Source organism: Burkholderia diffusa (assembly GCF_001718315.1).
GTDB classification, from domain to species: Bacteria; Pseudomonadota; Gammaproteobacteria; order Burkholderiales; family Burkholderiaceae; genus Burkholderia; species Burkholderia diffusa_B.
Genome location: NZ_CP013364.1, coordinates 57,672 through 115,342 on the forward strand (window position 1 = coordinate 57,672; position 57,671 = coordinate 115,342).

The 57,671-nt window shown below is 67.0% G+C and carries 49 protein-coding genes (2 of these 49 cut by a window edge); 29 read left to right on the forward strand and 20 right to left on the reverse strand.

All coding sequences use genetic code 11. The annotated features are described in order from the left end of the window. Together WI26_RS27030 and WI26_RS27035 are read right to left on the reverse strand one after the other, a co-directional pair. Positions 1–269, reverse strand: partial view of a 3-deoxy-D-arabino-heptulosonate 7-phosphate synthase gene (locus WI26_RS27030; RefSeq protein WP_069227911.1) — the 5' end (the start) only. 1,138 nt of this gene lie to the left of the window's left edge; 269 of the gene's 1,407 nt are visible here — the first part of the coding sequence; its start codon is at positions 267–269; its stop codon lies off the left edge, out of view. 131 nt (positions 270–400) lie between these two features. Then, the gene (locus WI26_RS27035; protein WP_059511567.1) at positions 401–1,162 is read right to left on the reverse strand and encodes a 2-keto-4-pentenoate hydratase; all 762 of its coding nucleotides are present in this window, start codon (positions 1,160–1,162) and stop codon (positions 401–403) included. Between the two features lie 262 nt (positions 1,163–1,424). On the opposite strand from WI26_RS27035, the gene WI26_RS27040 reads away from it, so the two are divergent. The 10 genes from WI26_RS27040 to WI26_RS27085 all read left to right on the forward strand — a co-directional run bounded on the left by WI26_RS27040 (position 1,425) and on the right by WI26_RS27085 (position 14,478). Beyond that, positions 1,425–1,904 (forward strand): universal stress protein, encoded by a 480-nt coding sequence (locus WI26_RS27040; RefSeq protein WP_059540905.1) that lies wholly within the window; start codon positions 1,425–1,427, stop codon positions 1,902–1,904. A gap of 15 nt (positions 1,905–1,919) precedes the next feature. Beyond that, entirely contained in the window at positions 1,920–2,111 is a 192-nt protein-coding gene (locus WI26_RS27045; RefSeq protein ID WP_059511565.1) for a DUF2964 family protein, read from the forward strand. Positions 2,112–2,835: 724 nt separating this feature from the next. After that, positions 2,836–6,609, forward strand: coding sequence for a nitrate reductase subunit alpha (locus tag WI26_RS27050; RefSeq protein ID WP_069227912.1), 3,774 nt, complete (start codon positions 2,836–2,838; stop codon positions 6,607–6,609). After that, the gene (narH, locus tag WI26_RS27055; RefSeq protein ID WP_069227913.1) at positions 6,606–8,141 is read left to right on the forward strand and encodes a nitrate reductase subunit beta; all 1,536 of its coding nucleotides are present in this window, start codon (positions 6,606–6,608) and stop codon (positions 8,139–8,141) included. The genes WI26_RS27050 and narH overlap by 4 nt, the downstream gene beginning before the upstream one ends. Continuing rightward, complete coding sequence (gene narJ / locus WI26_RS27060) at positions 8,138–8,833, forward strand: nitrate reductase molybdenum cofactor assembly chaperone (protein ID WP_059511562.1); 696 nt, start codon at positions 8,138–8,140, stop codon at positions 8,831–8,833. Before narH ends, narJ begins: the two co-directional genes overlap by 4 nt. A gap of 24 nt (positions 8,834–8,857) precedes the next feature. Continuing rightward, positions 8,858–9,541, forward strand: coding sequence for a respiratory nitrate reductase subunit gamma (gene narI / locus WI26_RS27065; protein ID WP_059511561.1), 684 nt, complete (start codon positions 8,858–8,860; stop codon positions 9,539–9,541). A gap of 9 nt (positions 9,542–9,550) precedes the next feature. Continuing rightward, positions 9,551–10,339: a peptidylprolyl isomerase gene (locus WI26_RS27070; RefSeq protein WP_069227914.1), complete on the forward strand. Its 789-nt coding sequence runs from the start codon at positions 9,551–9,553 to the stop codon at positions 10,337–10,339. 15 nt (positions 10,340–10,354) lie between these two features. Next, positions 10,355–11,620: an MFS transporter gene (locus WI26_RS27075; protein WP_069227915.1), complete on the forward strand. Its 1,266-nt coding sequence runs from the start codon at positions 10,355–10,357 to the stop codon at positions 11,618–11,620. A 98-nt stretch (positions 11,621–11,718) separates the two neighbouring features. Continuing rightward, the gene (locus tag WI26_RS27080) at positions 11,719–13,455 is read left to right on the forward strand and encodes a site-specific integrase (RefSeq protein ID WP_069227916.1); all 1,737 of its coding nucleotides are present in this window, start codon (positions 11,719–11,721) and stop codon (positions 13,453–13,455) included. Positions 13,456–13,566: 111 nt separating this feature from the next. Next, positions 13,567–14,478: a hypothetical protein gene (locus WI26_RS27085; RefSeq protein ID WP_069227917.1), complete on the forward strand. Its 912-nt coding sequence runs from the start codon at positions 13,567–13,569 to the stop codon at positions 14,476–14,478. Positions 14,479–14,574: 96 nt separating this feature from the next. Here the strand turns inward: WI26_RS27085 and WI26_RS33155 are convergent, their stop codons facing one another. After that, positions 14,575–14,784 (reverse strand): hypothetical protein, encoded by a 210-nt coding sequence (locus tag WI26_RS33155; RefSeq protein WP_236849375.1) that lies wholly within the window; start codon positions 14,782–14,784, stop codon positions 14,575–14,577. Between the two features lie 386 nt (positions 14,785–15,170). Between WI26_RS33155 and WI26_RS27095 the strand changes: the two genes are divergently transcribed. After that, positions 15,171–16,595 carry a PLP-dependent aminotransferase family protein gene (locus tag WI26_RS27095; protein ID WP_059511553.1) on the forward strand — a complete coding sequence of 475 codons (1,425 nt, stop codon included), beginning with the start codon at positions 15,171–15,173 and terminating at the stop codon, positions 16,593–16,595. Positions 16,596–16,701: 106 nt separating this feature from the next. Here WI26_RS27095 and acnB read toward each other — a convergent pair whose 3' ends face one another. Both acnB and WI26_RS27105 read right to left on the reverse strand, forming a co-directional pair. Next, entirely contained in the window at positions 16,702–19,287 is a 2,586-nt protein-coding gene (gene acnB, locus WI26_RS27100) for a bifunctional aconitate hydratase 2/2-methylisocitrate dehydratase (protein ID WP_059511552.1), read from the reverse strand. A 388-nt stretch (positions 19,288–19,675) separates the two neighbouring features. Beyond that, positions 19,676–20,686 (reverse strand): helix-turn-helix transcriptional regulator, encoded by a 1,011-nt coding sequence (locus WI26_RS27105; RefSeq protein WP_069227919.1) that lies wholly within the window; start codon positions 20,684–20,686, stop codon positions 19,676–19,678. Between the two features lie 168 nt (positions 20,687–20,854). Here WI26_RS27105 and WI26_RS27110 point away from each other — a divergent pair, with 168 nt between their 5' ends. Further along, a complete protein-coding gene (locus tag WI26_RS27110) occupies positions 20,855–21,517 on the forward strand; it encodes a glutathione S-transferase family protein (protein WP_069227920.1) in 663 nt (220 codons plus the stop codon). A gap of 58 nt (positions 21,518–21,575) precedes the next feature. Here WI26_RS27110 and moaD read toward each other — a convergent pair whose 3' ends face one another. The 5 genes from moaD to fdhD form a co-directional block, all read right to left on the reverse strand. Beyond that, entirely contained in the window at positions 21,576–21,833 is a 258-nt protein-coding gene (gene moaD, locus WI26_RS27115) for a molybdopterin converting factor subunit 1 (RefSeq protein WP_059452283.1), read from the reverse strand. 61 nt (positions 21,834–21,894) lie between these two features. Continuing rightward, positions 21,895–22,458 carry a molybdenum cofactor biosynthesis protein MoaE gene (locus WI26_RS27120; protein WP_069227921.1) on the reverse strand — a complete coding sequence of 188 codons (564 nt, stop codon included), beginning with the start codon at positions 22,456–22,458 and terminating at the stop codon, positions 21,895–21,897. Positions 22,459–22,502: 44 nt separating this feature from the next. Then, positions 22,503–23,594, reverse strand: coding sequence for a GTP 3',8-cyclase MoaA (gene moaA / locus WI26_RS27125; RefSeq protein WP_069228327.1), 1,092 nt, complete (start codon positions 23,592–23,594; stop codon positions 22,503–22,505). Positions 23,595–23,796: 202 nt separating this feature from the next. Next, entirely contained in the window at positions 23,797–25,011 is a 1,215-nt protein-coding gene (gene glp, locus WI26_RS27130; protein ID WP_069227922.1) for a gephyrin-like molybdotransferase Glp, read from the reverse strand. After that, positions 25,011–25,880 (reverse strand): formate dehydrogenase accessory sulfurtransferase FdhD, encoded by an 870-nt coding sequence (gene fdhD, locus WI26_RS27135; protein WP_069227923.1) that lies wholly within the window; start codon positions 25,878–25,880, stop codon positions 25,011–25,013. The genes glp and fdhD overlap by 1 nt, the downstream gene beginning before the upstream one ends. A gap of 397 nt (positions 25,881–26,277) precedes the next feature. Between fdhD and WI26_RS27140 the strand changes: the two genes are divergently transcribed. The 4 genes from WI26_RS27140 to WI26_RS27155 all read left to right on the forward strand — a co-directional run bounded on the left by WI26_RS27140 (position 26,278) and on the right by WI26_RS27155 (position 30,313). Next, positions 26,278–27,678 (forward strand): cytochrome ubiquinol oxidase subunit I, encoded by a 1,401-nt coding sequence (locus tag WI26_RS27140; protein ID WP_069227924.1) that lies wholly within the window; start codon positions 26,278–26,280, stop codon positions 27,676–27,678. 3 nt (positions 27,679–27,681) lie between these two features. After that, on the forward strand, positions 27,682–28,689 hold the full coding sequence (gene cydB / locus WI26_RS27145) for a cytochrome d ubiquinol oxidase subunit II (RefSeq protein WP_059511548.1): 1,008 nt from the start codon (positions 27,682–27,684) through the stop codon (positions 28,687–28,689). 176 nt (positions 28,690–28,865) lie between these two features. After that, complete coding sequence (locus tag WI26_RS27150) at positions 28,866–29,786, forward strand: bestrophin family protein (RefSeq protein ID WP_069227925.1); 921 nt, start codon at positions 28,866–28,868, stop codon at positions 29,784–29,786. A gap of 113 nt (positions 29,787–29,899) precedes the next feature. Further along, positions 29,900–30,313, forward strand: a complete 414-nt coding sequence (locus WI26_RS27155; protein ID WP_060326023.1) for a VOC family protein — start codon at positions 29,900–29,902, stop codon at positions 30,311–30,313. 119 nt (positions 30,314–30,432) lie between these two features. Here WI26_RS27155 and trpS read toward each other — a convergent pair whose 3' ends face one another. Then, positions 30,433–31,446: a tryptophan--tRNA ligase gene (trpS, locus tag WI26_RS27160; RefSeq protein WP_069227926.1), complete on the reverse strand. Its 1,014-nt coding sequence runs from the start codon at positions 31,444–31,446 to the stop codon at positions 30,433–30,435. Positions 31,447–31,652: 206 nt separating this feature from the next. Next, positions 31,653–31,808 (reverse strand): hypothetical protein, encoded by a 156-nt coding sequence (locus tag WI26_RS32805; RefSeq protein WP_167359271.1) that lies wholly within the window; start codon positions 31,806–31,808, stop codon positions 31,653–31,655. 695 nt (positions 31,809–32,503) lie between these two features. Between WI26_RS32805 and WI26_RS27165 the strand changes: the two genes are divergently transcribed. From WI26_RS27165 to argE, 4 genes are all read left to right on the forward strand, one after another. After that, positions 32,504–33,850, forward strand: coding sequence for a flavin-containing monooxygenase (locus WI26_RS27165; RefSeq protein ID WP_069227927.1), 1,347 nt, complete (start codon positions 32,504–32,506; stop codon positions 33,848–33,850). A gap of 138 nt (positions 33,851–33,988) precedes the next feature. Then, on the forward strand, positions 33,989–34,438 hold the full coding sequence (locus WI26_RS27170; protein WP_069227928.1) for a RidA family protein: 450 nt from the start codon (positions 33,989–33,991) through the stop codon (positions 34,436–34,438). After that, positions 34,435–35,112: a DUF1028 domain-containing protein gene (locus WI26_RS27175; protein WP_069227929.1), complete on the forward strand. Its 678-nt coding sequence runs from the start codon at positions 34,435–34,437 to the stop codon at positions 35,110–35,112. Before WI26_RS27170 ends, WI26_RS27175 begins: the two co-directional genes overlap by 4 nt. Next, positions 35,105–36,274 (forward strand): acetylornithine deacetylase, encoded by a 1,170-nt coding sequence (gene argE, locus WI26_RS27180; protein WP_069227930.1) that lies wholly within the window; start codon positions 35,105–35,107, stop codon positions 36,272–36,274. Before WI26_RS27175 ends, argE begins: the two co-directional genes overlap by 8 nt. Positions 36,275–36,297: 23 nt before the next feature. Here argE and WI26_RS27185 read toward each other — a convergent pair whose 3' ends face one another. Beyond that, positions 36,298–37,221 carry a LysR substrate-binding domain-containing protein gene (locus tag WI26_RS27185; protein ID WP_059505387.1) on the reverse strand — a complete coding sequence of 308 codons (924 nt, stop codon included), beginning with the start codon at positions 37,219–37,221 and terminating at the stop codon, positions 36,298–36,300. Between the two features lie 391 nt (positions 37,222–37,612). On the opposite strand from WI26_RS27185, the gene WI26_RS27190 reads away from it, so the two are divergent. After that, a complete protein-coding gene (locus WI26_RS27190) occupies positions 37,613–39,034 on the forward strand; it encodes a purine-cytosine permease family protein (RefSeq protein ID WP_069227931.1) in 1,422 nt (473 codons plus the stop codon). Between the two features lie 108 nt (positions 39,035–39,142). Here WI26_RS27190 and WI26_RS27195 read toward each other — a convergent pair whose 3' ends face one another. The 5 genes from WI26_RS27195 to WI26_RS27220 form a co-directional block, all read right to left on the reverse strand. Beyond that, positions 39,143–41,422: an FdhF/YdeP family oxidoreductase gene (locus tag WI26_RS27195; protein ID WP_069227932.1), complete on the reverse strand. Its 2,280-nt coding sequence runs from the start codon at positions 41,420–41,422 to the stop codon at positions 39,143–39,145. Positions 41,423–41,546: 124 nt separating this feature from the next. Next, positions 41,547–44,378: an ATP-dependent Clp protease ATP-binding subunit gene (locus tag WI26_RS27200; protein ID WP_069227933.1), complete on the reverse strand. Its 2,832-nt coding sequence runs from the start codon at positions 44,376–44,378 to the stop codon at positions 41,547–41,549. A gap of 598 nt (positions 44,379–44,976) precedes the next feature. Further along, entirely contained in the window at positions 44,977–45,246 is a 270-nt protein-coding gene (locus WI26_RS27210; RefSeq protein WP_059511543.1) for a hypothetical protein, read from the reverse strand. A 97-nt stretch (positions 45,247–45,343) separates the two neighbouring features. Further along, positions 45,344–46,159 carry a family 1 encapsulin nanocompartment shell protein gene (locus tag WI26_RS27215; RefSeq protein ID WP_069227935.1) on the reverse strand — a complete coding sequence of 272 codons (816 nt, stop codon included), beginning with the start codon at positions 46,157–46,159 and terminating at the stop codon, positions 45,344–45,346. Beyond that, positions 46,152–47,231 carry a Dyp-type peroxidase gene (locus WI26_RS27220; protein WP_069227936.1) on the reverse strand — a complete coding sequence of 360 codons (1,080 nt, stop codon included), beginning with the start codon at positions 47,229–47,231 and terminating at the stop codon, positions 46,152–46,154. The genes WI26_RS27215 and WI26_RS27220 overlap by 8 nt, the downstream gene beginning before the upstream one ends. A gap of 416 nt (positions 47,232–47,647) precedes the next feature. Between WI26_RS27220 and WI26_RS27225 the strand changes: the two genes are divergently transcribed. The 3 genes from WI26_RS27225 to WI26_RS27235 all read left to right on the forward strand — a co-directional run bounded on the left by WI26_RS27225 (position 47,648) and on the right by WI26_RS27235 (position 50,312). Further along, positions 47,648–48,019 carry a LysR family transcriptional regulator gene (locus tag WI26_RS27225; RefSeq protein ID WP_069228328.1) on the forward strand — a complete coding sequence of 124 codons (372 nt, stop codon included), beginning with the start codon at positions 47,648–47,650 and terminating at the stop codon, positions 48,017–48,019. After that, a complete protein-coding gene (locus WI26_RS27230; RefSeq protein WP_059540865.1) occupies positions 48,016–48,468 on the forward strand; it encodes a phosphate-starvation-inducible protein PsiE in 453 nt (150 codons plus the stop codon). Before WI26_RS27225 ends, WI26_RS27230 begins: the two co-directional genes overlap by 4 nt. Positions 48,469–48,776: 308 nt before the next feature. Beyond that, positions 48,777–50,312, forward strand: coding sequence for an FAD-dependent oxidoreductase (locus tag WI26_RS27235; RefSeq protein WP_069227937.1), 1,536 nt, complete (start codon positions 48,777–48,779; stop codon positions 50,310–50,312). Positions 50,313–50,455: 143 nt separating this feature from the next. Here WI26_RS27235 and WI26_RS32460 read toward each other — a convergent pair whose 3' ends face one another. Continuing rightward, positions 50,456–50,608, reverse strand: a complete 153-nt coding sequence (locus WI26_RS32460; protein WP_155768834.1) for a hypothetical protein — start codon at positions 50,606–50,608, stop codon at positions 50,456–50,458. Between the two features lie 31 nt (positions 50,609–50,639). On the opposite strand from WI26_RS32460, the gene WI26_RS27240 reads away from it, so the two are divergent. Continuing rightward, positions 50,640–51,845 carry a zinc-dependent alcohol dehydrogenase gene (locus WI26_RS27240; RefSeq protein ID WP_059540862.1) on the forward strand — a complete coding sequence of 402 codons (1,206 nt, stop codon included), beginning with the start codon at positions 50,640–50,642 and terminating at the stop codon, positions 51,843–51,845. 29 nt (positions 51,846–51,874) lie between these two features. Next, the gene (locus WI26_RS27245) at positions 51,875–52,207 is read left to right on the forward strand and encodes a four-helix bundle copper-binding protein (RefSeq protein WP_059540860.1); all 333 of its coding nucleotides are present in this window, start codon (positions 51,875–51,877) and stop codon (positions 52,205–52,207) included. A 4-nt stretch (positions 52,208–52,211) separates the two neighbouring features. On the opposite strand, the gene WI26_RS27250 is transcribed toward WI26_RS27245, so the two are convergent. Further along, positions 52,212–53,801, reverse strand: coding sequence for an ATP-binding protein (locus WI26_RS27250; protein WP_069227938.1), 1,590 nt, complete (start codon positions 53,799–53,801; stop codon positions 52,212–52,214). Positions 53,802–54,104: 303 nt separating this feature from the next. Here WI26_RS27250 and WI26_RS27255 point away from each other — a divergent pair, with 303 nt between their 5' ends. The 3 genes from WI26_RS27255 to WI26_RS27265 form a co-directional block, all read left to right on the forward strand. Next, positions 54,105–54,470 (forward strand): chemotaxis protein, encoded by a 366-nt coding sequence (locus WI26_RS27255; protein WP_069228329.1) that lies wholly within the window; start codon positions 54,105–54,107, stop codon positions 54,468–54,470. Positions 54,471–54,771: 301 nt separating this feature from the next. Further along, positions 54,772–55,608 carry a BON domain-containing protein gene (locus WI26_RS27260; RefSeq protein ID WP_069228331.1) on the forward strand — a complete coding sequence of 279 codons (837 nt, stop codon included), beginning with the start codon at positions 54,772–54,774 and terminating at the stop codon, positions 55,606–55,608. Positions 55,609–55,656: 48 nt separating this feature from the next. After that, positions 55,657–57,671, forward strand: the 5' portion of a protein-coding gene (locus WI26_RS27265) for an ABC transporter transmembrane domain-containing protein (RefSeq protein WP_208604156.1). The gene runs 829 nt beyond the window's last position; only the first 2,015 of its 2,844 coding nucleotides appear in the window; the start codon lies at positions 55,657–55,659; its stop codon lies beyond the right edge, outside the window.

Consider the following 57,671-nt stretch of genomic DNA (forward strand, 5'->3'; position numbering starts at 1 on the left):
GCCTGGAATGCGGGGTCGCCGGATTGCGCGTCCATCGCGTCGCCGATCATCCGCGCGAGCGCGTCGATGAAACGCCGTTGCAATGCCGGGGCGGGCGTGAGGCCGTCGGCCTGCATCCGGCGCGCTTCCTCGATCACGATGGCGATGAGGGCGGCTGGGTTCGTGGCGTCGGTCAGCGACGATCCGCGCACGAACGGCGGCAGCCGATAGCGGCGATCGACGGTTCTCAGGACTTCGTCCAGCAGGGCAGGCAACGGGGTCGGCGGCATGGCGAATGGCGAGAGAGGCACGCGGTTCGTGCGTGACGGGCGATGTGCAACGGTATCACGCAGCGCCGGAAGCCGGGCCCGGCGGCGGCCTGCGCCGTGATTTACGCACAGGCCGCCGCCGCCGTTGAACGTCAGGCCGTCAGCGTCACCGACAGGCTGCCGAGTTCGCCGAAGCGCACCGTCAGCACATCGCCGAGCGGTACGTCGATCGCGCCCGCATACGAGCCGGTCGTCACGATTTGGCCGGCACGGGCGCCGTCGCCGCGCGATGCGAGGAAATTGACGAGCCATACGAGCGGCTTGAGCGGATCGCCGTCCGGATGACGGCCGTCGATCGTGCGATTCAGCGCGCCCTCGAACGACAGCGCGAGTGTCTCGAGCGGCACGTTCAATCCGTCGGGCACGACGGGGCCCACGCACAATCCCTGGTTGAACTGCCCATCGGCGAGCAGTTCGAACTTCGACGCGCGTGCGGGCTCCGCATAGCGGCAACCCAGCACCTCGAGCACGATGCGCACTTCGCGAATCGCGCCGCGCACGTCGTTCTCGTCGTATGGCTGCGCGCGGGCAGGCAGGTCGCGATCGAGCACAAACGCGATCTCCGGCTCGATCCGCACGATCGGCCCGCCTACGACGCGGTATGGCGCATCGGCTTCGCGGATCGTCGACGCGAAGATCGGCGCGACGATCACGCGATCCGGCGGCGGCAGCGCGCATTTCCATCCACCGATGGCTTCGCCGAGCAGGTCGGCGACGCGATGCTGGATCGCCAGCGCGGTATCGACGCTCTCGGGGCGCAAGGCGTCGGGCAGCAGGGGGCCGGGCACGCCGGCATGGCGGGCGGCGACGAGATGCTGGGCGGCGCCGTCCACGCGTTCGGTAGTCGTTGTCATGTCGGTTGAGCGAATTGAAAGTGAGCCGGCAAAAAAGGGCCGGACGAGGGTTGCAACGTCGATGATAGCGCCTTCGGCGGCATGGCCGCCCGGTCGCACGGCGCGGCCTGCGGGCGGCGCGCCGTCTTGCGCGTGGCGCTTTGCCGCACGCCGCATTTTTGGCGAGCCTTGATCGCCGTCAAGCTTTGAGCCGGCCGTCCGCCGATGATGGGGACATGGCCGCACGCGACCGCGCGCGGCAACTCACCCCAGCGAGGTTCGCATGTACAAGAAGATCATGGTGGCCGTCGACGGCAGCGCTTCGTCGAAACAGGCGCTTGCCGAGGCAGTGAAGGTGGCGCTGGCGGGCGACGCGCACGTCAGCGTCGTGTACGTCGTCGACAAGTCGGTGCTGTTCACGTACGCGGGGCGTTTCGATCCGCATGCGCTGCTCGAGGAAATCCGCGACGACGGGCGCAAGGTGCTGCGTGAAGCCGAACAGGTCATCGCGCGGGCCGGTGCGAAGGGCGAGGCCGAACTCGTCGAAACCGAGAGCATCGGCGAGGACGTCGCGGAACGCCTGCAGCGTTACGTGAAGGAGCGCGGGATCGATCTCGCGGTGGTCGGCACGCACGGGCGGCGCGGCATCCGGCGCGTACTGCTCGGCAGCGTCGCCGAGCGCTTCGTGCGTGGCTCGAAGTGCCCGGTGCTGCTGATTCGCGGCGACGATGCGGGCGAGCCGGCTTCCGCCGCGGCAGCCTGACGCGGCGGGCGCGCGATGATACGTCGTCAATACCGGATCGTCGTCGCGGCGATCGCCGTGTTCGTGTCGCTCGCGGGGATGATGGCCGTGGTGACCGGCCTGCTGTTCGACGAAACGATCGCGCTGCGCGGCGGCGCGGTCGCGCTGATCGTCGGCGTGGCCTGCTTTGTCGTGATGCTCAACCCGGGGCCGAAGGGCGAGGGATGACGTGCGGCGCGCGTCGGTTCCGCCGCTCGGCGGTGCCCGGCGCGCGTGGTTCTTGCTCGCCATGCCGCCGCTTCTGCGGGCCCACGCCCATTTGCCGCACCCGGCGCATTCGCGTCGTTTCTCTCCAGCCGCCGTTGTGCGCTGCTTCGACACCTCGGTCGCACAGCGTTTCTCTGCCGTATCTCCCTTGAATACCTGACGGCGTCGCACATTTCGTCGCGACGCAGGCGCGGCCGTTGCCGCCGAGTGCGAAATGCGTCGTTCGCGCCGAAGGGCGCGACAAAGCGCGTCACGTCACGTCATGAAAATGCGCTTTCCATATGCAATGGCGTGACCGACCGGCGGTCGGAATGACGTCGACGTGTTGCGCATTCCTCAATAAACGAACCGGCGCAGGCAGGCGATTTCCGCCGGCAGTCGCCGGTCATTCGATGCTGCGCGGCGCATGGGGGGCACGCGCGAAACCGCGATTGCCCGCACTTCGCACCTCGCATGGCTGACGTCACCCGGCATCGTTCCCCATTTAGTGGCGTTGCGCACCGATGAAAGATATCGTGATTTGTATCAAGTCGTGATACGTCGATCCGAAAGACAATCGATTTGACCCGGGCGGAAAGCCTGAGAAAAGACGGAATACCGAAAATCCGATCGTCCTTTACAACCGGTATTCCACCTCCTTAAATAATCAGGGTCTGCCAAAAGACCGGAAAAAAACGAGATCCCCATGAGCCATTTCCTGGATAGATTGCGTTATTTCTCCAACACAAGGCCAACATTTTCCGACGGACACGGCGCCGTCACGGACGAGGACCGAAAATGGGAGGACGGCTATCGGCTGCGCTGGCAGCACGACAAGATCGTCCGCTCGACCCACGGGGTGAACTGCACGGGCTCATGCTCGTGGAAGGTCTACGTGAAAGGCGGGATCGTCACCTGGGAAACCCAGCAGACCGACTATCCGCGCACGCGCCCCGACATGCCGAACCACGAACCGCGCGGCTGCTCGCGCGGCGCTTCGTACTCCTGGTATCTGTACAGCGCGAACCGTCTCAAGCATCCGATGGTGCGCAGCGCGCTCGTGAAGCTGTGGCGCGAACGCCGCCGCACGCTGGCCCCCGTCGACGCATGGCGCTCGATCGTCGAGGATGACGACGCGCGGCGCTCGTACCAGAGCCGGCGCGGGCTCGGCGGCTTCGTGCGCGCGAGCTGGGACGAGGTCAACGAGATCGTTGCGGCCGCAAACGTTTACACGGTCGAGCGGCACGGCCCCGATCGCGTCGTCGGCTTCTCGCCGATCCCGGCGATGTCGATGGTGTCGTATGCGGCGGGTTCGCGTTACCTGTCGCTGATCGGCGGCGTGTGCCTGAGCTTCTACGACTGGTATTGCGACCTGCCGCCCGCGTCGCCGCAGACCTGGGGCGAGCAGACCGACGTGCCGGAATCGGCCGACTGGTACAACTCGACGTTCATCATGATGTGGGGCTCCAACGTCCCGCAGACCCGCACGCCCGACGCGCACTTCCTCGTCGAGGCGCGCTATCGCGGCACGAAGGTCGTGTCGGTGTTTCCCGACTATGCGGAAGGTGCGAAGTTCGGTGATCTGTGGCTGCATCCGAAGCAGGGCACCGACGCGGCGCTCGCGCTCGCGATGGGGCACGTGATCCTGAAGGAGTTCCACCTCGCGGGCAAGAGCGACTATTTCATCGATTACTGCAAGCGCTATACCGACATGCCGGCGCTCGTGCGCCTCGTGCCGCACGGCGACGGCTACGTGCCCGAGCGCCTCGTGCGCGCGTCCGATTTCGACAACGCGCTCGACGAGGCCGCGCATCCGGACTGGAAGACTGTGATGATCGACGACGCGACCGGCGAATTCGTCGTGCCGGTCGGCTCGATCGGCTTCCGCTGGGGGCAACAGGCCAAGGACGGATCGAGCGACAAGGGCAAGTGGAACCTGCGTGGCGAGACGTCGAAGGGCGCGGCACTGTCGCCGCGGCTGTCGTGCACGGCCGCGCATGACGACGTGGTCGACGTGCTGTTCCCGTACTTCGGCAACCAGCCGCACGCGCATTTCAACTCGACCCAGCACGGCTCCGAGCTGTCGCGCCGGATCGGCGTGCGGCGCGTCGCGACGCGCGACGGCGAGATGCTGGTGGCGACCGTCTACGACCTGTTCGTCGCGAACTACGGGCTCGACCAGGGGCTGGGCGGGCGCGACGTGGCCGCGAGCTACGACGACGATCTGCCGTACACGCCGGCCTGGCAGGAAACGATCACGGGCGTGAAGCGCGCGGACGTGATCTCGGTCGCGCGGCAGTTCGCGGAGAACGCGCACAAGACGCAAGGCAAGTCGATGGTGATCATCGGCGCGGGGATCAACCACTGGTTCCACATGGACATGTCGTACCGCGCGATCATCAACACGCTGATCATGTGCGGATGCGTCGGCAAGCCGGGCGGCGGCTGGTCGCATTACGTGGGCCAGGAGAAGCTGCGTCCGCAGACGGGCTGGACCGCGCTCGCGTTCGCGCTCGACTGGAATCGTCCGCCGCGCCACATGAATGCGACGTCGTTCTTCTACGCGCACACCGATCAGTGGCGCTACGACACGATGGACCCGGGCGCGCTGCTGTCGCCGCTCGCGGACAAGACGCAGTTCCACGGTTCGCCGATCGACTACAACGTGCGCGCCGAACGGATGGGCTGGCTGCCGTCCGCGCCGCAGCTCGCGGTGAATCCGCTGAAAGTCGGCGCAAGTCTCGGCGATCCCGCGCAGGCCGGCGCCGACGTCGCGCGACAGCTGAAGGCCGGCACGCTTCGAATGGCGTGCGAGGACCCGGACGCTCCCGACAACTTCCCGCGCAACCTGTTCGTGTGGCGCTCGAACCTGCTCGGCTCGTCGGGCAAGGGCCACGAGTATTTCCTGAAGCACCTGCTCGGCACGACTAACGGCGTGCAGGGCGAGGACCTCGGTGCGACGGGCGGCGTGCGCCCGGAGGAAGTGAAGTGGCGCGACGAAGCGCCGCGCGGCAAGCTCGACCTGCTCGTCACGCTCGACTTCCGGATGTCGACCACCTGCATGTATTCGGACGTCGTGCTGCCGACCGCGACGTGGTACGAGAAGGACGACATGAATACGTCCGACATGCACCCGTTCATCCATCCGCTGTCGGCGGCGGTCGATCCAGCGTGGGAATCGAAGAGCGACTGGGAGATCTTCAAGGGGATCGCGAAGCGCTTCTCCGAACTGTGCGACGGGCACCTCGGCGTCGAACGCGACGTCGTGCTCGCGCCGATCGCGCACGACACGCCGGGCGAACTCGCGCAGCCGTTCGACGTGCAGGACTGGAAACGCGGCGAATGCGAGCCGGTGCCGGGCCGCACGATGCCGGCGGTGATCGCCGTCGAGCGCGATTACCCGAACACCTATGCACGCTTCACGTCGCTCGGCCCGCTGATGGACAAGCTCGGCAACGCTGGCAAGGGCATCGGCTGGGATACGAAGGACGAAGTGAAGCTGCTCGGCGAGCTCAACTACAAGGTCGCCGACGGCGCAACGCACGGGCGTCCGCGCATCGATACCGCGCTCGACGCGGCCGAGGTGATCCTCGCGCTCGCGCCGGAGACCAACGGTGAAGTCGCGGTGAAGGCGTGGCGTGCGCTGTCCGGCATCACCGGCATCGACCACACGCATCTGGCCGCGGCGCGCGAGGACGAGAAGATCCGCTTCCGCGACATCCAGGCGCAACCGCGCAAGATCATCTCGTCGCCGACGTGGAGCGGGATCGAGTCCGAGCACGTGTCGTATAACGCCGGTTACGTGAACGTGCACGAGCTGGTGCCGTGGCGCACGCTGACCGGCCGTCAGCAGCTGTACCAGGATCACGCGTGGATGCGCGCGTTCGGCGAGTCGCTGTGCGTGTACAAGCCGCCGATCGACACGGGCAGCTACGCGCACATGGTCGGCAAGCGCTCGAACGGCAACCCCGAACGCGTGCTGAACTTCCTGACGCCGCACCAGAAGTGGGGCATTCACAGCACGTACACGGACAACCTGCTGATGCTGACTCTGTCGCGCGGCGGCCCGATCGTGTGGATGTCGGAGGACGACGCGAAGGCGATCGGCGCGGTCGATAACGACTGGATCGAGTGCTACAACTCGAACGGCGCATTGTGCGCGCGGGCCGTGGTGAGCCAGCGCATTCCGTCCGGGATGGTGATGATGTACCACGCGCAGGAAAAGATCGTGAACACGCCCGGCTCCGAGATCACCGGCACGCGTGGCGGCATTCACAACTCGGTCACGCGCATCGCGCTGAAACCGACGCACATGATCGGCGGCTACGCGCAGTTGTCGTACGGCTTCAACTATTACGGCACGGTCGGCTCGAATCGCGACGAGTTCCTGATCGTGCGCAGGATGAACAAGGTCGACTGGCTCGACGGGGAAGAGGCCGTCACCGATACGTCGAACGTCCGCACCGGAGAAACGTCATGAAAGTACGCGCACAGATCGCGATGGTGCTGAACCTCGACAAATGCATCGGGTGCCATACCTGCTCGGTGACCTGCAAGAACGTATGGACCAGCCGCGAAGGAATGGAATACGCGTGGTTCAACAACGTCGAGACGAAACCGGGTATCGGCTATCCGAAGGACTGGGAGAACCAGGATCGCTGGCGCGGCGGCTGGCAGCGCCGTGCGGACGGCAGGATCGAGCCGCGTCTGGGCGGCAAGTGGCGGCTGCTCGCGCAGATCTTCGCGAACCCGCACCTGCCCGAGATCGACGACTACTACGAGCCGTTCACGTTCGACTACGCGCATCTCCAGGAAGCGGGCAACACGCGCGCGATGCCGGTCGCGCGGCCGCGCTCGCTGATCAGCGGCCAGCGCCTCGAGAAGATCGAGTGGGGGCCGAACTGGGAGGAGATCCTCGGCGGCGAGTTCGAGAAGCGCGCGAAGGACTACAACTTCGAGAACGTGCAGAAGGAGATCTACGGCCAGTTCGAGAACACTTTCATGATGTACCTGCCGCGCCTCTGCGAGCACTGCCTGAATCCGGCGTGCGTCGCGTCGTGTCCGTCGGGCTCGATCTACAAGCGCGAGGAAGACGGCATCGTACTGATCGACCAGGACAAGTGCCGCGGCTGGCGCATGTGCGTGTCGGGCTGCCCGTACAAGAAGATCTACTACAACTGGCAGAGCGGCAAGGCCGAGAAATGCATCTTCTGCTATCCGCGCATCGAGGCCGGCCAACCGACCGTGTGCTCGGAAACCTGCGTGGGCCGCATCCGCTACCTCGGCGTGCTGTTGTACGACGCCGACCGGATCAGTGAAGCCGCGAGCGCGGAAAGCGAGAAGGACCTGTACGAAGCGCAGCTGTCGCTGTTTCTCGATCCAGAGGATCCGGCCGTGATCGCGCAAGCCGAGCGAGACGGCGTGCCGGCCGCATGGCTCGACGCCGCGCGGCGCTCGCCGGCCTACAAGATGGCGATCGACTGGAAGATTGCGTTTCCGCTGCATCCGGAATACCGGACGCTGCCGATGGTCTGGTACGTGCCGCCGCTGTCGCCGATCAACTCTGCCGCGAACAGCGGCGCGCTCGGGATGAACGGCTATCTGCCGGACGTCGAATCGCTGCGCATTCCGCTGCGTTATCTGGCGAACCTGCTGACGGCCGGCGACGAGGCGCCGGTAAAGCTCGCACTCGAGCGGCTGCTCGCGATGCGTGCGTTCATGCGCGCGCGCCACGTCGATGGCATCGATGCGCGCGGCGTGCTCGACCAGGTTGGGCTGTCGCTCGCGCAGGTGGAGGAGATGTACCGCTATCTCGCGATCGCGAACTACGAGGATCGTTTCGTGATCCCGACGACGCACCGTGAGTATGCGGAGAACGCGTACGACCTGCGTTCGTCGTGCGGTTTCTCGTTCGGCAACGGTTGCTCGGATGGCCGTTCGTCGGCCAGCCTGTTCGGCACGAAGAAGGGGAAGGGCACACGAACGATTCCGATCCAGGAGGTATCGCGATGAGCAGCGCAACCGATCCGACCTACGCAGCGTTCGCGGCGCTGCTCGACTACCCGGACGATACGCTCGTCGATGTGCTCGATTCGATCGAAACGCATCTGCGCGAAGCGGCGCGTTTGCCGAAGCCGGTTCGCGCGGGTCTCGACCGCTTCTTCGCTTACGTGCGCGAGCGCGACCTGCTGACGCTGCAGGAGAACTACGTCGCGCTGTTCGATCGCGGCCGTGCGACGTCGCTGCACCTGTTCGAGCATGTGCATGGCGAATCGCGCGACCGCGGGCAGGCGATGGTCGACCTGCTGCAGATGTACGAGCGGCACGGGCTGGCGTTGAACCCGGGCGAACTGCCCGACTACCTGCCCGTGTTCCTCGAATACCTGTCGCGGCTGCCGGCGGCCGATGCGCGCAACCTGCTCGGCGAGACCGGTGAGATCCTGCGCGCGCTGGCCGACCAGCTCGCGCAGCGCGGCAGCCATTACAGCTTCGTCGTCGGCGCACTGCTGCCGATGGCCGGCCTCGCGCCGGTCGACGCACCGGTGGCGGCGGACGACGACGTCGCTGCCGAGCGGCCGAGTGCCGACGACTACCGCGCGCTCGACGCGTCGTATGCGGACGAGGCGGTGCGCTTCGTCGGCGCGGCAACGCCGGCCGAGCAGACGGTGCGGTTCCACGACAAGCGGCCGGCTCGCGGCGCATAAGCGCGGGCCCAACTGGGGAAAGACATGAACGCTTACTTGCATCAGTTCCTGTTCGGGATCTACCCGTACATCTGTCTGGCGGTGCTGCTGGTCGGCAGCCTGATCCGCTTCGACCGCGAGCAGTACACGTGGAAGAGCGATTCGTCGCAACTGCTGCGCCACGGCATGCTGCGGCTTGGCAGCAACCTGTTCCACTGGGGCGTGCTGGTCGTCGTGCTGGGGCACTTCGGCGGCTTCCTCGCACCGCACTGGCTCGTGTCGCCGTTCCTGTCGGCGTCCGGGCACCAGCTCGTCGCGATGGTGGCGGGCGGTGCGGCCGGCGTCGCGGCGATCATCGGGCTGACGATCCTGATCTGGCGACGTCTCGGCGACGCGCGCATCCGCAAGAACAGCCGCAAGTCCGACATCCTGATCGTGCTGATGCTGTGGGTGCAGCTCGCGCTCGGGCTCGGCACCGTCGTGCTGTCGACGCGCCACATGGACGGCGTGATGTTCGAACAGCTCACCGACTACGTGAAGGGCGTCGTCACGTTCCGGCCGGACATCGCGAGCCTGCTGGTCGGCGTGCCGCTGACGTACCGGCTGCATATCCTGCTCGGCTTCACGATTTTCCTCGTGTCGCCGTTCACGCGGATGGTGCACATCTGGAGCGGCATCGCGTCGGTCGCGTATCTGATCCGCCCGTACCAGCTCGTGCGCAAGCGCTGAGGAGCCCACATGAACGACGTTCTCTCCGAAGTCGCGACCGCGCCGCTGACGGTCAACGGCGTGGCGATCGACGACGCGGCCATCGCGGCCGAGGCCGAGCATCACGGCGACGTGCCCGATCCGCTCGATGCGGCACGGCATGCGCTCGCGGTGCGCGAATTGCTGCGGCAGCGCGCGGTGTCCCTCGCGCTGATCGACGAAGAAGCACCGCTCGACGACGCGGCGGTCGACGCGTTGCTCGAACGCGAGCTGACGCACGTGCCCGAACCGGATCGCGCCGATTGCGAGCGCTACTACGCGCGGCATCCGGCGCGTTTTCGCCGGGGCGACATCGTGTGTGCGAGTCATGTGCTGTTCGCGATGACCGACCGCGTGCCGCTCGCACCGCTGCGGCAGCCTGCGGAACGTGCGCTCGCCGACGTGGTGGCTGCGCCCGACACGTTCGAAGCGGTCGCACGCGCGTCGTCGAACTGTCCGTCGGCGCAGGTCGGCGGCAGCCTCGGGCAATTGCTGCGCGGCGACACCGTGCCGGAATTCGAGGCCGCGCTGTTCGACACGGACGGGCTCGGTGTGCTGCCGAAACTCGTCAACACACGCTTCGGCTTCCACATCGTGCGCATCGAGCGCCGCGTGCCGGGCGACGTGGTGCCGTTCGACGAGGCCGCCGGCCAGATCGCTGCGTACCTGTCGGAACGCGTGCGGCAGCGGGCGATGCGGCAGTACGTGGCGATACTCGCGGCCGGTGCGCGCGTCGAAGGCGTGACCTTCGATGGCGCGAACGGACCGCTCGTCCAATGAAACGAGGTTTTGCGTATGGCAACCCAACAAAGTAACGTCGGCCTGGCTGCCGACACCCAGGCCATCCCGCTGCGCGCGTGGTCGGTGCTGGCCGCGAGCACGCTCGCGTTCATGGTGTGTTTCGTCGTGTGGATGATGTTCGGCGTGCTCGGCGTGCAGCTGCGCGCCGATCTCGGGTTGAACAGCACGGAATTCGGGCTGCTCACGTCCACGCCCGTGCTGACCGGCGCGCTGATGCGCTTGCCGCTCGGCACGTGGACCGACCGCTTCGGCGGCCGCATCGTGATGACGGTGCTGCTCGTCGTGTGCGCGATTCCGGTCTACGTCGTCAGCTACGCGACGCAACTCTGGCAGTTCCTCGTGATCGGGCTGTTTCTCGGCTGCGTCGGTGCGTCGTTCGCGGTCGGCACGCCGTACGTCGCGCGCTTCTTTCCGCCGAAACGTCGCGGGCTCGCGATGGGCGTGTTCGGCGCGGGCACGTGCGGCGCGGCGGTCAACCTGTTCGTCACGCCGCTGCTGCTGTCCGCCTATGGATGGCGCTTCGTGCCGCGCGTCTACGCGGTTGCATTGCTCGTCACGGCCGTGATCTTCTGGCTCGCGTCGGCGCCCGATCCAGGTGCGGGCAAACGGGGCGGGTCGATGCTCGACGCGTTCAAGGTGTTGCGCGATCCGCGCGTGTGGCGACTCTGCCAGTACTACTCGATCACGTTCGGGGGCTTCACCGCGCTGTCGCTGTGGATTCCGCAGTACCTGAAGAGCGAATACGGGATGTCGCTCGTGATGGCCTCCGCGTTCGCCGCGGGTTTCTCGTTGCCGGGCTCGGTGCTGCGCGCACTCGGCGGCGCGCTGTCCGACCGCTTCGGCGCGCATGCGGTGACCTGGTGGGGGCTGTGGGTCGCGTGGATCTGCCTGTTCCTGCTGTCGTACCCGGCGACCGACTTCGTGATTCACACGATCGACGGCACCGCGTCGCTGAATCTGTCGATGCCGGCGGCAGGCTTCGTTGCGCTGACCTTCGTGCTGGGTGCGGTGTTCGCGTTCGGAATGGCGTCAACCTTCAAGTACGTCGCCGACGACTTCCCGGACAACATGGGCGTCGTCACCGGCATCGTGGGCCTCGCGGGCGGGCTCGGCGGCTTCCTGCTGCCGATCCTGTTCGGCATGCTGCTCGATCTGCTGCGCGTGCGCACGACCTGCTTCATGTTCCTGTACGGAATCGTATGGGTGTCGCTGATCCTCATCTACGTGTCCGAGGTGCGGCGCACGCCGGTGACGGGCTGACCGTTCGTGCGCGATGCCGGCCGCCACCGGCATCGCGCACGCAACCTGCAGCACGCCGGGCGTTTTCGAGCGCCCGTGGTTCTGTCAAACTGGCGCCCATGACATCGCGCCTTGCCTTACCGCCTTCCCCCGATTCCCCGCCCGCGCCCGCGGGCTTTCCCGACGCCGACGAGCTGGCCGCGCTGCGCGCTTGGTACGCGGGCATGACCGTGCGCCAGGCGGTCGAACGCTATCTGCCCGATCGTCTCGGTGAAGGGCGGTCGGCGCGCGGCGTGATCGGCGGGATTCGTCGCCGTCTCGTGCGTGTCGCGCGGCAGGCCGGGCGGCCCGAGCTCGCGGAGCAATTGGGTCATGCCGACAGCGAGCGCATCCAGATGGCGAAGGCCGCGACCGATGCGATCGGCCTGCTGCGCCATGCGCGCGCGCCGGTGCCGCAGATCAGCGACGACGTCGGCTTGTGGCTGCCCGCCCGCGCGGTCGTCGCGCTGCGTGCGCACGGGATCGCGACGCTGGCCGACCTGACCGTTCGGATTCCCAGGCGGCGGCAATGGTGGCGCGCGATCGCGGGGCTCGGCGTGGCGAGCGCGCGGCACATCGAGGCGTTCTTTTCCGCGCATCCCGAGCTGACCGAGCGCGCGCGCGCGCTGATCGCGGCGACGCCGCGCAGCGCCATCGTGCCCTGGGAGCACCTGAAGCTGCCGCACGAAGTCGACGGTTCGAACGGCATGTTTCGCGCGCCGCGCGCGACCAGCACGCTCGACGCGGACAACGATTACGCGGCCGTGCACGCGTGGCTGTCGCTGCACGAATCGGCCGCCACGCGCCGCGCGTACCGGAAGGAGGCCGAGCGGCTGATCCTGTGGGCGATCGTCGAGCGCGGGCGCGCGCTGTCGTCGCTGACCACCGAGGATGCGGTCGCGTATCGCGCGTTCCTGCGCAACCCGACGCCGCACGAACGCTGGATCGGCCCGGTGCGGCCGCGCGGCGCGCCGGACTGGCGGCCGTTTTCGGGCGGATTGTCCGCGCGGTCGGCCGCCTACACGCTGTCGGTCCTCGGCGCGCTGTTCCGCTGGCTGATCGAGCAGCGCTATCTGCTCGCGAATCCGTTCGCGGGCGTCAAGGTGCGCGATACGCGCGGCGCGAATGCGCTGGATACGTCGCATGCGTTCACCGAAGGCGAGTGGCTGCTTGTGCGCACGATCGCGGACGGGCTCGAGTTTCGCAAGGACACATCGTCCGGCGCGCGACAGTCCGGCTGGACGCCGGCCGCCGCGCAACGCCTGCGCTTCATCCTCGATTTCGGTTATGCGACCGGGCTGCGTGCGAGCGAGCTGGTCGGCGCGACGCTCGGCGACATCGAAACGGACGCGCACGGCGATGCGTGGCTGAAGGTGATCGGCAAGGGCAGCAAGGCCGCGCGTGTCGCGCTGCCGCCGCTCGCGCGCACGGCGCTCGATCGGTATCTGGTCGCGCGGCGGCTGCCGGTGACGCCGGTGCGCTGGCGGCCGGATACCCCACTGATTCCGAGCCTCGCGGAAGACGGCGCGGCCGGCATCACGAGCGTGCGGCTGTGGAAGGTGATGCAGCGTTTCTTCGCGCAGACGGCCGCGCTCGTCGATGACGACAACCCGTCGCTCGCGCAGAAGCTGCGCCAGGCCAGCCCGCACTGGATGCGTCACACGCATGCGACGCATGCGCTCGCGCGCGGCGCGGAGCTGACGACGGTGCGTGACAACTTGCGGCATGCGTCGATCTCGACAACGTCGATTTATCTGCACGGCGACGATGTGAAGCGGGCGAGGCAGATGTCGAGCGCGTTTTCGGCTGACAAATGAATCCGGCGCGCGCTCGATTGAACGGAACGACAGCGTATCGCTGACGGTCAGAGGGTGTATTCCGTATGGCAACAGGCGCGCGACCATCGTGCGCACCGCTGGAGCACAAGAATGGAGACATCCGAACATCCACAAGCACGGCGATACGCGCGCCGCGCATGGCACGCGCTCGTCGCGGCCCTGTGCGTCGGCTGGAGTGCGTTGTCGTTTGGCGCGGACGGTGCGGCGGCGCTGCTCGACCGCTATCACAGCCTCGGCGAGCAACTGAAGAACAATCCGTTCCACCGCCCGCTGTACCTCGAATCGGCCGAGGCGTCTTCATCGTTGAAGGGCGACATCTACGCGGTGGTCGACTATCCGTTTTCCGTCGTGAACGGCAAGCTCAACGATCCCGCGCAGGGTCCCGCGAACTGGTGCGCGGTGCTGATCCTGCACCTGAACACGAAGTATTGTCACGCGTCGACCGGCAGCGACGGCCCGGTGCTCGACGTGAACCTCGGCCGCAAGATCGAGCAGAAGCTGTCGGATACCTATCGCGTGCAGTTCCGCTACCGGGTCGCCGCCGCGACGCCCGACTATTTTCAGGTCGACCTGACCGCCGACAGTGGTCCGATGGGCACGAAGGACTACCGGATCGCGCTGGAGGCCGTGCCGATCGGCGCGTCGCGCACGTTCCTGCACCTGACGTATGCATACGGCTTCGGCGCCGTCGGGCGCATGGCGATGAAGACCTACCTCGCGACGGTCGGCAGCGACAAGGTCGGATTCACGGCAGCCAGCGGCGCATCGGCGACGCAGCCGCAGTACATCGGTGGCGTGCGCGGATTGCTGGAGCGCAACACGATGCGCTACTACCTCGCGATCGACGCGTATCTCGCGACGCTCGACAAGCCGCTCGACCAGCGCCTTGCGCGCTGGTTCGACGCGACCGAGCAGTATCCGAAGCAACTGCACGAAGTCGAGCGCGGCGCGTATCTGCAGATGAAAGCGCAGGAGGTGCAGCGGCAACAGGCGGCGCGATGACGCCAGCCCGCTGCCGGGCTGCTGGCAGCCAACTGATTCGGCGCGGCGTGATCAGATCGCCGCGTTCGTCGAATGAACGAAATCTTCCCCGGTCCGTCATGTCCGTGGCCGACACACCCGGCAGGTTCGCAACGAGCCTGCCGAGGTTGAAACCGCATCGGCCTTGCGGCGTCCTGCACTCACCGCAAGCGCCGCGTCGTACGCGAACGGCGCATACAGCCCGACGTCCTGGTTGAAGCGTGCGTTGTAGCGCTGTGCGAACAGGATCTCGTCTTCGCCCGCGTTGCCGGCGATTTTCAGGAACACGTTGCCTTTCAATGCGCGGGCGCCGAACAGCGCTGCGCGTCGCGTCGTATTGCCCCCTGTTGCCGCGCCCACACCAAATTCGTAAGACGTACAGTTCGCCCGAAATTGCGAGTTTGCGCTGAACTGTACTCTTATCGGCGTATCCGATGTGTGTACTCCGCGTCAACTGTTCTGCTCTTAAGCTTCCATCATCAAGTGCACAGTGCCGCAAGCCCAGACATCACGGGCCGCCCGGCACATCTTCAAAAGCGAGCCATGGCGATGGAAAAGGCAAAACTGGAGGGCGCAATCAGGCATCACGACAGCCCGGTTGGCGGGCAGCACACGCGCGTAGCGGGCGCGCATGAGACGGCGGCGCGCATGCGCCAGCCGGCGGGGAGCATGCGATGAAGCTCTACGAAAAACTCGCGGACGACATCGAACGCCTGATCCGCCAGGGTGTGTACCGGCACGGCGACCGGATCCCGTCGGTGCGGCAGGCGAGCCAGCAGCACCGGATCAGCATCACGACCGTGCTGCACGCGTACCTGCTGCTCGAAAGCCGCGGGCTGCTGGAAAGCCGCCCGCAGTCGGGCTACTTCGTGAACTTGCGGCGCGACGACAACCATGCGCCGGTGCGCGAGCTGCGGCCGTCGAAGCCGATCGCGATTTCGTCATCGGTCGACATGAGCCGGCTCGTGCTGTCGACGTTGCGCTCCATTGGCACCGACGACGCCGTGCCGCTCGGTTCGCCGTATCCGGATCCGAGCCTGTTTCCGTTCGAGAAGCTGAACCGCTATGCGTATGCGGCCGGCCGGGACAAGTCGCTGTGGGGCGTGACCGACGGGCTGCCGCCCGGCCATCCGCGCCTGATCCGGCAGATCGCTCGGCGCTACCTGGAAAACGGGATGTCGGTCGACCCGAACGAGATCATCGTGACGGTCGGCGCGACGGAGGCGATCAACCTGTGCCTGCAGGCGGTCGCGAAACCGGGTGACACGATCGCGGTGGAGTCGCCGACGTTCTATGCGATGCTGCACGCGATCGAGCGGATGGGGATGAAGGCGATCGAAGTTGCGACGCATCCGGAATACGGGATCGATATCGCCGCGCTGGCGGCGATCGCAAAGTCGCAGCCGATCGCCGCGTGCATGGTGATGCCGAACTTTCAGAATCCGCTGGGCTTCCAGATGCCCGACGAGCGCAAGCGCGAACTGGTGGAATTCGCGACCCGCGTCGACATGCCGATCATCGAGAACGGTGTGTATAACGAACTGTATTTCGGTGAGTCGCATCCGAGCACGTTGAAGTCATGCGACCGTAACGGGATCGTGCTGCATTGCGCATCGTTTTCGAAGAGCCTGACGGCGGCTTACCGGATCGGCTGGGCTTTGCCGGGCCGGTATCGCGATCAGGTCGAGAAACTGAAGTTCCTGAACACGCTGGCCACGCCGTCGCTGCCGCAGCTCGCGATCGCCGAGTTTCTCGAACGCGACGGCTACGAGCATCACCTGCGGCGCTTGCGCAAGGCGTATGCGCAGCAGGCGAACCTGATGCGCGCGATGGTGTCGCGGTTCTTCCCTGAAGGCACGCGCATCTCGAGCCCGGCCGGCGGCTACGTGCTGTGGGTCGAGTTGCCGGTGCAGGTCGATGCGATGCGGCTGTACCAGCTCGCGCTGGAGCAGGGAATCACGATCGGCCCCGGCTACATGTTCTCGATCACCGACAACTACCGGAACTTCATCCGGCTGAACTACAGCAGCCCGTGGTCACCGGAGATCGAGCAGGCGGTGATCGCGGTCGGGAAGCTCGCGGCCTCGTGCATGCGATGAAGCGCGCTGCCGGCAGCTTGAAAAAAAAAGCGCCGCGGGCATTCAGCCCGCGGCGCCATCGCGTGTCGCCACGGCGGGCATAGCCCACCGTAGTTCGACCGCATGCTTAGATCTGCACGGTGTCGGCGACTTCCTTGAAGTCTTCGATCTGATCGAAGTTCATGTACTTGTAGATCTTGTCGCCGTTGGCATTGAGCACGCCCATGTCGGCCATGTACTCTTCCTTGGTCGGAATCTTGCCCAGACGCGAGCAGATTGCCGCCAGTTCCGCCGAGCCGAGGTACACGTTCGTGTTCTTGCCCAGACGGTTCGGGAAGTTGCGGGTCGACGTCGACATCACCGTCGCGCCTTCGCGCACCTGTGCCTGGTTGCCCATGCACAGCGAGCAGCCCGGCATTTCGGTGCGAGCGCCGGCCGTGCCGAACACGCCGTAGTGACCTTCTTCCGTCAGCTGCTTCTGGTCCATCTTGGTCGGCGGCGCGACCCACAGCTTGACCGGGATGTCGCGCTTGCCTTCAAGCAGCTTCGACGCGGCACGGAAGTGACCGATGTTGGTCATGCACGAGCCGATGAACACTTCGTCGATCTTCGCACCGGCGACGTCGGACAGCGTCTTCACGTCGTCCGGATCGTTCGGGCATGCAACGATCGGTTCATGAATGTCGGCCAGGTCGATCTCGATGACGGCCGCGTATTCGGCGTCGGCGTCCGGCGACAGCAGTTGCGGGTCGGCCAGCCACTGCTCCATCGCCGCGATACGGCGCTGCAGGCTGCGCGGATCCTGATAGCCCTGCGCGATCATCCACTTCAGCAGTGTGATGTTGCTGTTGAGGTACTCGATGATCGGTTCCTTGTTCAGGCGCACCGTGCAACCGGCTGCCGAACGCTCGGCCGACGCATCCGACAGTTCGAACGCTTGCTCGACCTTCAGGTCCGGCAGGCCTTCGATTTCGAGAATGCGGCCCGAGAAGATGTTCTTCTTGCCTTGCTTGGCGACCGTCAGCATGCCCTGCTTGATCGCGTACAGCGGAATCGCGTTGACGAGGTCGCGCAGCGTGACGCCCGGCTGCATCTTGCCCTTGAAGCGGACCAGCACCGATTCCGGCATGTCGAGCGGCATCGTGCCGGTGGCGGCCGCGAACGCGACGAGGCCCGAGCCCGCCGGGAAGCTGATGCCGATCGGGAAACGCGTGTGCGAGTCGCCGCCGGTGCCGACGGTGTCGGGCAGCAGCATGCGGTTCAGCCACGAGTGGATCACGCCGTCGCCCGGACGCAGCGCGATACCGCCACGGGTGCTGATGAAGTTCGGCAGCGTCTGGTGCGTCTTCACGTCGACCGGCTTCGGATAAGCGGCGGTGTGGCAGAACGACTGCATCACGAGGTCGGCCGAGAAGCCGAGGCAGGCCAGATCCTTCAGTTCGTCGCGGGTCATCGGGCCGGTGGTGTCCTGCGAGCCGACCGAGGTCATCTTCGGTTCGCAGTACGTGCCCGGACGCACGCCCTGGCCTTCCGGCAGACCGCATGCGCGGCCGACCATCTTCTGCGCGAGCGAGAAGCCCTTGCCGCTGTCGGCCGGCTGGTGCGGCAGGCGGAACAGCGTTGACGGTGCGAGGCCGAGCGCTTCACGCGCCTTCGCGGTCAGGCCGCGGCCGATGATCAGCGGAATGCGGCCGCCGGCGCGCACTTCGTCGAACAGCACGTCGGACTTGACCTGGAATTCGGCGATCACGTTGCCGTCCTTCAGCGCCTTGCCTTCGTACGGGCGCAGTTCGACGACGTCGCCCATGTTCATCTGCGATACGTCGAGTTCGATCGGCAGCGCGCCGGCATCTTCCATCGTGTTGTAGAAGATCGGGGCGATCTTGCCGCCGAGGCACACGCCGCCGAAGCGCTTGTTCGGAACGAACGGGATGTCTTCGCCGGTGAACCACAGCACCGAGTTGGTGGCCGACTTGCGCGACGAGCCGGTGCCGACCACGTCACCCACGTAGGCGACGAGGTGACCCTTGTCCTTCAGCGATTCGATGAACTTGACCGGGCCGCGCTTGCCGTCTTCTTCCGGCGTGATGCCGGGGCGCGCGTTCTTCAGCATCGCCAGCGCGTGCAGCGGGATGTCCGGGCGGGTGGTGGCGTCGGGCGCCGGCGACAGGTCGTCGGTGTTGGTTTCGCCCGGGACCTTGAACACGGTGATGGTCAGGCTTTCCGGCACTTCCGGACGGCTCGTGAACCATTCGGCGTCGGCCCAGCTCTGCAGCACGGCCTTCGCATGCGCGTTGCCCTTGTCGGCGAGTTCCTTCACGTCATGGAACTGGTCGAACATCAGCAGCGTTTTCTTCAGTGCGTCGGCGGCGACAGCCGCGACTGCGTCGTCGGACAGCAGCTCGATCAGCGGCTGGATGTTGTAACCGCCCAGCATCGTGCCGAGCAGTTCGGTCGCGCGTTCGCGCGAGATCAGCGGGCAGGCCGTCTCGCCCTTCGCGACGGCGGCCAGGAAGCCGGCCTTCACGCGCGCGGCTTCGTCGACGCCGGCGGGGACGCGGTGAGTGATCAGATCGAGCAGCGTCTGCTCTTCGCCTGCGGGCGGGTTCGTCAGCAGTTCCACCAGTTCGGCGGTTTGCTGAGCCGTCAGCGGCAGGGGAGGAATACCGAGCGCGGCGCGGGCGGCCACGTGAGCACGAAAGTTTTCAAGCATGGGGGGACCTGCTGAGATTGCGTTTCAGGGGAAGGGCTTTCCAGGCACGCCGAGGCTGCTGTTCCGGACACTGCTTCACTGCTTGGACGGGATTCTAATCCCAATATGGTCAGGCGTCAAATGTCTTATGTCTTATATAAGAGTTGTGTGCCGGACCCCGGCAGGCGAGTGTTGTAGCGGCGCACCTCGAGGAAGAATGCGGCGGATTCGGGCAGGCTGCCGGTGCGGAGCGTGACAGCCGACCTGCTGCGGAGCCGGGCGCTGCGGAGCGAACGGCAGGTCGCAGATGCGGCATTCGCTCGACGGATTTGATTTCACTATGTGGTAAAGGCGCCCGTGACGATGGCGTGCGCGGCGAACACGGCGGGCGCGAGCAGCGTCGCGTCGATCACGCCGCGAATGTTGGCGCGTCGTCGATCGCCGGCGACGCGGGCGAATACAGCGCCTGCGTCGCTGCAACCTCGTCAGTGAATCGAGCCACGAGTTCCCGCGGCCCGAGCACTTTCAGCTCCGCGCCATATCCCAGCAGCTTCCGCGCACCGTGTTCGATCGATTCGATCGGCATCAGGAATTCCTTCCATCCCGGCGGAATCGCGGGACTGCCGGCGCTCTCCAGGACCGGCGCGACCTTGACGCGTGCATTGACCAGCCAGCTCTGTCCGCGCGCGGACACCGCGACGTGCGCGCTCAACCGGTAAAGCTCCGCGTCGTACCGGCTCATCGCCTCGCGCCAGTGCTGCGCCAGGTCGAACCGCGCGGGCCGCTTGAATCGACGGCGCGATGCCGCGAGTTCCCGAATGTTCGCGAGCCGAAAAGTCAGCGCATCGCGCTTACCGGCAACCGTCGCCACCACGTACCACGCACCGCCCTTGAGCACCAGCCCGAGCGGATCGAGTGCGCGGCGCGACACACCACGCCAGCTCTCGTACGTGACCTCGATGCGCTGAGACTGCCACACGGCATCGGCGACTTCTCGCAGAAACGCCGGCGTTTCCTGCGCCCGATACCAATCCACGGTGTCGACATGCAGCCGGCTCGCGACACGATCGGCATGCGCGCGCGAGTCCGGCGGCAGGCTGGCGATCATCTTCAGCCGCGCGGACGCGGCCATCCCGTCGAGCCCGAGTTCTCCCGCCGGCCCTGGCAGACCCGCCAGAATCAACGCATGCGCCTCCTGCTCGGTCAGCCCCGTGAGATCGGTGCGCCAGCCATCCTGCAACTGGAAGCCGCCATTGCGTCCACGATCGCCCCAGATCGGCACGCCGGCCGTCGACAGTTGATCGATATCGCGCAGGATCGTCCGCTCGGACACCTCCAGCGCGGCAGCCAGCGCAGGCGCGGTCATGCGGCCGCGCGCCTGCAGCATCATCATGATCGACAACAACCGGCTGGCCTTCATGTGCGGCACCTCATCGGAAATACATGACACCGGATGTCATGTTATCGGATCTATGATCCCACACGTTCGCCATCGGCTTGCGCGCGGCGGAGCCGGGCGCGGGCTTGCCGACATGCGGGCGGTGTTCACGTGAAGGCCGCGGCGCGAAACCCATTGAGGAGGTGACACATGAAAATCATGACCGGTCCGCTGAGCATGTTCGGCGCGAAAGTCGAGATCGCGGCGCACGAGAAGGGCATCGCCTTCGAGCGCGTGCTGGTGCCGTTCAGCCAGCAGCGCGGCTACGACCCGAAGCATCCGGATGTCGTGCGCATCAATCCGAAGCGGCAGGTGCCGGTGCTGATCGACGGCGACCTGGAGATTTTCGATTCCACGCAGATCTTCGAGTACCTGGAAGACTTGAAGCCCGATCCCGCGCTATGGCCGGCGCAGCCGAAAGCGCGCGCGGCGGCACGTCAGCTCGAGCACTGCAGCGATGAAATCTATTTTCCGCACGTGATCCGGCTGATGGGCCTCGAAGAGACGCCGGATCATCCGGCGGCACAGGCCGCACGCGACGAAGCGCGGCAATACTATCGACGCATGGAGCGCGTGCTGGCGGGACGGGAATTCCTCGCCGGAACCTATTCCTACGCAGACATCGCGTTCTACATGGCGCAGTTGTTCGGCGCGCGCAAGGGCGCGCCGATGACGGCGGAGACGCCGAACCTGCTCGCGTGGCGCGAACGGATGACCGCGCGACCGGCCGTGCGGAAAGTGGCCGGTGCGATGGCGGGTTATCTCGCTTCGATCGACCATCCGGTTCCGGATTTTCTGCGCGGGCTTTATTAGTCGACCCGGTGCGCATCGAGCGTCTACGATCTGCCGGTTGCCGGTCGATGTGACCGATTCAGCCGCCCGTCACCGGCGGAAAGAACGCCACCTCGCTATCCTCGCGCACGACGAAGTCGCCGGTCACCATCTCGAGATTCACGGCCGCGCGCACGGGCCGGTCCATCCGCAGTGCTTCGCCACTGCGCGCGTCGCGCGCGGCGAGCGTGCCGCGCAGCGCGTCGACGGTGAGCTCATGCGCATCGATCTCGACGATTTCCTCGTCGGCATGGAGTTGTTCGCGAATGCTCGCGAAATATTTGATCGTCAGTTTCATTACGAAATCCAGAGCGAAATCGATCAGATCGGCGGAATCGGAATGGCGCAGGATGGCGCGTTCATCCCCATCGACGCATCGCCTGATCGTCATGCGCCTTCGGTTCGACCCAGCCGGCCACGCCATCGTGCCGGATTTCCTTCTTCCAGAATGGCGCATGCGTCTTCAGGAAATCCATGATGAATTCGCATGCATCGAACGCGGCCGCGCGGTGCGCGGCGGCTACCACGACGATCACGACCGGCTGGCCGAGCGGAATGCGCCCGACGCGATGCACGATCCTGGCCGCCTCGAGCCGCCAGCGTGCGCTGGCTTCCTCGACGATGCTCCAGAGTGCCTGCTCGGTCATCGTCGGATAGTGCTCGACCTCAAGCGCGATCACGTCGTCGACGTCGCCTTCGTTGCGAACGACGCCGAGGAAATTCACGACCGCGCCGACATTCGGATTGCGAACGATCGGCGCGATCTCGGCGCCGGCGTCGATCGCCGCGTACTGCACACGCACCTCGAACCCGGCTGCGATCGCCGGCGGCGGCTCGGCATGCGCGTCGGCGGGTTCGGAATGTCCGCCGTTACGCGACGGATCGTCGGATGACGCAGCACGGGATTCGGTGAAACGGGTCATGACGGTTCTCCAGTAGGCGGTGCGCTCCGCTTCGCGGCAGCCCGTCAGCCGCCGACGAGCGACATGCGCACGGTCGGATAGGTCTTGCCTGATGGCCGGGCCGCAAGCGTGGCCCGGCGTTCGGAATAGCGATCGTCGCGCCGCATCCATCGTGTGCGCACGGTATCGGCGAGGCAGTCGATCGGTGCGGCGTCGTCGAGCCACGGCCGCAGGTCGGTGCCCTGCATCGCGAACAGGCACGTATAGAGCTGGCCGTCGGCGGACACGCGGGCGCGCGAGCACGTGCCGCAGAACGGATGCGACACGCTCGCGATGAAGCCGACCTCGCCCGCGCCGTCGATGTGCCGGCAGCGGATCGCGGTGGCGTCGTGTCCCGGTTCGCCGACGAGCACGAGCGGATAGCGCGCATCGATGAGCTCGCGCATCCGCGCGGCCGGCACGACCTTGTCGCAGGACCACGCGTTCGCGCCGCCGACGTCCATGTACTCGATGAAGCGAACGGTCACGCCGCTATGCCGGAAGTGGCGCACGAGCGGCAGGATCTGATCGTCGTTCGCGCCGCGCTCGATCACGGCGTTGACCTTCACGGGCGCGAGCCCGGCCGCCTGCGCAGCCTCGATGCCGGCCAGCACACGCGCCACCGGCACGTCGGTGTCGGTCATCCGGCGGAACACGATGTCGTCGAGTGCGTCGAGACTCACGGTCACGCGCGACAGGCCCGCATCGCGCAGCGCGCGTGCCTTGGCGGCGAGCAGGGAGCCGTTGGTCGTCAGCGCGATTTTGACGGGCTTGCCGTCGACGGTCGTCAGCGTCGCGAGCCGTTCGATCAGCGCTTCGAGGTTGCGGCGCAGCAGCGGCTCGCCGCCGGTCAGGCGGATCTTTTCGACGCCGAGCGAGACGAACGCGCGCGCGATCTTCTCGAGTTGCGCGAACGACAGCCGCTCGGAGGACGGCATGAACGCATAGTCGGGACCGAAAGTGTCGCGCGGCATGCAGTAGCCGCACCGGAAATTGCACTGGTCGATGACGGACAGCCGCAGATCGCGCAACGGCCGCGCGAGCGTGTCGAGCGGGCGGGAGACGGCGGCGGCCGGCGCGGAAGCGATGGCATTCACGATGGGTTCGTCTGCCTGCAGGTAGTGAGCGGAACGGCGTCGCCGGTCGGCCGTGCGTGTGCGGACGTAGCGGCGCACGGATCGTGACGAGCCTCATCGTGAGGATAGTCCGACGGATTGCGTCGGCAGAGACACAATCGCGGCCGAAATGCAGGAATACAGTTCGTCGTCCTGCATGCGCGAAAGACGGGCATCGCGAGCAGGCGCACGCTCGCATTCATGCTCACGCGAGCCACTGCACGAAATCGTAATACGGCACGGTGTCGCCGCGCGCGATGCGCCGGCCCGCTGGCAGACGCGCGAGGCCGCTCGCCTGCACGAGCGATTGCAGCGTGCCGGCGCCTTGCTGCCGCAGCGTGTCGAGGACGGGCGCGCCATTGGCGTCGATGGTGCGGCGCACGCGCACGAAGCGTTCGCGCTGCGCATCCGGTTCGACGGCGATGTCGATCGGCAGCGACGGTACGGCCGGGAGGCAATCGTCTCGTCCCTGCAGGCGGCGGATCATCGGCGCGACGAACAGCGTGAACGTGATCATCGCCGCCCCCGGGTTGCCGGGCAGCAGCACCACGGGCCGTTCGTCGAGCCGCGCGAGCGCAACGGGCTTGCCGGGTTTCATCCGCACGCCCGATACCACGAACGATGCGCCGAGCGCGGTCAGCGCCGGGCGCAGCAGGTCTTTGTCGCCGACCGATGCGCCGCCGACGCAGACGACCAGATCGCAGCGCGTGGCCATATCGCGCAGTGCCGCCTCGACGGCGGCCGGCGTGTCGGCGGCGTGTTCGCTCGCGGTGACGACGGCGCCGGTTCCCGATGCGAGGGCTGCGAGCATCGGCGCGTTGCTGTTGTAGATCTGCTGGGGCGCACGCGGTTCGCCGCACGGGACGAGTTCGTCGCCGGTCGTCAGGATGCCGATCCGCAGCGGCGGCCGCACGTCGATGCGCGCGCAACCTTGCGCGGCGGCGACGCCGACGTGCATCGCGCCGAGCCGCACGCCGGCGGGCATCAGCAGGTCGCCCGCGCGAACTTCCTCGCCGCGGCGGCGGATATGCGACCCGCTGCGCTGCGGTGCGTCGAACGTGACGTGACCGTCCCGCTCGCGCGCGTGCTCCTGCATCACGACGGTGTCGGCACCGGGCGGAATCAGGCTGCCGGTAAAGATCCGCGCTGCCGTGCGAGGTGCCAGCGGCGAGGGCGAGTCGCCCGCGTAGCAGCGCTGCGCGACGCGCAGCGGCTCGCCGTGTTCGAGGTCGGCGTGACGGACCGCATAGCCGTCCATCGCGCTCTGGTCGGCGGGCGGCTGGTCGAGCACGGCGGCGAGCGGTGCGGCCAGCACGTGGCCGGCCGCCTGCGCGACCGGAATGGAGACGGCCGCATGCGGCGGCGCGAACGCGCCGGCGAACTGCCGTTGGGCGGTATCGAAATCGGTCAGGGGTTTCATCATGCGGTGAGCGCATGCGGTTGCGCACGCGTCGGTTCGGGTAGCGGTAGCGCGTCGGGTGACACGTATTCGACGAAGCCGTCGTTGCGGCAGAAGCCGAGCAACCGCACGCCGGCTTCGCGCGCGACGCCGATCGCGAGCGACGTGGGCGCCGAGATCGTCGCGATCATCGGAATGCCGACGCGTGCCGCCTTGCGCACGAGCTCATAGCTCGCGCGGCTCGACAGGAACACGAAACCCGCGCTCAGGTCGGCGCGGCATCGCGCGAGCCGGCCGATCAGCTTGTCGAGCGCGTTGTGGCGGCCGACGTCCTCGAAGACTTCCAGCACGGCGCCGTCGCGATCGCACCAGGCGGCCGCATGGATGCCGCCGGTCGCGCGCATCAGCGGCTGCCGCGCCGGCAACGCGCGGGCGGCGCGCGCGACGGCGTCGGTTCCGATGCCGGCCGCCGCACCGGCTGCCGCGATGCGCGGCGGATGCAGGTCGAGCTGCGCAATGCTTTCGATTCCGCAGACCCCGCAGCCGGTGCGGCCGGCCAGCGCGCGCCGGTGCGCCTTCATCGTCATGAACGCCTGCTGCGACACCGTGAGCCGCACTTCCGCGCTGCCGGTCCGGCATTCGCTTTCAATATCGAAGACGTCCGATGCGCGCTCGACGATCCCTTCGCTCAGCGCGAAGCCGAGGCCGAACGCGTCCAGGTCGATCGGCGTCGCCATCATCACCGTGTGCGCGATGCCGTTGAATACGAGCGCAACCGGTGTTTCGTCGACGACACGATCGATCGTGTCTCGCGCATCGCCGGCACGATGACGCGTGACGTGACACGCGCGGCTGCCGGCCGAATCGTCGGGGCGGTCGCTGGGCTCCATGCGTTTTTCTCCTGGGGATCGTCCGACGCGTGTCACGCGAACGGAACGGATTCTGCGGGGGCGGTGTTGAGCTGGCTCGCCACGGGCAGGCCACGAACCGATGGTACGGGCGTTCGGTCGCGCCGCGAATGTACAGCGTCGCCATGCGGAAAGCAGTACAGCTGCGGGCTTCGTGCCCCTTGAACGGGTTTTCCGTATACACATCTTCGGCCCCGGGGAAAGCACAGTTTCAGCGCACGTTCGCGCGATTGCGAGTATCGTCGGAAACGCGATATCGTCATTCACGCTTCGTTGCCGTTCACCGCGATCCGTCGATGTGTGCACGTGCCGTCGCGAAGCCGTCGCGCGATTTCCTGCTTCGAGCCGACGTCCTCACAACCACGAGCAAATTACGGTCATGGAAATCTTCGATGCGTTCCATCTCGCCCGATTGCAATTCGCGTTCACGGTGTCGTTCCACATCGTGTTTCCGGCGATCAGCATCGGCATGGCGAGCTTCCTGGCGGTGCTGGAATGGCGCTATCTCGTCACCGGCGATGCCGCCTACAAATCCATGTTCCAGTTCTGGTCGAAGATCTTCGCGATCGGCTTCGGGATGGGCGTCGTCTCCGGCGTCGTGATGGCGTACGAGTTCGGCACGAACTGGTCTGGCTTCTCGCGCATCGCGGGCAACATCACCGGCCCACTGCTCACTTACGAAGTCCTGACGGCCTTTTTCCTCGAAGCCGGTTTTCTCGGCGTGATGCTGTTCGGCTGGCAGCGCGTCAGCCCGCGTGCGCATTTCTTCGCGACGCTGATGGTCGCGGTCGGCACGCTGATCTCGACATTCTGGATCCTCGCGTCGAACAGCTTCATGCAGACGCCGCAGGGCTACAGGATCGAGAACGGCCTCGTCGTGCCGGTCGACTGGTTCAAGGTCATCTTCAACCCGTCGTTCCCGTATCGCCTCGTGCACATGACGATCGCCGCGTTCATCGTCGCGGGCTTCATCGTGGCCGCGTGCGGCGCGTGGCACCTGCTGAAGGGGCGCCGCGACGAGCCGGTGAAGCGCAGCTTCTCGATGGCGCTGTGGATGCTGCTGCTGCTCGCACCAATCCAGATCGTCGTCGGCGATGCGCACGGGCTGAACACGCGCGAATACCAGCCGGCGAAGATCGCGGCGATCGAGGGGCTGTGGGAAACCGAGAAGGGCGGCACCGCGCTGAATCTCGTCGGTCTGCCCGACATGCAGGCCGAGACGACCCGCTATGCGATCCAGGTGCCGCACCTCGGCAGCCTGATCCTCACGCACAGCTGGGACGGCGAGATTCGCGGGTTGAAGGAATTCCCGGCGCAGGACCGCCCGTATTCGCCGATCGTGTTCTGGACCTTCCGGATCATGGCCGGCTTCGGGATGCTGATGCTGCTCACCGCGCTGCTCGGCCTGCTGCTGAGAAAGGGCGGACGCCTGTATGAAACGCGCTGGTTCCAGTGGTTCGTCGTGTGCATGGGGCCGTCGGGCATCGTCGCGCTGCTGGCCGGATGGATCACGACCGAGGTCGGGCGGCAACCGTGGACTGTATATGGCGTGCTGCGCACCGTCGATTCGGTCGCGCCGCTCAGCGCGCAGCAGGTCGGCGTGTCGCTGCTGATCTTCGTGGTCGTGTATTTCCTGGTGTTCGGAACGGGTATCTACTACATGATGAAACTGATGAAGCGCGGGCCGGCCGCGCACGCCGGATACATCGAGCTGCACCGGCATCCGGGGCTGCGCAAGAGTGCGCTGTCCACGCCGCTGAACGTCACCGAAGCGGAGTAAGCCATGCACATCGATCTTCCTGTCGTGTGGGCCGCGATCATCGGTCTCGGCGTGTTCATCTACGTGATGCTCGACGGCTTCGACCTCGGCATCGGCCTGCTGTTTCCGTTCTTCGACGCGAAGGCCGAACGCGAAGTCATGCTCAATACCGTCGCGCCGGTATGGGACGGCAACGAGACCTTTCTCGTGCTCGGCGGAGCGGGCCTGTACGGCGCGTTTCCGGTCGTCTACTCGACGCTGCTGCCGGCGAACTACCTGCCGCTGATCCTGATGGTGGTCGGGCTGATCTTCCGCGGCGCGGCGTTCGAATTGCGTGCGAAGGCGAACCGCACCCAGCACCTGTGGGATCTCGCGTTCATCGGCGGGTCCGCGCTGGCCGCGTTCTGCCAGGGGATCACGCTCGGTTCGCTGCTGCAGGGCATCCGGATCGAGAACAATGCGTTCGCGGGCGGGCCGTTCGACTGGCTGTCGCCGTTCAGCCTGTTCTGCGGGATCGGCGTGCTCGTCACCTATGCGACGCTGGGCTGCGGCTGGTTGATCCTGAAAGTCGACGGCGAGCTGCAGCGCAAGATGCGCATGCTGATGAAGCCGCTCGCGGGCGTGCTGCTCGCGGTAATGGGCGTGGTCAGCCTGTGGACCGTGATCGGGCTGCCGGCCGTCGCGCATCGCTGGTTCGGCAGCGGCAACCTCGGCTGGTTCCTGCCGGTTCCGATCCTCGTCGTCGCATGTGTGTGGGGCATCTTCCACACGGTAAAGCGCGAGCACGAGGCCACCCCGTTCCTGCTGACGCTCGCGCTCGTGTTCCTCGGCTACACCGGACTCGTGATCAGCATCTGGCCGAACATCGTGCCGCCGTCGCTGACGATCTGGGATGCGTCGTCGAGCCATTCGAGCCAGCTGTTCGCGCTGGTCGGCACCGTGATCGTGCTGCCGATCATCCTCGTGTACAACGCGATGCAGTACCGCGTGTTCCGCGGCAAGGTGCGCGAGGGCGACGCCGGTTATCACTGACCGGCGCGCCGAGATGACGGGGCAGCGCGTGCGCGGGCGTATCATCACGCGCGCACGCCGCTAATCGCGTCACCCGGCCCGGTATCGAGCCGACAGCGGCCCGCCACGCGCGGGCCGTTGCACTTCGGGCGGCAGCGATCCACATTGCGTATTTCATCGGCAGTCGAGACAACACCATGATCGTCAGACCACGACAAAACTGGCTCAGGATGCTGTTCGTATGGAACGGCTCCGTGCTGCAGTCGATCATTCCGCAACTCGTGTTCATGGCGATCGTCAGCACGCTGGCGGTCTTCACGAACGGGCGCATCTTCGGCGAGAAGATTCCGCTGAACACCGCGCCATTCACGCTGTTCGGGCTGGCACTCGCGATCTTCCTCGCGTTTCGCAACAATGCGAGCTTCGAGCGCTTCAAGGAGGCGCGGCTGCTGTGGGGCAACCTGCTGATCGCGGCGCGCACCGTCACGTCGCAGCTGCGGCGCTACCTGCCCGACAGCGTCGGCGACGCGGAGCGCAACCGGCTCGCCGATCTGCTGATCGCGTTTACGTATGCACTGAAGCATCAGCTGCGTCACACCGATCCGGCGCAGGACCTGCAGCGCATTCTAGGCGCTGAACGCGCGGCCGCATTCGCGCACAAGTGCTACCAGCCCGTCGCGATTCTCGATGACCTGCGCGGCGGGATCGTCCGCGCGCTGGGCCGCGCGCCCGGCAGCGAAACGACGTGCTGGATGTTCGATGCGCAACTGGCCGAGCTGGGCAAGGCGGTGGGCGGCTGCGAGCGCATCCTGACGACACCGATCCCGTTCTCGTACAGCGTGCTGCTGCATCGCACGGTCTATGCATACTGCGTGCTGCTGCCGTTCGGGCTCGTCGATTCGACGGAATTCTTCACGCCGCTGATTTGCGTGTTCATCTCGTACACGCTGATTGCGCTCGAAGCGATCGCGAACGAGGTTGCGGAGCCGTTCGGCCTCGCCCCGAACGCACTGGCGCTCGATGCGATGGCGCGCACGATCGAACGGTCGGTGCTCGAGCTGGGCGATCGCGCGATGCCGGAGGAGTTCGTGCCGGCGTCGACGTATCAGATCACGTGAACGGTACGGCGACGCGACCGCGTGTGCTTCGTCGGAGCGGGGTGCAAGCGACATTGGCGGAACGGACCAGGGAAGTTTGTGTAGACTCGTGCTCGTTCAATGGAGCCAACAACATGCAACTTCTTGACCATGTGTCCATCGGCGTTCCGGATATCGACCAGGCACGCCCTTTCTACGACGGTGTCATGGCCGCGCTGGGCGCGACCCGGGTTTATGACCGCGGCACCGCGCTCGGTTACGGTGAACGTTGCAATGCCAGCGACACCACATCAACCTTCCTGGCGATTTATCTGGATCCCGCCGAGGTCGGAGTGAGCAAGCGGCACTGGTGCTTCAAGGCGGCTTCCCGCGAGCAGGTGCATGCATTCTTCGAGGCAGGGCTGTCCGCGGGCGGCCGGCCCGATGGCGACCCCGGCTTGAGGCCGCACTATCACGCCGACTACTACGCAGCCTTTGTCGTCGATCCGGCCGGAAACCGGATCGAGGCCGTATGCCATGCTGCGCCATCGGCGCACGAGCGGCCGTGACGGCACTCGCCGACGATTGACTGCCAGCGGCACGGCGTCGTGCCGTCGGGTAGCGGACAAGCGCGGCGACGCCATGCCGCCGCGCGTCTTCGCCCGGTCGCGTTTGCCGTGCGCGCGACTCAATCGAAGTACGTCAACCCCATCGCGCCTTTTACCTCCGCCAGCGTCGCCCCCGCCACCTCGCGCGCATGCATCGTGCCGCGCTTGAGGATTGCCATCACCTCCGCCTTGTCCGCCTCGAATTCGCGACGACGCGCACGGATCGGCTCGATCAGCGCCTGCAGCCGCTCGTTCAGCACGCGCTTGACGACGCTGTCGCCGAGGCCGCCACGGCGATAGTGCGCCTTCAGTTCGTCGACTTTCTGCACGTCGGGCTCGAACGCGTCGAGGAACGTGAACACGACGTTGCCTTCGACCTGGCCGGGATCGCTCACGCGCAGGTGGTTCGGGTCCGTGTACATGTTCTTCACGGCCTGCGCGATCTCGTCGGGCGTTGAGCCGAGCGTGATCGCGTTGCCGAGCGACTTGCTCATCTTCGCCTTGCCGTCGATGCCCGGCAGCCGCGTGACCGCCGACAGCACGGCCTCGCATTCCACCAGCACCGGCTTGTCGACCGTTGCGTTGAAGCGGCGCACGAGTTCGTTGGTCTGTTCGATCATCGGTAGCTGGTCGTCGCCGACTGGCACGTGCGTCGCCTTGAACGCGGTGATGTCGGCGGCCTGGCTGACGGGGTAGGTCAGGAAGCCGGCCGGAATGTCGCGTTCGAAGCCGCGCAGACGGATCTCTTCCTTGATGGTCGGATTGCGCTCGAGGCGTGCGACCGTCACGAGGTTGAGCAGGTATTGCGACAGATCGGCGAGCTCGGGTATCTGCGACTGGACGACGATCGTCGAGATCGCCGGATCGATGCCGACGGCCAGGTAGTCGAGCGCGACCTCGATCACGTTCTCGGTGACACGCTGGCGGCGGCCCATGTTGTCGGTCAGCGCCTGCGTGTCGGCGAGCAGCAGGAACTGCGTCGCCTCGTGCTGCATCTGCACGCGCGCGCGAAGCGAGCCGATGTAATGGCCGAGATGCAGCGGGCCGGTCGTGCGGTCGCCCGTGAGGATGGTCGGTCGGGTCGGGTGCGTCATGGTGTGGATTGGCTCCGGGTTATCGAAGCCGCCAGCCATGACGTGAGCGCGAAAACGACAATGCCGCCATGGCTGGCGGCATCACGTTCGGGACATGCAAACAGAAACGGGCCGCCTGGGTCAGGCGCGCCACCAGTGATGCAGGTTCGGCGAGGCAGGTTTGGTTTGCATGGCGCGAGTATAGCGCAGCGGCGTCGAGCCGTGCTTCAGTGCACGACTGATTCCAGCGCGAGGCGTGCGACTTCGGCGGACGGCCACAGCAGGTACAGCAGGCCGGCCATCAGCAGCAGCGCGCCGGCGCGCACCAGCGGCGTACGGTCGATCTCGCTCAGGGTGCGGATGTGCTGCTTCAGTTTCTTCATGCTTGCAGGCGCAACGTGCGCCACTTCAACGGTTGCTGCAACGGGCCGGGTGGGGCGGCGCCGGGATGCTGCTGGATTCAGCAAGAGGCGGCTGGGCCGGGGTCCGGCGCAGCCTGCGATTCACGCGTAAGGATCGAAAAAGGGAACGATCGATCGGCCTGAGTAGGCATCGCGCAGGCCCAGGCGACGCGTATCGTATCAGTTCGAGTGCGCGCACATAGTCAAGAATTGTCCGGGAAAGACTCGAGCGGCCAGAACCGCCGCATTTGCAGGCGCGTTCCCCGATTAGCGCCATATCGGCGCGACGACGGCGGCAGTCGGGCTATGGACGAAGGCCACCGAGCGCGAACATTGGAACGCGATGTTCGATCCGGCGAATGCGTGCGCTCAAGGCGAAGCCGTCGATCTTGCTTCCGAGCATGCCGTTCAGATTACCGAAGAGCGAACGAAACCCGGCATTCCGACGCCCTGCGATCCGACGGGGAAGTATTACGTCAGCGGCGAGTGCCGAGTCGTCCGCGCCCGGTGAGGCGCCGTATGCCCGGACCGCTAGCTATCCCCGTCCCCAGCTTTTTTCTCGTCAACAACCACAAAAAACATCATTTCGCCCACGCTGACCTGTCAGCAGAATGTCTCCATTCCCCCTCGCGCGACGACACCAACATCGCAGCGAGCCGCACTTCAAGGAGACAGCCGTGGCAGTGGAAACAACCTCAATCGATACGCTGGTCGTCGGGGCCGGACAGGCCGGCGTGGCCATGAGCGAGCACTTGGGCAAACTCGGCGTGCCGCATCTCGTGCTGGAGCGTGACCGTATCGCCGAGCGCTGGCGCACCGGACGCTGGGATTCGCTGGTCGCGAACGGCCCCGCGTGGCACGACCGTTTTCCGGGGCTCGAATTCGACGGCCTCGATCCCGATGCGTTCGCATCGAAGGACCAGGTCGCCGACTACTTCGAGGCCTATGCGCGCAAGTTCAACGCGCCGATCCGCACTGGCGTCGAAGTGAAGAACGTCGTGCGCAACACGGGCAAGCCGGGCTTCATCGTCGACACCTCGGACGGCCCGATCGAGGCAACCCGCGTGGTCGTCGCAACGGGCCCGTTCCAGCGCCCGGTCATCCCGCCGATCGCGCCGGACGATGCGGGCCTCGTGCAACTCCACTCGGCCGATTATCGCAACCCCGCGCAATTGCCGGACGGTGCGGTGCTGGTAGTCGGCGCCGGTTCGTCGGGCGTGCAGATTGCCGACGAACTGCAGCGCGCGGGCCGACAGGTCTATTTGTCGGTCGGCCCGCATGACCGCCCGCCGCGCGCGTATCGTGGCCGCGACTTCTGCTGGTGGCTAGGCGTGCTTGGCGAATGGGACAAGGAAGTCGCGACGCCCGGACGCGAACACGTGACGATCGCGGTGAGCGGTGCGCGCGGCGGTCACACGGTCGATTTCCGCGCGCTTGCGCACCAGGGCGTGACGCTCGTCGGGTTGACGAAGTCGTTCGACGGAGGCGTCGCCGTGTTCGAACCCGATCTCGCAGTCAATCTCGCACGCGGCGACGAGAACTACCTCTCTCTGCTCGACGCGGCCGACGCGTATGCGATCCGCGACGGCCTCGATCTGCCCGAAGAACCCGAAGCGCGCCGCATCCTGCCGGATCCGGATTGCGTCACGCGACCGATCCTCGCGCTCGACCTGGCCGGCGCTGGCGTCACGTCGATCGTCTGGGCGACGGGCTATGCGGTCGACTACGGCTGGCTAAATGTCGACGCGTTCGGCGCGAACGGCAAGCCACAGCATCAACGCGGCGTGTCGAAGGAGCCCGGCATCTATTTCCTCGGCCTGCCGTGGCTGTCGCGACGCGGCTCCAGCTTCATCTGGGGTGTGTGGCACGACGCGAAACACATCGCCGACCACATCGTCACGCAGCGCAAGTACCTCGACTATCACGACGCATCGAAGCGCCGGCTTCAAACGCGCACTGGGCACGGCGACGCATCGCGCACGGAGCCGGCGGATGCCCGTCCGCTCGTTGATGCGATCGATTGATGCGCGCTCGCGTCACGATCCGCGCCACGCGCGAAACCGGGACGCGATGATCCGGCTACTCCGCTACAACAAGAACCCGCCCGCGCCGCGACTGCTTGCGGTGCGGCCGGCGAACACACCGACGATCGAAGGACCTCGATGAGCCAGCCTACCCATACCCGTATCCGCATGTTCAACACGAAGGATACCTACCCGAACCAGACGCTCGACAACGACCTGTGCCAGGCCGTGCGCGCCGGCAATACCGTCTATGTGCGCGGCCAGGTCGGCACCGATTTCGACGGCAACCTGATCGGCCTCGGCGATCCGCGTGCTCAGGCCGAGCAGGCGATGAAGAACGTGAAGCAGCTGCTGGAGGAAGCCGGCAGCGACATCACGCACATCGTGAAGACGACGACCTACCTGATCGACCCGCGCTATCGCGAGCCCGTGTACCAGGAAGTCGGCAAGTGGCTGAAAGGCGTCTACCCGATTTCGACAGGGCTCGTCGTCTCGGCGCTCGGCCAGCCGCAGTGGTTGATGGAAATCGACGTGATCGCGGTGATCCCGGACAACTGGCAGCCGAGTCGCGCACAGGAGGCGAGATGACTTTCTCCATCGTCGGGCGCTGCCCGGAAACGGGGCAGCTCGGGATCGCGATCAGCTCGTCGAGCATCGCGGTGGGCGCGCGCTGCCCGTGGGTGCGCGCGGGCGTCGGCGCGGTCGCGACGCAGAACGTCACGCTGCCGGCGCTCGGCCAGCAGATCCTCGATCTGATCGAGCACCGGCAGCTCGCGCCGGCCGCCGCGCTCGACCGCGCGCTCAGCGCGAACGGCTGGAGCCAGTACCGGCAGGTCACGGTGATCGACGGGCAGGGGCAGACCGCGTGCTTCACCGGCAAGGAAGCGCTCGGCACGCACCATGCGGTGCAGGGCGAGCAATGCGTGGCGGCCGGCAACCTGCTGGCCGCGCCGGGCGTGATCGACGCGATGGTACGTGCGTTCGAGCAGGCGCCCGGGCTGCTGGCCGACCGCCTGCTGGCCGCGATGCACGCGGCGATCGCAGCGGGCGGCGAGGCCGGACCGGTACATTCGGCCGCGCTGCAGGTGGCCGGCGACGTGACCTGGCCGATCGTCGACCTGCGCGTCGACTGGGCCGACGTTGATCCGGTCGGGCAACTGGACGCGCTGTGGCGCGCGTATCGCCCGCAGATGCAGGATTACCAGACACGGGCGCTGAATCCGACTGCCGCGCCGAGCTACGGAGTGCCGGGCGATGAGTGACACGTCGAGCCGCGCATTGCTCGAACGGTTGATCGGCTTCGCGACGGTCAGCCGCGATTCGAATCTCGCGATGATCGAATTCATCCGCGATTATCTCGCCGGACACGGTGTCTCGAGCGAGCTGTTCTACAACGCGGAACGCACAAAGGCGAGCCTGTACGCAACGATCGGGCCGCGCGATCGCGGTGGCATCGCGCTGTCGGGCCATACCGACGTGGTGCCGGTCGACGGCCAGGCGTGGGCGGTCGAGCCGTTCCGGTTGACCGAGCGCGACGGCCGGCTGTACGGGCGCGGCACGGCCGACATGAAGGGCTTCATCGCGTCGGTGCTCGCGGCCGTGCCTACGTTCGTCGCGCGGTCGTTGAGCGTGCCGGTGCATCTCGCGTTTTCCTATGACGAGGAAGTTGGCTGTCTCGGCGTGCGGCCGATGCTCGATGCGCTGGCCGCGCGCGAGCACCGCCCGCGCCTATGCCTGATCGGCGAGCCGACCGAGTTGAAACCGGTACTCGGGCACAAGGGTAAGCTCGCAATGCGCTGTCACGTGAAGGGTGCCGCGTGTCACTCGGCGTACGCGCCGCTGGGCGTCAACGCGATCGACTACGCGGCGAAGCTGATCGGCCGGCTTGGCGAGATCGGCGCGGCGCTCGCGCGGTCCGAGCATCACGACAGCCGCTTCGATCCGCCGTTCTCGACCGTGCAAGCCGGGCTGATCAAGGGCGGCCGCGCGCTGAACATCGTGCCGGCCGAATGCGAATTCGATTTTGAGGTGCGGGCGCTGCCGGCGTTCGACGCGCATGACGTGCCAAGAAAGCTGCTGGACTATGCGGAATCCGAACTGCTGCCGAAGATGCGGGCGGTTCACCCCGAGACCGATATCCGTCTGCAGTCGCTCGGCGCGTATCCGGGGCTCGCGACGTCGCCGGACAGCGAAGCCGCGCGACTGCTCGCGATGCTGAGTGGCTCCGACGCATTCGGCACGGTGGCGTTCGGCACCGAGGGCGGGCTGTTCGGGCAGGCCGGTATTCCGACCGTCGTGTGCGGCCCGGGCAGCATGGACCAGGGGCACAAGCCCGACGAGTTCGTCACGCTCGACCAGTTGCACGGGTGCGACGCGATGCTGGGCCGTCTCGCGACTTACCTCGCTTCGGCTGGTCGATCCTGATTCGGCCGTGCGGAGCTGCCTGTTTATCGCGCCGATTCCGCGACGATCTGTGCGAGCCGCTCGCGGCAGAACTCGACGAACGACTGCGCCTGCTTCGTGAGCTGCCCGCGCTTGAGCCGTGCGCTCACCAGCCCGGACGGGCTTACCGTTTCGCTCAGGGCGATCGTCACGACGCGCCGGCCGTCGTACGTATATTCGGAGTGCGGCCGCGTGACGAGCAACGAGAAGCCGAACCCCTGACCGACCATCCCGCGGACCATCTCGATCGAAGGCGAAGCGAACACGATGTTCGGCGTGAGCCCGAGCTCGTGGAACAGGCTGACGAAGTACGTGCGGCTCGGAAGCACGTCGAGCAGGATCATCGGCTCGACGCTGAGGTCGCGCAGCGATACGTGCGACTGATCCGCGAACCGATGGTTCTCCGGCAGCAGCACGTACGGCTGTTGCGCCGGCATTAGCGGCTCGGTTTCGATCGTGCCGTCGAGATCGTGGTCGTACAGGAACGCGAGATCGAAGGTGCCGGCCGTCAGGCCCTGCACGAGCTCCTGCTGGTCGCCGTCGCGCAGCCGGATGTTGACGCCCGGGAAGCGCTCCCGAAACCCCGCGATCAGCTGCGGCAGATAGAGCGGCGCGACTGTCTCGAAGCAGCCGATGTCGATCTGCCCGGTGATCACGTCGTTGTCGGCGAGCGCGTTCTGTTCGAACTCGTGTGCGATGCGCAACAGTTCCTGCGCCTTCCGGTAAAAACGCGTGCCGGAAGGCGTCAGTGACACGCCCTGCGCATGATGGCGGATGAACAGCTTCACGCCGAAGCTTTCCTCGAGCCCCTTGATCGCGCTGGAAATCGACGGCTGCGCGATGAAGAGCTGGCGCGACGCCTCGGCGACGCTGCCGGATTCCACCGTCGTCACGAAGTATTTCAGTTGCCGCAAAGTGTAGTGAGCCACGAGCACCTCTGATACCCGGCCCCGGGCGCATGCCGGCCCGGGGCGCGTTCTGTCCATTGTTTTGCGTAGCACCTTACCCGAAGAAGTGCCGCGCAGAAATTTCCGCTGCAGAGCTTTTTCGTATGTCTCGGAAATATTTTTAGTATTTTCCGGTGGCCGCATGCGTGGCGCACCATCGTCTCCAATCCGGATCGCGACAAAAGCGCGCATGCGCCGGCCGGGAACGCATCCGTCCCCGCACGCGTTGTGTGTCTGCGTGTCGATCGACGACGTCGCGCGCATGCACGGCGAACGTCGCCAACGTATCCGGACTCGATTGCAGGCGCGTGCCCCGTCGCGCGCTGGCTGAAACGGCACGCGCGCATCGCCGCGCACGACAGGAGACATCGCCATGACGACCGCGGACCGCAACGCGTCCCCCATGATAGAGAAACACACGATCGGCTACGTGCCGCCCGCAGAACGCCACGGCAGGGTGCGCGACCTGTTCACGCTCTGGTTCGGTGGCAATATCGCGCCGCTGCCGATCGTGACCGGCGCGCTCGGCGTGCAGATCTTTCACCTGAACCTGATGTGGGCGATCGTCGCGATCATCGTCGGCCAGGCGGTCGGCGGCGTGCTGATGGCGCTTCATTCGGCGCAGGGGCCGCAGATGGGCATCCCGCAGATGATCCAGAGCCGTGCGCAGTTCGGCTCGTGGGGCGCTCTGCTGGTCACGGTGATCGCGGCGGTGATGTACGTCGGCTTCTTCGCGTCGAATATCGTGCTGGCCGGCAAGTCGGTGCACGGCATCGCGTCGTCGGTACCGGTGCCTGTCGGTATCGTGATTGGCGCGGTGGGTTCCGGGCTAATCGGAATCGTCGGCTACCGGTTCATCCACATCCTGAACCGGATCGGCACCTGGGTGCTCGGCGCCGGCATCCTCGTCGGCTTCTGGATGATCCTGTCGCACGTCAACACCGCCGATTTCCTCACGCGCGGCAGCTTCGACTTCGCCGGGTGGCTGGCGACGGTGTCGCTGTCCGCGTTGTGGCAGATCGCGTTCGCCCCTTACGTGTCGGACTATTCACGTTACCTGCCGGAGGAAGTTGGCGTCGCGTCGACGTTCTGGGCGACCTACCTCGGCTGCACGATCGGGTCGACGCTCGCGTTCATCTTCGGCGCGGTCGCGGTGCTCGCGGTGCCGGCCGGCGCGGACACCATGGATGCGGTCAAGCAGGCGACCGGCCCGCTCGGCCCGCTGATGCTGGTGCTGTTCCTGCTGAGCGTGATCAGCCACAACGCGTTGAACCTGTACGGCGCGGTGCTGGCGGTCATCACTTCGGTGCAGACCTTCGCGTACAAATGGATTCCGACCGCGAAGACGCGCGCGGTGGTGTCGGTGGTGATCTTCGTCGCATGCTGCTACGCGGCGATCGGCGCGTCGACGAACTTCGTCGGCAACCTCGTCGATCTCGTGCTCGCGCTGCTCGTCGTGCTGGTGCCGTGGACGGCGATCAACCTGATCGACTTCTACGTGATCCACAAGGGCAAGTACGACATCCAGTCGATCTTCATGGCGGATGGTGGCGTGTACGGGCGCTTCAATCCGCAGGCGCTGCTCGCGTATGCAATCGGGATCGTCGTGCAGATTCCGTTCATGAACACGCCGATGTATGCGGGCCCGATTCCCGCCCATCTCGGCGGCGCAGACCTGTCGTGGCTCGTCGGGCTGCTGCTGACGTCGCCGCTGTACTACTGGCTCGCGACGCGCGATAGCGCGTACCGGCGCCGGCAGACGGGTGCACGGCTGCCGTCGTCGGCGGCGCGGTAAGCGGATCACCCGGCGCAATGAAAGGGCGGCCGGGAGCATGGGAAGCGGGGCGGCGAGCAGGTTTAGGTTCGGGGCGTCCCGTCCTTCGCAAACCTGCCCGTCCGCGAATCACACGACTGCGGAACGCGCGACCCGCACCGGCACCGACTTGTACGACGGCGTGCCGCTTTCCTTGTCGATGTAGTCGAGCGGCACGAGCACGTTCGCTTCCGGGTAATACGCGCCGACCGAGCCGGGCGCGATGTCGTACTCGATCGCGGTGATCTTCTCGAGGCGCAGCGTGCGGCCGGAGGCCGTGATCGTCTCGATGTCGACGAGGTCGCCGTGTTCGAGCCCGAACTTCGCGAGATCGGCCGCGTTCATGAACAGCACGTCGCGACGGCCGAACACGCCGCGATAGCGGTCGTCGAGCCCGTAGATCGTCGTGTTGTACTGATCGTGGCTGCGCAGCGTGATCAGCCGCAGCACGCGCTCGGCGCCGAGCACGTCGGCGTCTTCCTTCACACCCTTGTAGACCGAGAACATCGCCTTGCCGGTCGGCGTGGGCCATACGCGCTCGGTGGGCGGCAGCGGCAGGCGGAACCCGCCCGGCGTGCGAATGCGCTCGTTGAACGCCTCGAAGCCGGGCACCGTGCGATCGATCAGGTCGCGGATGCGGTCGTAATCGGCGATCAGGTCGAGCCACGCGATCTTGCTGTCCGGCAGCGTCGCATGTGCGATCCCCGCGACAATCGCGGGCTCCGAGCGCAACTGGTCGGACGCCGGCTTGAGCTTGCCGGCCGACGCATGGACCATCGACATCGAATCCTCGACGGTGATCGACTGGCGGCCGCTCGCCTGCATGTCGAGCTCGGTGCGGCCGAGCACGGGCAGGATGTAGGTTTCCTTCGCGACCAGCAGATGCGAGCGGTTCAGCTTCGTGCCGAGATGCACGGCGAGGTCGAGCTTCGCCATCGCGGGGAACGACTGCTCGGGATCGGGCAGCGCGACGGCGAAGTTGCCGCCGAGGCACAGCAATGCCTTGGCCTGGCCGTCGATCATCGCCTGCATGGCCTGCACCGCATCGTGCCCGTGATGTGCAGGCGGCTTGAAGCCGCACACGTCCTCGATCTTCTGCAGGAACTCGGCCGACGGCTTCTCGGTGATGCCGACCGTGCGGTTGCCCTGCACGTTGGAGTGGCCGCGCAGCGGGCATATGCCCGCACCGGGCTTGCCGAAGTTGCCGCGCATCAGCAGCAGGTCGGCGATCAGGCGCACGGTCGCGGTGCCCTTGTTGTGCTGTGTGACGCCCATCCCGTACGTGACGATCGTCGCATTCGACTTCGCATAGGCGAGCGCGACCTGCTCGAGCTGCGCCTGGCTCAGGCCGCTCGCGCGTTCGATGTCGTCCCATGACGTGTCCCGCAGGTCGGTGGAGAACGCGTCGAAGCCGTCTGTGTGCTGCGCGATGAAGTCGCGGTCGAGCACGTCGCCGCGCTCGGCCTCGAGCTGCAGCAGCGCCTTCATGATGCCTTTCAGCGCGGCCGCATCGCCGCCGGCGTCGACCTGGTAGTACGTCGACGCGATGCGCGTCGAGCCGAACGACGCCATCTCGATCATGTCCTGAGGATCCGCGAAGCGTTCGAGCGCACGCTCGCGCAGCGGATTGAACACGATGATGGGCACGTTGCGGCGCGAGCACTCGTGCAGCGTGCCCATCATCCGCGGGTGGTTCGTGCCCGGGTTGTGACCGATCGAGATGATCAGCTCGCAGTGGTCGAAGTCCTCCAGCGACACCGTGCCCTTGCCGATCCCGATCGACTGAGGCAGGCCGACGCTGGTCGGCTCGTGGCACATGTTCGAGCAGTCGGGGAAGTTGTTGGTGCCGAGCTCGCGCGCGAAGAGCTGATACAGGAACGCGGCTTCGTTCGATGCGCGGCCCGACGTATAGAACTCGACCTGCTCGGGCGGCAGCGCGCGCAGCACCTCGCCGATGCGCGCGAATGCGTCGTCCCACTCGACCGCGCGGAACGTGTCGGTCGCGCGATCGTAGACGAGCGGATGCGTGAGCCGGCCCATGTTCTCCAGCTCGTAGTCGGACATCCGCAGCAGCGCCGACACCGTGTTCGCCGCGAAGAACTCGGGCGTCACGCGCTTGGTCGTCGCTTCCCATGTGACGGCCTTCGCGCCGTTCTCGCAGAACTGGAACGTCGACTTGTGTTCCTTGTCGGGCCATGCGCAGCCGGGACAGTCGAAGCCGTCGGGCTGGTTGGTCCGCATCAGCACGATCGGCGCCTCGATGGTTTCCATCTGCGTGCGCACGGCCTCGGCTGTCGCGCGAAGCGCGCCCCAACCGCCGGCGGGCCCATCGTACTTCCTGATGCCTGGCACTTCGCGTCGATTTGTCATGTGAATCTCCATGAGCCGGGCCCGCTGCGGGGTGGCTCGGGTTGCGCCGCAGCGCGGCGTGGGGCGGCTCCGTCCGGCGGACGGAGCCGGTCATGCGGGCCCTTGCATCCGGGCCCGTCGGGAATCAGTGCGCGTCCTTCTTCGCACCGGACGACTTCTTGCCGGATGTCTTCGCGACCGGCGGCGGCGTATCGGCGTTCGCTTCGTGATCCTTTGCTTCGGGCGCTGCCTTCGCGGCCTTGCCGTTCGGTTTGGCCTTGCCGTCGGCGTCCTGCTTCGCGTCCGATGATTCGGGCGGTGCCAGCTTGTTGAACTTCACTTCGTCGCCGGCCTTGTCGTAATCGACCTCGACCCGATCGCCGGACTGCAGCTTGTCCGCGAGGATTTCCTTCGCGAGCTTCGTCTCGATCATCTGTCGAACCTGGCGTTTCAGTTCGCGTGCGCCGAATTCCGGCTGGTAGCCGGCTTCGGTCAGGTGCTCGACGACCGACTCGCTCATCGCGAGCGTGATGTCCTGCGCGGCGGCGGTGCGTACCACCCGGTCGAGCTGGATCTGCACGATCGAGCGGATGTTCTCCTTCGACAACGCGTGGAACACGATCACCTCGTCGATCCGGTTCAGGAACTCGGGCCGGAAATGCCCCTTCAGCACCTGCATCAGCTGCTCGCGGATCGCCTTGTCGGTCTTGCGCGCGGCTTCCGGCTGCGTGAGGTTGTCCATGATGATCGCGGCGCCGAGGTTGCTCGTCGCGATGATGATCGTGTTGCTGAAGTCGACCACGCGGCCCTTGCCGTCGGTCAGGCGGCCATCGTCGAACACCTGCAGCAGCACGTTATAGACGTCCGGATGAGCCTTCTCGATCTCGTCGAGCAGGATCACGCTGTATGGCCGGCGCCGCACGCGCTCGGTGAGCTGGCCGCCCTCGTCGTAGCCGACATAGCCGGGCGGCGCGCCGATCAACCGCGCGACCGCGTGCCGCTCCATATACTCGGACATGTCGATGCGGATGATCGCCTGCTCGTCGCCGAACACGGTCTCGGCCAGCGCCTTCGCGAGCTCGGTCTTGCCGACGCCCGTCGGCCCGAGGAACAGGAACGTGGCGATCGGTCGGTGCGTCTGCCCGAGTCCGGCGCGCGAGAGCCGCACCGCGTCGCTGACGGCGACCACCGCGTCGTTCTGGCCGACCACGCGCTCGCGCAGTTGCTCTTCCATCTTCAGCAGCTTCTGGCGTTCTTCCTGCGTGAGCTCGGACACCGGAATGCCGGTCAGACGCGACACGACTTCGGCGACCGATTCGACAGTCACTTCGAGCGTTTCGGAGCCGGTCTTGCGCTGCCACGCTTCCATCCTTTCGTCGAGCGATTTCTGCTTTTCGTTGATCTGTTCCTCGAACTGCTTCGCTTCGTCGAAGCGCTTGCGCGATGTCGCATAATCCTGCTCGCGCTTCAGTTGAGCAATCTGCGCCTCGCCTTCCTGGATGTCGACGGGGCGCGACGTCGCGCCGATCCGCACGCGCGCGGCGGCCTGGTCGATCAGGTCGATCGCCTTGTCGGGGAGGAAGCGCGCCGTGATGTAGCGGTCGGCGAATTCGGCGGCTGCGACGAACGCGTCGTCGGCGAACGTGACCTGGTGGTGCGCCTCGAGGCTGTCGCGCAGTCCGCGCAGGATCACGATCGTCTGCTCGACGCTCGGCTCCGGAACGAACACCGGCTGGAAGCGCCGTTCGAGCGCCGCGTCCTTCTCGATGTGCTTCTGGTATTCGTTCAGCGTGGTCGCGCCGATCAGGCTCAGCTCGCCGCGCGCGAGCGCGGGCTTCAGCACGTTCGCGATGTCGAGCCCGCCTTCGCCGCCGCCCTGACCCGCGCCGACGATCGTATGCAGCTCGTCGATGAACAGGATCAGTTCGTCATGCTTCGCAGTCACTTCGTCGATCAGCTGCTTCGCACGCTCCTCGAATTCGCCGCGATACTTCGCACCGGCCACCATCGAGTTGATGTTGACTTCGACGAGCCGCTTGCCGCGCAGCACTTCGGGCACGTCACCGTTCACGATCCGCTGCGCGAGGCCTTCGACGATCGCGGTCTTGCCGACACCGGGTTCGCCGATCAGCACCGGGTTGTTCTTCTTGCGGCGCGCGAGCACCTCGATCGTGCTCTCGATTTCCTGCGCGCGGCCAAGCACCGGGTCGAGCTTGCCCTGGCGTGCGATCGCGGTCAGGTCGCGGCCGAACTTGTCGAGATTCGGCGTGCCGGTCGGCGTGTCGACGCGGCCATCTTCCGCGCCCTTGCCGACGACCTTCACGACCTTCTGGCGCAGCGCTTCAGGCGTCACGCCGTATTTCTTCAGCAGCGCGCCGGCGATGCTGTCGGGCACCGACGCGAGACCGATGAGCAGATGCTCGGGGCCGATGTACGAATGACCGAGATCGCGCGACGCCTGGAATGCGTATTGCACCGCCTTCTTCACGCGCGGCGAGATCGACAGCTTGTCGAGCGACGCATCGGGTGACGCGGTGCCGGTGTGAGCATGTTCGTCGATATACGACTTGATGTCCTGCGGCGACAGCTTCAGTTCCTTCAGCAGCGCGGCGCACACGTCGGTGTCCGCGAGCGCGTAAAGCAGGTGTTCGGTGTCGAGTTCGCCACGGCGCAGCTCGTGAGCCTTCTCCGCTGCGCGCTGCAGCAGTTCGAGCGTTTGTTCGCTGAAAGCATCGGTCGGGTCGACCGATTCGCGCGGAATCTCGGCGGCAAGCGGCGGCTCGTGGCCGGGCTCGCCGAACAGCGACGACGCGCCACCGCCCAGCAGCGAATCGAACGGGTTCAGCATGCTCTGATGGCGCATCAGCTGACGGAAGTGATAGTCGCAGATCGAGATCGTCTTGCGCTCGCCGTCCTGCATCACGGTGGCGCGCGCGACGGCCGGCCGGGCGCGACAGATATCGCAAAGTGCGGGCATGGTGGTCTGGCTCCTGGCAATGAACGTGAATCGAAAGGGAAGTCCCGACGCGCGATGGCGGCGGGGTGTGCCTGCCGTACCAAGCGACCGGCGGCGCGCGTGCCGCGCCAGCGCCCGCGCGCAGCGCGCGCCGGCACGGCGATCGGCCGCGTTCGACACCGGCAACACCGCTGCCTCGCGGAGCCCGCGGCATCACTTCGACTGCGTTCAAAATAGCGAATCGGCGCAAGGCCTCCAAGACACAGTTGCGCGTCGGCCCGGTCGCGAATTGCACCCTCACATTCGTGCATTCGGCAGATGCAAGGAGTACAGACGCGCGCGCATGCGGGCGCGGTGTTCGGGAAACGGAAACGTGGCGGCGCGCGCAGCACGGTGCGACATCGGCGCGCAGGGTGCCGGCAGATGGCGAACGGGAAGGCGCGCGCGCGGCGAGACGCGGCGCACGTATATCGGTGCGATCGCACGGCGCGATGGTGTGCGATCGCGGATCAAGCCGGGCCGCTCGCGCCCCGCAAGCGATGCGTGGCGCGAGGCCGATGGCGAAGCGAGGCGGGTGCACGGTGCGGGCCGGACCTGGCGCCGCCGTGGCTAACCGGCGTCAGTCGGAGAGCGTCATCGCGAGCCGCTGACGCGCGATCTGTTTCACGTCGTTCGATAGCGCCGCATCTTGCAGACCGTTTGCCCAGACGGAGAACGAATCCTCGATCAGGTTGCGGGTGTCGGGCGGCAGTTCAGCCAGCATCAGCGCCACCACGGTAAACAGTACGGCGGTGTCGCCGGCGTGGCGGCTCGCGTTCGCGTCGATGGACTGCTTGAGGCTGTCGACCGACGCTTGCAGCGCCTGTATTGCGTCATTCGATTCGCTCATTTCACGCTCCATGCAGGATGGTTCGGCGGCGACGAACGTGCGGCCGGCAACGCGGCCGGTGCACGCGATGCCCGGCGGGCATCGCGCGCGCGGGACGTCAGGTCGCCGCGTTGGCCTGCGGCGCCACGGCCACCGATGCCTCGCTCGTCAGCATCAGGAAGGTGAACGTTTCGCGCAGGTACAGGCGAACGACCTTGTCGGTGTGGCTTGTGTAGCCGATCGACACGTCTTCGCCGAGGTGCAGTTCATAGTCGCCGCCACGGGTGGACAGCACGCAGCCGCCGCTGATCGCCGGCGCCCAGATGATCTCGCCGCTGACGATGCGCTTGATGTGGCCGAGGACCGGGTAGCCCTGGTCGCGCGCTTCGCTCAGCGCCGTGTAGGCGTCCGAGCCGAGCACGACCGAGTACGGGCCGTCGACCCCGGCGAGCCGCAGCGCTTCCAGCGCGTCGCTGATCGCATCCGGGTACGCGCCGACATCGGCCGGCAGCGTGAGCTTGCGGTTCGACGTGCCCTCGCGGATGCCGACGATGCCCGCGGCCGGATAGCCGTCGAAGATCGCGCCGTCTTCCGCGAATGCGAGCCGTTGCGCGGCGTCCTTCGCCGGCTGCCAGTCGGCGTCGCGCGCACCGCGCTCGACGCTGTCGATCGCATCGCGGCTCAATTCGAACGGCACCGTCAGCTCGACGATCGTGCGCACTTCGCGCAGCCGTGCGCCCACTTGCTCGCGCGGCGCGGCAACCTCGCGCAGATGCCCGGTGCCGACGGCCGACAGCGCGGGGCCGGCCGGGCCCTCGACGTCGATCACGCGGCGCCCGGCCACCGAGCGCTTGAAGGTGCGCGCCACTTCCTCCTCGATCTGTTCCCAGGCGGACGAGGAAATCGGCGCGAGTTCGCGGTGCAGGTTATTCATGGGCTTTGGCTCCTTTCAGCGATCCGATGTTCAGCGAGCCGTCACGACGCGACTCGGGCGAGGCGGTTGCCGGCTGCGCGGCGGCGGTGGCGGCGCCGGCGGCCGGTGCGGCGCGATCCGCGAGCGCTTCGAGCAGGTCGGCCGACGGCACGAAGAACAGCGACCCGGTGACCGCGCGGCTGTAGTCGAGCAGCCGGTCGTAGTTGCCGGGCGGGCGGCCGACGAACATGTTCTCGAGCATCTGTTCGATCGGCGCCGGCGAGCGCGCGTAGCCGATGAAATACGTGCCGAATTCGTTGGACCCCGGGCGCCCGAACGGCATGTTGTCGCGAAGGATCTTCACTTCCTTGCCGTCTTCGTCGAGCGTGGTCAGCGAGCTGTGCGAGCACGACGGTTTCACGTCCGGCGCGAGCTCGATGTCGGACAGCTTGGTGCGCCCGATGATGCGCTCCTGCGTCTCGACCGCGAGCGCGTTCCAGCCGGCCATGTCGTGCAGGTACTTCTGCACGATCACGTAGCTGCCGCCCGCGAATGCCGGATCCTCGTCGCCGATCACCGTGAAGTCGACTGCCTCGCGGCCTTCCGGGTTCTCGGTGCCGTCGACGAAGCCGATCATCGCGCGCTGGTCGAAGTTGCGGAAGCCGTGCACTTCATCGACGACCGTGACCGCGTCGCCCAGCGCGCCAAGCAATTGAGTCGCGAGTTCGAAGCACAGGTCCATTCCCTCGGCGCGGATGTGCAGCAGGATGTCGCCCGGCGTCGCGACCGCGACACGCTGGCCGGCGCCGAATTCGCGGAACGGATGCAGCGACGCGGGGCGCGGGTCACCGAACAGCGCATCCCATGCGTCGGCGCCGAAGCCGCACACGCAGGACAGGTTGCCGCCCGGCACGCGCTTGCCGACCGAGCGCACGAGCGCGGCGATGTCGCCGCACCACGCGCGGATCGTGTCGGCGCGGTCGGCGCCCGGGTTGATGGTTGCGACGAGGAAGATCGCGCTGCGCGTGATCGGACTGTGAACGGCCTGGGAGAGCGGCGGAAGGGTTTGCATCGCGGCCTGCCGGTCAGTCATGTCGGGACGGACGGGCCGCGAATGCCGCGGCGCGCGAAGACGAACGGTTGGACTGTGTCATGCGACTGTTCTCTTTGTGACATGCGGATGAAGGACGTTGCGCGGGCATCGCGCAACGGGCCTCGGCGGCGGCCTGCCACCCGGGCGCGCAAGGGGAGACAGGCAGGGTGGCCGCGCGTTCGCCCGGCGCGTGAGCTCGCCGCACCGCGTAACGTCGTCGAGCATGCAATCTAGCAGCTTCGGCGGGTCTTTGGAACACGTATCGGCAATCTGTCATTCGAATGGATTGATCGGGGTCCGATTTTGCGTGGCGGCCGTGCAGCTGTACTCCTGAAGCATGCGGCGCTGTGCTCTTGAGCGGGCGTGGCGCGTGCAGTAGATTGGGTTCGCTCCGCCCACCGACGAGGACCGCCATGATGAACCTGCTGGAAGCGATGCGTATTTTCGTCGCGGTGGTCGAGCGTGGCGGGGTGTCCGGCGCGGCGTCCGAACTGAAGCTCGGCGAAGCGCAGGTGAGTGCGCGGCTCGATTGTCTCGAGCGGTATCTCGGCTGCAGATTGCTGGTGGACCGCGCGGGCGGCGACATGGCATGTACCGATGCCGGCGTCGCGTTCCGCCAGTGCTGCAGGCGGACGCTGTCCGCGGTTGCGCAGGCCAGTGCCCGGATCGATGCATGCGCAACGGTTTCGGATTTACCCATCGGCGGCTTCCCGTCGCTCGAATCCATCGGCCGTGTCGACGGAATGTCGATCGCGGCAGCGACGCCATTGCACGGGTCATTGCCTTGAATACGTCCACTGTTTCCGCCGATACGGCCGCCGATCGCATCCGCCGCCGCTTCGGACACTTCCTCCATGCGGCCGAGCTGGCCGGGCTGATCGTGATCGGACTCGCGACCGCATTCGCGATGACGCAGGAAGCGTGGAAGGTCGTGCTCGCTGGCGAGGTGTCGCTGACCGACTTGCTGCTGATGTTCCTGTATCTCGAAGTGCTCGCGATGGACGTGCGTTACCTTCGGCTCGGCCGGCTGCCGGTGCGCTTTCCGCTGTTCATCGCGATGACGTCGCTTGCGCGCGACCTGATCCTGCGCGGCGCCACCGACAGCCCCGAGCGAATGCTGATGACCACGTTCGGGATCGTGCTGCTCGCGGTGGGCGTACTGATCCTCAGCTTCGGTCAGCATCGTTTTCCGGCGGAAGTCGACGATGTCGAGGAGGACGCGCACGCGCGTCGGTAAGACGGCGCGATGGTCCATGCTCGCCGTATTCGGCGGCGCCGACACGGTCCGACGGGCCGTGAACGGTTTCCAGGCGCCATCGCGGAAGAACCAGGGATTTCGCATCGGCATACGGATTGCTCCGGCCGCGGGGCAGCGGCGCACGCGCATCCAGCGTGTTGCATCGCAACGTCGATGATGTTCCACGCCGGTCGCGGATCGCATTCGGGTCATGGTCCGCGTTTGCGTGCGCTGCGGGGTCGTCGGTACCTGCTCTTTTCAGGAAGGACGCCGATAATTGGATCGTTACCTCAGCCGGGAGCCGCGCCATGTCCGCAAGCGACGCATCGTCTTCACGCCCCGATCTTGCGCAGGGCATTTCACTCGATGACATCGCCGACGGCGCGATGATCGAGGGCCGGGTCGGCGACGCCGCCGTGCTGCTGGTGCGCCGCGCCGATGCACTGTTCGCCGTGGGCGCGCAATGCCCGCACTACGGCGCACCGCTGGCCCACGGGCTGCTGGTCGGTGACACGATTCGCTGTCCGTGGCATCACGCGGCGTTCTGCTTGCGCACCGGCGAATTGCTGCGTGCGCCGGCGCTCGACGGCCTGACGTGCTGGCACGTCGAACGTCGCGACGGCCGTGCGGTCGTGCTCGGCACGCAGCCTGCCGCGTCGCCGCCCGTGTCGAACTCGGCCGGATTGCCCGAATCGGTGGTGATCGTCGGTGGTGGCGCGGCCGCGATCGCGGCGGCCGTGACGCTGCGGCAGGAAGGCTACCCGCACGCGATCACGCTGCTGAGCGCGGACAGCGAGCCGCCATACGATCGACCGAATCTGTCGAAGGACTATCTGGCCGGCACGGCCGAAGCCGACTGGCTGCCGCTGCGCGCAGCGTCGTTCTACACCGACCAGCGCATCGACGTGCGCTGCGGCACGCGCGTCGCGCGGATCGATCCCGCTCAACACGCGGTCGAGCTCGCGGACGGCAGCCGTGTTGGCTACGGTGCGCTGCTGCTCGCGACCGGCGCCGAGCCGAATCGTCTGACCGTACCGGGCGCTGATCTTCCGCACGTATGCGTGCTGCGCTCGCGCGCCGATTGCGATGCGCTGATCGGCAAGCTGAAGACCGCGCGGCGCTGCGTCGTGGTCGGCGCGAGCTTCATCGGCCTCGAAGCGGCCGCCGCACTGCGCACGCGCGGGCTCGACGTAGCGGTGGTCGCGCCCGATGCGCGGCCGATGGCGCGCGTGCTCGGCGACGCGCTCGGCGATACGATCCGCGCGCTGCACGAGTCGCATGGCGTGGCGTTCCATCTCGGCACGACGCTCACGCAGATCGCGCCGGATCACGTCACGCTTTCGAACGGCGACGTGCTGCCGGCGGACGTCGTGCTGGTTGGCATCGGCGTGCATCCGAACGTCGCGCTGGCCCACGACGCCGGGCTGGCCGTCGATCGCGGCGTGATGGTCGACCGTTTTCTGCAGACGAGCGCGCCGGACATCTACGCGGCCGGCGACATCGCGCGCTGGCCCGATCCGCTGACGGGCGAGCGCATTCGCGTCGAGCACTGGGTCGTGGCGGAGCGACAGGGGATCGCAGCGGCGCGCAACATGCTTGGCCAGCAGCAGCCGTTCGAAGCGGTGCCATTCTTCTGGAGCCAGCACTACGACCTGACGGTGCGCTATGTCGGGCACGCGGAGCAATGGGACCGCGTGGAAATCGACGGCGACCTGCGCGCGCATGACGGTTCGGTGACGTACTGGCGCGGCAACACACGGCTCGCGGTCGCGACGGTCGGCCGCGATCTCGACTGCCTGCACGCGGAAGCGGCGCTCGAGCAGCAGGGCGCGACGCGCGCGTGAGCGGTCCGGCGCGTGCGTCGAGCGGTGCACGCCACGCTCACGGCGTTGCGTAGGCAACAGTCGTTGCATCGTCGCGACATGCGCGGACGCAGCCTAGCCGCGACTCGCTTTTTCCATCTAGGTGTTCACGGCGCCAGTCGCGATCACGGAACGATTGCGACCAGTCCGGTGTTCCCGTCGCTGACGGCCGCGATCGGCGTGACGACCGGCCACGCCGCACCGCCCCTGACAACGCAGCACGCCCAGCGCGGCGGCGACAGGCGCGCGCCTTGCTCGAACAGCGCGACGGTATTCACACCGTTTCGCTTTCGACAAGGAGGGCCTGACATGAAAGCAGTCGTATTTCACGGCATCGGCGATATTCGCATCGATACGGTACCCGACCCGGAAGTCGCCGACGTGACGGATGCGGTCGTTCGCCTCACGGCCAGCGCGATCTGCGGCACCGACCTGCACATGGTGCGCGGCACGCTCGGCGGAATGAAGCCGGGCACGATTCTCGGCCATGAGGGCGTCGGCATCGTCGAGACGGTCGGGCGCGACGTGCGCAACCTGAAGCGCGGCGATCGCGTGCTGATTCCGTCGACGATCGCGTGCGGCAGCTGTGTGTACTGCCGCGCGGGATACACCGCGCAATGCGACGTCGCGAACCCGGGCGGGCCGCGCGCGGGCACCGCGTTCTACGGCGGCCCGGCCGACACGGGGCCGTTCGACGGACTGCAGGCCGAATACGCGCGCACGCCGCTTGCGAACGCGAGCCTGATCCGGCTGCCCGATGCGATCGACGACGACCGCGCGATCCTGATGTCCGACATTTTCCCGACCGGCTACTTCGGCGCGCAACTCGCGGAGGTGAAGCCGGGCGATACGGTGGCGGTATTCGGCGCCGGGCCGGTCGGACAGTTCGCGATCGCGAGTGCGAAGCTGATGGGCGCCGGGCGCGTGATCGCGATCGATCGCATCGCGTCGCGGCTGGAGATGGCGTGCGCGCAAGGCGCCGAGACCGTCGATTTCTCCGAGGAAGACCCCGTCGACACGGTGCTGCGGCTCACCGGCGGGATCGGCGTCGATCGCGTGATCGACGCGGTCGGCGTCGACGCGATGCGCGCAACGCACGGGCCGGCCGCCGCCGATAGCGACACGGCGCGTGCGTTCGATGCGGAAGTCGACGCCGTCGCACCGCGCCGCAGGCCGGACGGCCGCTACTGGGTACCGGGCGACGGACCGTCGCAGGTGCTGCAATGGGCTGTGCGCGCGGTCGCGAAGGCCGGCACGGTCGCGGTGATCGGCGTGTATCCGCCACAGGCGCGCGTGTTTCCGGTCGGCGAGGCGATGAACCGGAACCTGACGATCAAGATGGGCAACTGCAATCACCGGACCATCACGCCGCAGCTGATCGAGCTCGTGCGCAGCGGTGCGTTCGACCCGGCGTCCGTGCTGACACGCTGCGAGCCGCTGACGAACGCGATCGACGCGTATCGCGCGTTCGACGTGCGCGAGCCGGGCTGGATGAAGGTGAAGCTGACGCCATGACGATTCGAACCCGAACGAGGAGTGCGGTGATGAACGAGATCAACGATCGCTACGACAACTGCATGGCTGCCTGCGATGCGTGCGCGCATGCATGCGACGCGTGTATCGCGGGGTGCCTGGCGGAACCCGAAGTGCAGACCCTGGCCGGCTGCATCGCGCTGGACATCGAGTGCGGGCAGCTTTGCCGCCTTGCATCGGCAGCAATGGCTCGCGGCAGTGTGCTCGCGCCCCGGATATGCGCGCTGTGCTCGCATGCGTGCGAGCTCTGCGCGGCGGAGTGCCTGCAGCACGCGCACGACCATTGCCGCCGCTGTGCGCTGGCATGCGATACCTGCGCCGCGATGTGCCGCGCGATGTCCTGAGCGCTCAGCGCGTGTCGTGAACCTGGCGGGCGACGCGCTGCAGCAGCGCGTCGAGCACCGGCATCTCGACGGGTTTCACGAGGTGATCGTCGAAACCCTCGCTCGCGCTGCGCGCGAAGTCCGCCGGGCTCGCATGGCCGGACAACGCGACGCAGGTCGCGCCGGCCAGTACGTCCATCGTGCGCAATTCGCGCAGCAACGTGAAGCCGTCGACGTCCGGCATCGACAGGTCGATGAGCATCAGGTGCGGAACGACGTCGCCCGCGAGCGCCAGCGCGTCGTTCGCGTTGTACGCGACGTGCGGCGCGTGGCCCTTCACCTGCAGCAGCACGGCGAGCGTGTCGGCGGAGTCGCGGTTGTCGTCGACGATGAGGATACGCAGCGGCGCACCGGCCGGCGATTCGGCGGCGCGTGGCGCGGGCGCATCGTCGGGCGGCGGGTGTGCCGCATGCTCGACCGGCAGCCGCACCGTGAAGGTCGCGCCATGACCGGGACCGGCGCTTTCAGCGGCGATCATCCCGCCGTGCAGTTCGACGAACGACCGGCAGATCGCGAGGCCGAGCCCGAAGCCGTCCGACGGGCGCCGCCCCGGCACACCTTCCTGGTCGAACAGGTCGAAGATCGATTCGAGCGAGCCCGGCGCGATGCCGACGCCGTGATCGGTGACGCGGATCGCGACGATCGACCCTTCGGTGTGCGCGCTGACGTCGATGCGTCCGCCCTGCGGCGAGAATTTCGACGCGTTGTCGAGGAGGTTGTGCAGCACCTGCACGAGGCGCGCGGCGTCGCCGCGCACGACCAGCGGATCGGCCGGCAGGTCGACGCGGATGTACTGCGCGCGCGCGGCCAGCTTCGGCTGAATGCCTTCCACGCCACGGCAGACGAGGTCGCGCACCGTCACGCGCGCATCGTCGAGTTCGACCTTGCCGGCGGTGATGCGCCCGACGTCGAGCAGATCGTCGACCAGCCGCGTCAGTTGTCCGACCTGGCGATGCACCGCGTCGCGGCATTGCGCGAGCGCGGGCGCCGGATCGGGCAGGCTCTGCAGCACGCCGACCGAATGGCGCAGCGGCGCGAGGTGGTTGCGCAACTCGTGCGCGAGCATCGCGATGAACACGCTGAGCCGATGCGTCGACACTTCGAGCTCCGCGAGCCGCTTGCGCTCGGTCATGTCGCGCACGATCTTGATGAAGCCGGCGAGCTGGCCCGCATGGTCGCGCACGGCAGTGATCGTGACGTTGGCCCAGAACAGCGAACCATCCTTGCGCACGCGCCAACCTTCGTCCTGGAAGCGGCCGTGCGCGACGGCTTCCCTGAGCCCGAATGCCGGCCGCCCGGCCGCGATCGCGTCGGGCGGATAGAAACGGGAGAAATGATGGCCGACGATGTCGGCCGTGCGATAGCCCTTGATGCGCTCGGCGCCCGCGTTCCACGTCGCGACGTTGCCGTGCGCATCCAGCATGAACACCGCGTAGTCGCTGATCGCACCGACGACGGTCTCGAAGCGAAACTCGGCGAAGCGGTGCAGCAGATCGCGCGCATCGTCGGGGCCGAGAGGCGGGGGCGGGTTGGAAATGGCGTCGTCTTTCTTCATCGAACGGGCAAGTCGGAAGTGGGCGGAGAAATGACGCCCCGCCGCAGCCGGCCGAGCCGGCGGCGGCCATTCAAATCGGATTGGCACCCCCAAAGCATACGGGAGGTCAATTCACCTGATCAATGGGGGCGCATGGCCCGTGCCGCGCGGCGCACATCGTGCGAATCCTGCCGGCCGCGAGACGTCCGCCGGCGGCGCGGCATGGCGATTGCATCGTCGTCCGGTCCGCACGCCGCGACGGGCCAGGCGCGAGAGTCCGGCCGGAAGCGGCGCGACGCCTTGCGGCTACACGAGGACATCGACATGAACAGCACACTGAACCCCGACAACGAACCGGCCGGCCCGGACGACGACAACGCGCGGCGCGGTCGCGACGGCCGCGCGCTGGGGCCGAGCGACTCGTCCGACAGCGGCAGCGACACGGCGGGCGCGCGGCGCCATCCGTTCGACGTCGATTCGCCGCTCGACGAGCACGCGCTGGAACGCGGCGACGCCGCCCTGGATAGCGATACGGACCGCGCGGGCACCGGCGAGCGCGCGTCCGCGGACGGCGATTCGGGGCTCGAGGAAGGCACCGACATCGAGCCGGATCGCACGGAACGGCTGAGTGAGCCCGGCAGCACTAGCGACCCGGATGCGCCGCCGGAACCCGGCACCGGCGACGTATAGCGTCGTTGCAGGACGGCCGGCTGCGCAAAAACTGCAATCCCGTTGCAGATAGGGAGGCGCGGCACGGGACTTCGGCGACGCGTGACCGGTCAGCGTCGCCCATCGGCGGACGTCGGGGGCGCGGCGCGGGAATCGCGACATGAACCGGAACAGTGGCGTCGGCGTGTGGTCGCGCGATGCGCTGCGCCGCCGCTTCGCGCCGGCCGGCAAGGCGGCACGCGACTTGCAACGAATTGACCGACGTGTGCCGCGCCGCGACATGGGGCCATGCGCGGCACCGACGCGACCAAGGAGGGACACGATGCAACGACGATCTCCCGGACGGCGAGCCGAACGGAGCGGTCCGCCGGACTGGCCGGAGCGCGGCGAACGCGCGTACCGTGACACCGGCGAGCGCGATTTGCGCGGCGACGAATCCCGACGCCTCGACGCCGACTATGAATCCGCGTATCGGCGCTTCGCGAGCGAGGACGTCGGCCCGGAAGACTGGGGCAGCGAGTGGAGCGAGCGCTCGGCACGCTCGTCGGCCGAACAGCGCGACGCGGCATGGGAAGCCGAACGCGGCTACGGCCATCACGGCCGTCGCGCGGAGGGTGGCGACGATGATCGAGGCCGGTACGGCGGCGATCCGCGCGGGTTCCGCGGCCACCACCGGATGGGCTGGTACGGCGGCGAGCGCGATGACGTTTCGCGCGATCCACGCGCCGCGCGCTGGACCGATGCGCCCGACCTGTCGCGCTTCGACAGCGAAGCGCAACGCGACGCAATGCGCCAACGTCGCGGCCCGAAAGGCTATACGCGCTCCGACGAGCGGATTCGCGAGGACGTTTGCGAGCGGCTCGCGCGCGCGCTCGACATCGACGTGAGCGATGTTTCGGTGCAGGTGCGTGACGGCCGCGTCGAACTGGACGGCACTGTACCGTCGCGCTGGATGAAGCACGACATCGAGGACATCGCCGACAGCTGCATGTGGGTGCGCGATGTCGAGAACCGTGTGCGCGTGCGTCGCGACGAGGGCGAACACGACACGGGCATGGTGCTGCATCCGTCCCAACGCACGGTTACCCCGACGCAGCCGGCATCGCGCGATCCCGAACCGGGCAGCGGTGGCGGCCGCGATCGCGAATCGCGCCATTGACCGCCAATGCCGGGGGGCGATCCAGACACGGTCACGGACATCGCGCGCATGACGACCGGCACTGACGACCGGCCGAGTGACGATCGCGACGATCGCGGCTCGACCGGCAACGGCCGTCGCGGCGGTCCTCCCGACGGCCGTGATCGCGACGCACGCGGTCTGCGCGTGCGCATCGCGTTCGAGTTGTGGCGCGCGATCTGGCATTATCGCGCGCGCGTGCTGGCCGCGATCGTGCTGCTGGTGCTCGCGAAGGCGGCGGCCGTTTCGGTGCCGCTGCTGCTGAAGGACATCGTCGACGGATTCGGCCGTGCGGCCGGCCAGCCGATCGCGCTGCCGGTTCTGCTGCTGTTCGCGTATGCGGTCGTGCGCTTCGCGTCGAATGCACTGAACGAAGTGCGCGACATGACCTTCGTGCAGGTCACGCAGCACACGGTCGCGTCGTTTACGGTCCGCACGTTCGGCCATCTGCACCGGCTCGGCGCACGCTTTCATTCGCAGCGCGAGACAGGCGCCGTCGTGCGCGACCTCGAGAAAGGCACGGCGGGCATCGGCTATCTGCTCGGCGTCGCGGTGTTTACCGTCGTGCCGACCGCGATCGAGATCGGCTCGGTGCTGGTGATCGTGATCGGCAAGTACGGCGGCGGCTTCACCGCGATCATCCTCTGCACGTTCGCCGTCTATGCGGCATACACGGCCGTGTTCACGCGCCGTCGGACCCGTTACCAGCGTCGCGTGAACGCGCTCGAGGCGGAATCGAACGCGCGCGTGGTCGACAGCCTGCTCAACGTCGATACCGTCAAGTACTTCGCGCGCGAGGACGTCGAGCGCGACCGGCTCGAACGCGTGCTCGACGCATGGCGCGAGGCCGGCGTCGACAATCAGTACGCGCTCTCGACGCTGCACATCGGGCAGAGCGCATGCATCGGCGCGGGCATCGCGGCGGTGATGCTGCTCGCCGGCCAGCATGTCGCGCGCGGCACGATGACGATCGGCGACCTCGTGCTGATCAACGCGTACATCATCCAGATCAGCCTGCCGCTGAACGCGCTCGGCTTCGTGTTCCGCGAGGCGAACGACGCGATGACGAACATCGAGCGACTGTTCGGGCTGCTCGACGCACGCGGCAAGCCGGGCGAGGAGGGCGACGCGCCGAGCGCGTTGCCGCTCGTGGTGCGCGGCGGCGCGATCGCGTTCGAGCATGTCGACTTCGGCTACGAGCCGAGCCGGCAGATCCTATGGGACGTGTCGTTTCGCGTCGAGCCCGGGCAGTCGGTGGCGGTGGTCGGCGGCAGCGGCTCGGGCAAGTCGACGCTCGCGCGGCTGCTGTTCCGGCTGTACCAGCCCGATGCGGGGACGATCCGCATCGACGACCAGGACCTGCGCCTCGTGACGGCGCGCAGCCTGCGCGACGCGCTCGGCATCGTGCCGCAGGACACGATCCTGTTCAACGACACGTTGGCCTACAACATTGCGTACGGCAAGCGCGACGCGACGCGCGGCGAAGTGATCGCGGCCGCGCGCGCGGCGCAGCTCGACGCGTTCATCGAACGGCTGCCCGATGCGTACGACACGCGCGTCGGCGAGCGCGGCGTGCGGCTGTCCGGCGGCGAGCGGCAGCGTGTCGCGATCGCGCGTGCGCTGCTGAAGGCGCCGCCGATCGTCGTGTTCGACGAGGCGACGTCCGCGCTCGACACGCGCTCGGAGCGCGCGATCCAGCAGGAACTGATGCGCGTCGCGCGGCACCGCACGAGCCTCGTCATCGCGCACCGGCTGTCGACGATCGTCGACGCGGACCGGATCCTCGTGATGGAGCACGGCCGGCTCGTCGAGCAGGGCACGCACGACGAACTGCTGGCCAGCGACGGCGTGTATGCGCAGATGTGGGCGCTGCAGGCGAAGCAGCGCGAACTGGAACGCACGGAGGCGAAGTTCGCGCGGCAGCCGGTGCGGATCAACCCGCTGGTGGCGCACGTGCTCGACGGGCTGGTGGATGCCGCCGCGCGCCGCGGCGTGCCGGTGTTCCGCGAGCTGTCGAGCGAGGACCTGGTCGTCAAGGCCGATCC

Coding starts and splice junctions, on each gene's coding strand:
- WI26_RS27035 (WP_059511567.1), bottom strand. CDS start 1,162: ATGACAACGACTACCGAACGCGTGGACGGCGCCGCCCAGCATCTCGTC.
- WI26_RS27040 (WP_059540905.1), top strand. CDS start 1,425: ATGTACAAGAAGATCATGGTGGCCGTCGACGGCAGCGCTTCGTCGAAA.
- WI26_RS27045 (WP_059511565.1), top strand. CDS start 1,920: ATGATACGTCGTCAATACCGGATCGTCGTCGCGGCGATCGCCGTGTTC.
- WI26_RS27050 (WP_069227912.1), top strand. CDS start 2,836: ATGAGCCATTTCCTGGATAGATTGCGTTATTTCTCCAACACAAGGCCA.
- narH (WP_069227913.1), top strand. CDS start 6,606: ATGAAAGTACGCGCACAGATCGCGATGGTGCTGAACCTCGACAAATGC.
- narJ (WP_059511562.1), top strand. CDS start 8,138: ATGAGCAGCGCAACCGATCCGACCTACGCAGCGTTCGCGGCGCTGCTC.
- narI (WP_059511561.1), top strand. CDS start 8,858: ATGAACGCTTACTTGCATCAGTTCCTGTTCGGGATCTACCCGTACATC.
- WI26_RS27070 (WP_069227914.1), top strand. CDS start 9,551: ATGAACGACGTTCTCTCCGAAGTCGCGACCGCGCCGCTGACGGTCAAC.
- WI26_RS27075 (WP_069227915.1), top strand. CDS start 10,355: ATGGCAACCCAACAAAGTAACGTCGGCCTGGCTGCCGACACCCAGGCC.
- WI26_RS27080 (WP_069227916.1), top strand. CDS start 11,719: ATGACATCGCGCCTTGCCTTACCGCCTTCCCCCGATTCCCCGCCCGCG.
- WI26_RS27085 (WP_069227917.1), top strand. CDS start 13,567: ATGGAGACATCCGAACATCCACAAGCACGGCGATACGCGCGCCGCGCA.
- WI26_RS27095 (WP_059511553.1), top strand. CDS start 15,171: ATGAAGCTCTACGAAAAACTCGCGGACGACATCGAACGCCTGATCCGC.
- acnB (WP_059511552.1), bottom strand. CDS start 19,287: ATGCTTGAAAACTTTCGTGCTCACGTGGCCGCCCGCGCCGCGCTCGGT.
- WI26_RS27105 (WP_069227919.1), bottom strand. CDS start 20,686: ATGAAGGCCAGCCGGTTGTTGTCGATCATGATGATGCTGCAGGCGCGC.
- WI26_RS27110 (WP_069227920.1), top strand. CDS start 20,855: ATGAAAATCATGACCGGTCCGCTGAGCATGTTCGGCGCGAAAGTCGAG.
- moaD (WP_059452283.1), bottom strand. CDS start 21,833: ATGAAACTGACGATCAAATATTTCGCGAGCATTCGCGAACAACTCCAT.
- WI26_RS27120 (WP_069227921.1), bottom strand. CDS start 22,458: ATGACCCGTTTCACCGAATCCCGTGCTGCGTCATCCGACGATCCGTCG.
- glp (WP_069227922.1), bottom strand. CDS start 25,011: ATGAAACCCCTGACCGATTTCGATACCGCCCAACGGCAGTTCGCCGGC.
- fdhD (WP_069227923.1), bottom strand. CDS start 25,880: ATGGAGCCCAGCGACCGCCCCGACGATTCGGCCGGCAGCCGCGCGTGT.
- WI26_RS27140 (WP_069227924.1), top strand. CDS start 26,278: ATGGAAATCTTCGATGCGTTCCATCTCGCCCGATTGCAATTCGCGTTC.
- cydB (WP_059511548.1), top strand. CDS start 27,682: ATGCACATCGATCTTCCTGTCGTGTGGGCCGCGATCATCGGTCTCGGC.
- WI26_RS27150 (WP_069227925.1), top strand. CDS start 28,866: ATGATCGTCAGACCACGACAAAACTGGCTCAGGATGCTGTTCGTATGG.
- WI26_RS27155 (WP_060326023.1), top strand. CDS start 29,900: ATGCAACTTCTTGACCATGTGTCCATCGGCGTTCCGGATATCGACCAG.
- trpS (WP_069227926.1), bottom strand. CDS start 31,446: ATGACGCACCCGACCCGACCGACCATCCTCACGGGCGACCGCACGACC.
- WI26_RS32805 (WP_167359271.1), bottom strand. CDS start 31,808: ATGAAGAAACTGAAGCAGCACATCCGCACCCTGAGCGAGATCGACCGT.
- WI26_RS27170 (WP_069227928.1), top strand. CDS start 33,989: ATGAGCCAGCCTACCCATACCCGTATCCGCATGTTCAACACGAAGGAT.
- WI26_RS27175 (WP_069227929.1), top strand. CDS start 34,435: ATGACTTTCTCCATCGTCGGGCGCTGCCCGGAAACGGGGCAGCTCGGG.
- argE (WP_069227930.1), top strand. CDS start 35,105: ATGAGTGACACGTCGAGCCGCGCATTGCTCGAACGGTTGATCGGCTTC.
- WI26_RS27190 (WP_069227931.1), top strand. CDS start 37,613: ATGACGACCGCGGACCGCAACGCGTCCCCCATGATAGAGAAACACACG.
- WI26_RS27195 (WP_069227932.1), bottom strand. CDS start 41,422: ATGACAAATCGACGCGAAGTGCCAGGCATCAGGAAGTACGATGGGCCC.
- WI26_RS27200 (WP_069227933.1), bottom strand. CDS start 44,378: ATGCCCGCACTTTGCGATATCTGTCGCGCCCGGCCGGCCGTCGCGCGC.
- WI26_RS27210 (WP_059511543.1), bottom strand. CDS start 45,246: ATGAGCGAATCGAATGACGCAATACAGGCGCTGCAAGCGTCGGTCGAC.
- WI26_RS27215 (WP_069227935.1), bottom strand. CDS start 46,159: ATGAATAACCTGCACCGCGAACTCGCGCCGATTTCCTCGTCCGCCTGG.
- WI26_RS27220 (WP_069227936.1), bottom strand. CDS start 47,231: ATGACTGACCGGCAGGCCGCGATGCAAACCCTTCCGCCGCTCTCCCAG.
- WI26_RS27225 (WP_069228328.1), top strand. CDS start 47,648: ATGAACCTGCTGGAAGCGATGCGTATTTTCGTCGCGGTGGTCGAGCGT.
- WI26_RS27235 (WP_069227937.1), top strand. CDS start 48,777: ATGTCCGCAAGCGACGCATCGTCTTCACGCCCCGATCTTGCGCAGGGC.
- WI26_RS27240 (WP_059540862.1), top strand. CDS start 50,640: ATGAAAGCAGTCGTATTTCACGGCATCGGCGATATTCGCATCGATACG.
- WI26_RS27245 (WP_059540860.1), top strand. CDS start 51,875: ATGAACGAGATCAACGATCGCTACGACAACTGCATGGCTGCCTGCGAT.
- WI26_RS27250 (WP_069227938.1), bottom strand. CDS start 53,801: ATGAAGAAAGACGACGCCATTTCCAACCCGCCCCCGCCTCTCGGCCCC.
- WI26_RS27255 (WP_069228329.1), top strand. CDS start 54,105: ATGAACAGCACACTGAACCCCGACAACGAACCGGCCGGCCCGGACGAC.
- WI26_RS27260 (WP_069228331.1), top strand. CDS start 54,772: ATGCAACGACGATCTCCCGGACGGCGAGCCGAACGGAGCGGTCCGCCG.